The 54,149-nt window shown below is 71.2% G+C and carries 57 protein-coding genes and 2 tRNA genes (1 of these 59 running past the window's edge); 25 read left to right on the plus strand and 34 right to left on the minus strand.

The window, feature by feature from the left end; genetic code table 11:
- Nucleotides 1-106: 106 nt before the first annotated feature.
- A complete protein-coding gene (locus ABFX51_RS02220) occupies nt 107-2,695 on the minus strand; it encodes a bifunctional FO biosynthesis protein CofGH (RefSeq protein WP_346051737.1) in 2,589 nt (862 codons plus the stop codon).
- 144 nt (nt 2,696-2,839) lie between these two features.
- Between ABFX51_RS02220 and ABFX51_RS02225 the strand changes: the two genes are divergently transcribed.
- Complete coding sequence (locus tag ABFX51_RS02225; protein ID WP_346051739.1) at nt 2,840-4,417, plus strand: IS1634 family transposase; 1,578 nt, start codon at nt 2,840-2,842, stop codon at nt 4,415-4,417.
- On the opposite strand, the gene ABFX51_RS02230 is transcribed toward ABFX51_RS02225, so the two are convergent.
- The 3 genes from ABFX51_RS02230 to ABFX51_RS02240 form a co-directional block, all read right to left on the minus strand.
- On the minus strand, nt 4,405-6,027 hold the full coding sequence (locus ABFX51_RS02230; RefSeq protein WP_346051741.1) for a RecQ family ATP-dependent DNA helicase: 1,623 nt from the start codon (nt 6,025-6,027) through the stop codon (nt 4,405-4,407). The two genes, ABFX51_RS02225 and ABFX51_RS02230, sit on opposite strands and share 13 nt — an antisense overlap.
- A gap of 79 nt (nt 6,028-6,106) precedes the next feature.
- Nucleotides 6,107-7,648, minus strand: a complete 1,542-nt coding sequence (locus ABFX51_RS02235) for a glycoside hydrolase family 13 protein (protein WP_346051743.1) — start codon at nt 7,646-7,648, stop codon at nt 6,107-6,109.
- 328 nt (nt 7,649-7,976) lie between these two features.
- A complete protein-coding gene (locus ABFX51_RS02240) occupies nt 7,977-8,414 on the minus strand; it encodes a hypothetical protein (RefSeq protein WP_091504711.1) in 438 nt (145 codons plus the stop codon).
- Between the two features lie 125 nt (nt 8,415-8,539).
- Here ABFX51_RS02240 and ABFX51_RS02245 point away from each other — a divergent pair, with 125 nt between their 5' ends.
- Nucleotides 8,540-8,920 (plus strand): hypothetical protein, encoded by a 381-nt coding sequence (locus ABFX51_RS02245; RefSeq protein ID WP_346051745.1) that lies wholly within the window; start codon nt 8,540-8,542, stop codon nt 8,918-8,920.
- Nucleotides 8,921-8,923: 3 nt separating this feature from the next.
- On the opposite strand, the gene ABFX51_RS02250 is transcribed toward ABFX51_RS02245, so the two are convergent.
- The 4 genes from ABFX51_RS02250 to ABFX51_RS02265 form a co-directional block, all read right to left on the minus strand.
- Nucleotides 8,924-9,118, minus strand: coding sequence for a hypothetical protein (locus tag ABFX51_RS02250; RefSeq protein ID WP_091504709.1), 195 nt, complete (start codon nt 9,116-9,118; stop codon nt 8,924-8,926).
- Between the two features lie 40 nt (nt 9,119-9,158).
- A complete protein-coding gene (locus ABFX51_RS02255; protein WP_346051747.1) occupies nt 9,159-10,058 on the minus strand; it encodes a ribokinase in 900 nt (299 codons plus the stop codon).
- A gap of 326 nt (nt 10,059-10,384) precedes the next feature.
- Entirely contained in the window at nt 10,385-10,543 is a 159-nt protein-coding gene (locus ABFX51_RS02260) for a hypothetical protein (protein ID WP_177228554.1), read from the minus strand.
- A 68-nt stretch (nt 10,544-10,611) separates the two neighbouring features.
- The gene (locus ABFX51_RS02265) at nt 10,612-11,049 is read right to left on the minus strand and encodes a hypothetical protein (RefSeq protein ID WP_346051750.1); all 438 of its coding nucleotides are present in this window, start codon (nt 11,047-11,049) and stop codon (nt 10,612-10,614) included.
- A gap of 99 nt (nt 11,050-11,148) precedes the next feature.
- Here ABFX51_RS02265 and ABFX51_RS02270 point away from each other — a divergent pair, with 99 nt between their 5' ends.
- Complete coding sequence (locus ABFX51_RS02270; RefSeq protein WP_346051752.1) at nt 11,149-12,210, plus strand: glycosyltransferase family 4 protein; 1,062 nt, start codon at nt 11,149-11,151, stop codon at nt 12,208-12,210.
- Here ABFX51_RS02270 and ABFX51_RS02275 read toward each other — a convergent pair.
- Nucleotides 12,161-12,553 (minus strand): NUDIX hydrolase, encoded by a 393-nt coding sequence (locus tag ABFX51_RS02275; protein ID WP_218153405.1) that lies wholly within the window; start codon nt 12,551-12,553, stop codon nt 12,161-12,163. The genes ABFX51_RS02270 and ABFX51_RS02275 overlap by 50 nt on opposite strands.
- A 52-nt stretch (nt 12,554-12,605) precedes the next feature.
- Here ABFX51_RS02275 and ABFX51_RS02280 point away from each other — a divergent pair, with 52 nt between their 5' ends.
- A complete protein-coding gene (locus ABFX51_RS02280) occupies nt 12,606-13,055 on the plus strand; it encodes a DUF4383 domain-containing protein (RefSeq protein ID WP_091504705.1) in 450 nt (149 codons plus the stop codon).
- 12 nt (nt 13,056-13,067) lie between these two features.
- Nucleotides 13,068-13,721 carry a maleylpyruvate isomerase N-terminal domain-containing protein gene (locus ABFX51_RS02285; RefSeq protein ID WP_346051754.1) on the plus strand — a complete coding sequence of 218 codons (654 nt, stop codon included), beginning with the start codon at nt 13,068-13,070 and terminating at the stop codon, nt 13,719-13,721.
- A gap of 3 nt (nt 13,722-13,724) precedes the next feature.
- On the opposite strand, the gene ABFX51_RS02290 is transcribed toward ABFX51_RS02285, so the two are convergent.
- From ABFX51_RS02290 to rfaE2, 3 genes are read right to left on the minus strand one after another with little or no spacing between them, the layout of a single operon-like run.
- Nucleotides 13,725-14,432, minus strand: a complete 708-nt coding sequence (locus ABFX51_RS02290; protein WP_346051756.1) for a BON domain-containing protein — start codon at nt 14,430-14,432, stop codon at nt 13,725-13,727.
- A complete protein-coding gene (locus ABFX51_RS02295) occupies nt 14,429-15,232 on the minus strand; it encodes a glycosyltransferase family 2 protein (RefSeq protein WP_346051758.1) in 804 nt (267 codons plus the stop codon). Before ABFX51_RS02295 ends, ABFX51_RS02290 begins: the two co-directional genes overlap by 4 nt.
- Entirely contained in the window at nt 15,229-16,704 is a 1,476-nt protein-coding gene (gene rfaE2, locus ABFX51_RS02300; RefSeq protein WP_346051760.1) for a D-glycero-beta-D-manno-heptose 1-phosphate adenylyltransferase, read from the minus strand. The genes ABFX51_RS02295 and rfaE2 overlap by 4 nt, the downstream gene beginning before the upstream one ends.
- Nucleotides 16,705-16,818: 114 nt before the next feature.
- On the opposite strand from rfaE2, the gene ABFX51_RS02305 reads away from it, so the two are divergent.
- Nucleotides 16,819-17,976: a glycosyltransferase family 9 protein gene (locus tag ABFX51_RS02305; RefSeq protein WP_091504851.1), complete on the plus strand. Its 1,158-nt coding sequence runs from the start codon at nt 16,819-16,821 to the stop codon at nt 17,974-17,976.
- On the opposite strand, the gene ABFX51_RS02310 is transcribed toward ABFX51_RS02305, so the two are convergent.
- The 5 genes from ABFX51_RS02310 to ABFX51_RS02330 form a co-directional block, all read right to left on the minus strand.
- A complete protein-coding gene (locus tag ABFX51_RS02310; RefSeq protein WP_245782919.1) occupies nt 17,914-19,032 on the minus strand; it encodes an FUSC family protein in 1,119 nt (372 codons plus the stop codon). The genes ABFX51_RS02305 and ABFX51_RS02310 overlap by 63 nt on opposite strands.
- A gap of 37 nt (nt 19,033-19,069) precedes the next feature.
- Nucleotides 19,070-19,819: a GAF and ANTAR domain-containing protein gene (locus ABFX51_RS02315; protein ID WP_091504700.1), complete on the minus strand. Its 750-nt coding sequence runs from the start codon at nt 19,817-19,819 to the stop codon at nt 19,070-19,072.
- A gap of 195 nt (nt 19,820-20,014) precedes the next feature.
- Nucleotides 20,015-20,440 carry a cupin domain-containing protein gene (locus ABFX51_RS02320; protein WP_091504699.1) on the minus strand — a complete coding sequence of 142 codons (426 nt, stop codon included), beginning with the start codon at nt 20,438-20,440 and terminating at the stop codon, nt 20,015-20,017.
- Nucleotides 20,441-20,478: 38 nt separating this feature from the next.
- Nucleotides 20,479-21,453 (minus strand): SDR family NAD(P)-dependent oxidoreductase, encoded by a 975-nt coding sequence (locus tag ABFX51_RS02325; RefSeq protein ID WP_091504698.1) that lies wholly within the window; start codon nt 21,451-21,453, stop codon nt 20,479-20,481.
- Nucleotides 21,454-21,487: 34 nt separating this feature from the next.
- A complete protein-coding gene (locus ABFX51_RS02330) occupies nt 21,488-22,513 on the minus strand; it encodes an AraC family transcriptional regulator (RefSeq protein ID WP_091504697.1) in 1,026 nt (341 codons plus the stop codon).
- A gap of 70 nt (nt 22,514-22,583) precedes the next feature.
- Here ABFX51_RS02330 and ABFX51_RS02335 point away from each other — a divergent pair, with 70 nt between their 5' ends.
- The 3 genes from ABFX51_RS02335 to ABFX51_RS02345 are packed head-to-tail and all read left to right on the plus strand — an operon-like array spanning nt 22,584 to nt 26,371.
- Nucleotides 22,584-24,065, plus strand: coding sequence for a flavin-containing monooxygenase (locus ABFX51_RS02335; protein ID WP_346051763.1), 1,482 nt, complete (start codon nt 22,584-22,586; stop codon nt 24,063-24,065).
- A 4-nt stretch (nt 24,066-24,069) separates the two neighbouring features.
- Entirely contained in the window at nt 24,070-25,746 is a 1,677-nt protein-coding gene (locus ABFX51_RS02340) for a GMC family oxidoreductase N-terminal domain-containing protein (protein ID WP_346051765.1), read from the plus strand.
- Between the two features lie 10 nt (nt 25,747-25,756).
- A complete protein-coding gene (locus ABFX51_RS02345) occupies nt 25,757-26,371 on the plus strand; it encodes an acetoacetate decarboxylase family protein (protein ID WP_346051767.1) in 615 nt (204 codons plus the stop codon).
- Between the two features lie 52 nt (nt 26,372-26,423).
- On the opposite strand, the gene ABFX51_RS02350 is transcribed toward ABFX51_RS02345, so the two are convergent.
- Nucleotides 26,424-26,861, minus strand: coding sequence for a winged helix-turn-helix transcriptional regulator (locus ABFX51_RS02350; protein WP_428832431.1), 438 nt, complete (start codon nt 26,859-26,861; stop codon nt 26,424-26,426).
- Between the two features lie 80 nt (nt 26,862-26,941).
- On the opposite strand from ABFX51_RS02350, the gene ABFX51_RS02355 reads away from it, so the two are divergent.
- From ABFX51_RS02355 to ABFX51_RS02370, 4 genes are all read left to right on the plus strand, one after another.
- Nucleotides 26,942-27,961, plus strand: a complete 1,020-nt coding sequence (locus tag ABFX51_RS02355; RefSeq protein ID WP_346051771.1) for a 4Fe-4S binding protein — start codon at nt 26,942-26,944, stop codon at nt 27,959-27,961.
- A 186-nt stretch (nt 27,962-28,147) separates the two neighbouring features.
- On the plus strand, nt 28,148-28,402 hold the full coding sequence (locus ABFX51_RS02360; RefSeq protein ID WP_346051773.1) for a WhiB family transcriptional regulator: 255 nt from the start codon (nt 28,148-28,150) through the stop codon (nt 28,400-28,402).
- Between the two features lie 186 nt (nt 28,403-28,588).
- On the plus strand, nt 28,589-28,948 hold the full coding sequence (locus ABFX51_RS02365) for an STAS domain-containing protein (protein WP_346051775.1): 360 nt from the start codon (nt 28,589-28,591) through the stop codon (nt 28,946-28,948).
- Between the two features lie 36 nt (nt 28,949-28,984).
- A complete protein-coding gene (locus ABFX51_RS02370) occupies nt 28,985-29,365 on the plus strand; it encodes an STAS domain-containing protein (protein WP_245782918.1) in 381 nt (126 codons plus the stop codon).
- A gap of 64 nt (nt 29,366-29,429) precedes the next feature.
- Here the strand turns inward: ABFX51_RS02370 and ABFX51_RS02375 are convergent, their stop codons facing one another.
- Entirely contained in the window at nt 29,430-30,215 is a 786-nt protein-coding gene (locus tag ABFX51_RS02375) for an aldo/keto reductase (protein WP_346051831.1), read from the minus strand.
- Nucleotides 30,216-30,271: 56 nt separating this feature from the next.
- A complete protein-coding gene (locus ABFX51_RS02380; protein ID WP_091504689.1) occupies nt 30,272-31,441 on the minus strand; it encodes an MFS transporter in 1,170 nt (389 codons plus the stop codon).
- Between the two features lie 119 nt (nt 31,442-31,560).
- On the opposite strand from ABFX51_RS02380, the gene ABFX51_RS02385 reads away from it, so the two are divergent.
- The 6 genes from ABFX51_RS02385 (at nt 31,561) to ABFX51_RS02410 (ending at nt 35,975) form a co-directional block, all read left to right on the plus strand.
- Complete coding sequence (locus tag ABFX51_RS02385) at nt 31,561-32,016, plus strand: MarR family winged helix-turn-helix transcriptional regulator (protein ID WP_091504688.1); 456 nt, start codon at nt 31,561-31,563, stop codon at nt 32,014-32,016.
- Between the two features lie 51 nt (nt 32,017-32,067).
- Nucleotides 32,068-32,511, plus strand: a complete 444-nt coding sequence (locus ABFX51_RS02390) for a MarR family winged helix-turn-helix transcriptional regulator (RefSeq protein ID WP_346051778.1) — start codon at nt 32,068-32,070, stop codon at nt 32,509-32,511.
- Nucleotides 32,508-33,875: an MFS transporter gene (locus ABFX51_RS02395; RefSeq protein ID WP_346051780.1), complete on the plus strand. Its 1,368-nt coding sequence runs from the start codon at nt 32,508-32,510 to the stop codon at nt 33,873-33,875. Before ABFX51_RS02390 ends, ABFX51_RS02395 begins: the two co-directional genes overlap by 4 nt.
- Nucleotides 33,872-34,420, plus strand: a complete 549-nt coding sequence (locus ABFX51_RS02400; RefSeq protein WP_346051782.1) for a cysteine hydrolase family protein — start codon at nt 33,872-33,874, stop codon at nt 34,418-34,420. Before ABFX51_RS02395 ends, ABFX51_RS02400 begins: the two co-directional genes overlap by 4 nt.
- A 71-nt stretch (nt 34,421-34,491) precedes the next feature.
- On the plus strand, nt 34,492-35,007 hold the full coding sequence (locus tag ABFX51_RS02405; RefSeq protein ID WP_177228552.1) for a SigE family RNA polymerase sigma factor: 516 nt from the start codon (nt 34,492-34,494) through the stop codon (nt 35,005-35,007).
- The gene (locus ABFX51_RS02410) at nt 35,004-35,975 is read left to right on the plus strand and encodes an LCP family protein (protein WP_346051784.1); all 972 of its coding nucleotides are present in this window, start codon (nt 35,004-35,006) and stop codon (nt 35,973-35,975) included. The genes ABFX51_RS02405 and ABFX51_RS02410 overlap by 4 nt, the downstream gene beginning before the upstream one ends.
- A 46-nt stretch (nt 35,976-36,021) precedes the next feature.
- Here the strand turns inward: ABFX51_RS02410 and ABFX51_RS02415 are convergent, their stop codons facing one another.
- Both ABFX51_RS02415 and ABFX51_RS02420 read right to left on the minus strand, forming a co-directional pair.
- Nucleotides 36,022-36,612: a class F sortase gene (locus tag ABFX51_RS02415; protein ID WP_346051786.1), complete on the minus strand. Its 591-nt coding sequence runs from the start codon at nt 36,610-36,612 to the stop codon at nt 36,022-36,024.
- Between the two features lie 7 nt (nt 36,613-36,619).
- Nucleotides 36,620-37,000: a hypothetical protein gene (locus ABFX51_RS02420; protein ID WP_245782917.1), complete on the minus strand. Its 381-nt coding sequence runs from the start codon at nt 36,998-37,000 to the stop codon at nt 36,620-36,622.
- Between the two features lie 37 nt (nt 37,001-37,037).
- On the opposite strand from ABFX51_RS02420, the gene ABFX51_RS02425 reads away from it, so the two are divergent.
- Nucleotides 37,038-37,358, plus strand: a complete 321-nt coding sequence (locus ABFX51_RS02425) for a hypothetical protein (protein ID WP_346051788.1) — start codon at nt 37,038-37,040, stop codon at nt 37,356-37,358.
- A 268-nt stretch (nt 37,359-37,626) separates the two neighbouring features.
- Here ABFX51_RS02425 and ABFX51_RS02430 read toward each other — a convergent pair whose 3' ends face one another.
- The 3 genes from ABFX51_RS02430 to ABFX51_RS02440 are packed head-to-tail and all read right to left on the minus strand — an operon-like array spanning nt 37,627 to nt 40,323.
- The gene (locus ABFX51_RS02430) at nt 37,627-38,433 is read right to left on the minus strand and encodes an endonuclease/exonuclease/phosphatase family protein (RefSeq protein ID WP_346051790.1); all 807 of its coding nucleotides are present in this window, start codon (nt 38,431-38,433) and stop codon (nt 37,627-37,629) included.
- 58 nt (nt 38,434-38,491) lie between these two features.
- The gene (locus ABFX51_RS02435; RefSeq protein ID WP_346051792.1) at nt 38,492-39,577 is read right to left on the minus strand and encodes an ImmA/IrrE family metallo-endopeptidase; all 1,086 of its coding nucleotides are present in this window, start codon (nt 39,575-39,577) and stop codon (nt 38,492-38,494) included.
- The gene (locus tag ABFX51_RS02440; protein WP_346051794.1) at nt 39,574-40,323 is read right to left on the minus strand and encodes a hypothetical protein; all 750 of its coding nucleotides are present in this window, start codon (nt 40,321-40,323) and stop codon (nt 39,574-39,576) included. The genes ABFX51_RS02435 and ABFX51_RS02440 overlap by 4 nt, the downstream gene beginning before the upstream one ends.
- A 150-nt stretch (nt 40,324-40,473) precedes the next feature.
- Here ABFX51_RS02440 and ABFX51_RS02445 point away from each other — a divergent pair.
- Nucleotides 40,474-40,549 (plus strand) — tRNA-Lys (locus ABFX51_RS02445).
- 744 nt (nt 40,550-41,293) lie between these two features.
- Here ABFX51_RS02445 and ABFX51_RS02450 read toward each other — a convergent pair.
- Nucleotides 41,294-42,229 (minus strand): NADP-dependent oxidoreductase, encoded by a 936-nt coding sequence (locus ABFX51_RS02450; RefSeq protein ID WP_091504846.1) that lies wholly within the window; start codon nt 42,227-42,229, stop codon nt 41,294-41,296.
- A gap of 122 nt (nt 42,230-42,351) precedes the next feature.
- Here ABFX51_RS02450 and ABFX51_RS02455 point away from each other — a divergent pair, with 122 nt between their 5' ends.
- Complete coding sequence (locus ABFX51_RS02455; RefSeq protein ID WP_091504678.1) at nt 42,352-43,326, plus strand: GlxA family transcriptional regulator; 975 nt, start codon at nt 42,352-42,354, stop codon at nt 43,324-43,326.
- 9 nt (nt 43,327-43,335) lie between these two features.
- Here the strand turns inward: ABFX51_RS02455 and ABFX51_RS02460 are convergent, their stop codons facing one another.
- The 6 genes from ABFX51_RS02460 to ABFX51_RS02485 form a co-directional block, all read right to left on the minus strand.
- Nucleotides 43,336-43,839: a hypothetical protein gene (locus ABFX51_RS02460; RefSeq protein ID WP_091504677.1), complete on the minus strand. Its 504-nt coding sequence runs from the start codon at nt 43,837-43,839 to the stop codon at nt 43,336-43,338.
- 444 nt (nt 43,840-44,283) lie between these two features.
- Nucleotides 44,284-45,210: a glycoside hydrolase family 6 protein gene (locus ABFX51_RS02465; RefSeq protein WP_177228550.1), complete on the minus strand. Its 927-nt coding sequence runs from the start codon at nt 45,208-45,210 to the stop codon at nt 44,284-44,286.
- Nucleotides 45,211-45,248: 38 nt separating this feature from the next.
- Nucleotides 45,249-45,324: transfer RNA gene (locus tag ABFX51_RS02470), tRNA-His, on the minus strand.
- Nucleotides 45,325-45,398: 74 nt separating this feature from the next.
- The gene (gene orn, locus ABFX51_RS02475) at nt 45,399-46,007 is read right to left on the minus strand and encodes an oligoribonuclease (protein ID WP_091504675.1); all 609 of its coding nucleotides are present in this window, start codon (nt 46,005-46,007) and stop codon (nt 45,399-45,401) included.
- A 95-nt stretch (nt 46,008-46,102) separates the two neighbouring features.
- Nucleotides 46,103-47,038 carry a S1C family serine protease gene (locus ABFX51_RS02480; RefSeq protein WP_346051795.1) on the minus strand — a complete coding sequence of 312 codons (936 nt, stop codon included), beginning with the start codon at nt 47,036-47,038 and terminating at the stop codon, nt 46,103-46,105.
- 80 nt (nt 47,039-47,118) lie between these two features.
- On the minus strand, nt 47,119-47,895 hold the full coding sequence (locus ABFX51_RS02485) for a ribosomal RNA small subunit methyltransferase A (RefSeq protein ID WP_346051797.1): 777 nt from the start codon (nt 47,893-47,895) through the stop codon (nt 47,119-47,121).
- A 268-nt stretch (nt 47,896-48,163) separates the two neighbouring features.
- Between ABFX51_RS02485 and ABFX51_RS02490 the strand changes: the two genes are divergently transcribed.
- The 3 genes from ABFX51_RS02490 to ABFX51_RS02500 all read left to right on the plus strand — a co-directional run bounded on the left by ABFX51_RS02490 (nt 48,164) and on the right by ABFX51_RS02500 (nt 52,346).
- On the plus strand, nt 48,164-49,066 hold the full coding sequence (locus tag ABFX51_RS02490) for a DNA-3-methyladenine glycosylase family protein (RefSeq protein ID WP_346051799.1): 903 nt from the start codon (nt 48,164-48,166) through the stop codon (nt 49,064-49,066).
- 1,301 nt (nt 49,067-50,367) lie between these two features.
- Entirely contained in the window at nt 50,368-51,057 is a 690-nt protein-coding gene (locus tag ABFX51_RS02495) for a M50 family metallopeptidase (RefSeq protein ID WP_177228562.1), read from the plus strand.
- Nucleotides 51,058-51,110: 53 nt separating this feature from the next.
- Nucleotides 51,111-52,346, plus strand: coding sequence for an aldehyde dehydrogenase family protein (locus tag ABFX51_RS02500; protein WP_346051801.1), 1,236 nt, complete (start codon nt 51,111-51,113; stop codon nt 52,344-52,346).
- A gap of 537 nt (nt 52,347-52,883) precedes the next feature.
- Here the strand turns inward: ABFX51_RS02500 and ABFX51_RS02505 are convergent.
- Together ABFX51_RS02505 and ABFX51_RS02510 are read right to left on the minus strand one after the other, a co-directional pair.
- Nucleotides 52,884-53,837, minus strand: a complete 954-nt coding sequence (locus ABFX51_RS02505; protein WP_346051803.1) for an adenylate/guanylate cyclase domain-containing protein — start codon at nt 53,835-53,837, stop codon at nt 52,884-52,886.
- A gap of 9 nt (nt 53,838-53,846) precedes the next feature.
- Nucleotides 53,847-54,149, minus strand: partial view of a universal stress protein gene (locus ABFX51_RS02510; protein ID WP_091504668.1) — the 3' portion only. It continues 147 nt past the right edge of the window; only the last 303 of its 450 coding nucleotides appear in the window; its start codon lies off the right edge, out of view; it ends in the stop codon at nt 53,847-53,849.

Genomic DNA, 54,149 nt, shown 5'->3' on the forward strand with positions numbered 1-54,149 from the left:
CGCCGGGCCGCGCCACCGCGCCGGGCCGCGCCGCGGCACCGCGCCACCCCGCCGGGCCACGCACCCCGCCGAGCCGCCGCGCACGAACCTCGCCGGACCTCCGCGATCAGCCCACGATGGGGAGGGGGTTTCGCACCGCTTGCGCTACTCCGTCGCTCAGGCGGGCGGCCGCCACGCGTTCCGGGCTCGGGCGGCCGTACGACGTGGTGCGCTGCACGAGCGGGCGGCCGAGCGGCTCGACCATCGCCTCCAGCTCGCTGATCGTCTTGTACGAGCCGTTGTTCGCGCCCGCCATGCGGCTGATCGTCTCCTCCATGAGCGTGCCGCCGAGGTCGTTCACGCCACCGCGCAGCACCGCCCGGCACGTCTCCTCACCCAGCTTCACCCACGAGCACTGGATGTTGTCGATCAACCCGTGCAGCAGGATCCGCGCCAGCGCGTGCACCGCCCGGTTCTCCCGCACCGTCGTCCCCGGGCGCGCCAGGCCGGCCAGGTAGATCGGCGCGTTCTGGTGGATGAACGGCAGCAGCACGAACTCCGTGAACCCGCGCCGCCCCGTCCGCTCCAGCGCCTGCCGCTGCAACCGCCCGATCAGCTTGATGTGCCCCACCCAGTGCGCCGGCGTGTCGACGTGCCCGTACATCATCGTCGACGTCGTCGGGATGCCCAGCTCGTGCGCGGTCGTGATCACCTCGATCCAGCTCGACGTCGGCAGCTTCCCCTTCGTCAGCACCCACCGCACGTCGTCGTCCAGGATCTCGGCCGCCGTGCCCGGCAGGGAGTCCACACCGGACTCGTGCGCGCGCGTCAGCCAGTCGCGAATGGACAGGTCCGTCCTCGACGCGCCGTTGACGACCTCCATCGGGCTGTACGAGTGCAGGTGGATGTCCGGCTGCCGCCGCTTCACCTCCGCCGCCAGGTCGAAGTACGCCGTGCCCGGCATGTCCGGGTGGATCCCGCCCTGCATGCAGATCTCCGTCGCCCCGGCCTCCCACGCCTGGTCGACCCGGTCACCCACCTGCGACAACGACAACGTGTACGCGTCCGCGTCCGTCCGCCGCTGCGCGAAGGCGCAGAACCGGCAGCCCGTGTAGCACACGTTCGTGAAGTTGATGTTCCGCGTCACCACGAACGTCACGTCGTCGCCCACCGCGTCGCGACGGAGGCCGTCCGCCAGCTCCGCCAGCGCGTCCAGCTCCGCGCCGTCCGCGTGCAACAGCGCCAGAGCGTCCTCATCGGACAGTCCCGACGGGTCCTTTTCCGCGCGCCGCAACGCCGCCGCGATGTCGGCGTCCATCCGCGCCGGGGCGCTCGGCACCTGCTTGGCGATCTCGTTCCAGTCGCCGTACACCGAGTCGAAGTCGCTGCGCCGGTCGCCCGTGCGGCCGACCGTGTCCACCTCGACGTGCAGCTCCGTGCGGCCCTGCTGCTGCCAGCCGCCGTCCGGCTCCTGCCACGGCTTGCCCTCGGGCTTGACGTCCAGCGCCAGCCCCGTCGCCGGATCCGCCAGCGCCGCGACGTGCCCCGCCACGCGCGGATCCAGCCACGGCTCGCCGGCCAGGATGTACTCGGGATAAATCGTCAGCCGCTCACGCAGCTCGTACCCCGCCGCCGCGGTCTGCCGCGCCAGCTCGTCGATCTGCGGCCACGCCCGCTCCGGGTTCACGTGGTCGGGCGTCAGCGGCGAAACCCCGCCCCAGTCGTCGATGCCGGCCTTCACCATCAGGTCGTACTGGCTGCCGATCAGGTTCGGCGGCGCCTGCAACCGCATCTTCGGCCCGAACACCAGCCGCGCCACGGCGATCGTCGCCGCCAGCTCCTGCAGGTCGGCGTCGGGCGTCGCGCGCATCTTCGTGTCCGGCTTCGCGCGGAAGTTCTGCACGATGACTTCCTGGATGCCGCCGTAGGCACGCGCGGCCTTGCGGATCGCGAACAACGCGTCCGCGCGCTCGGCGTAGTTCTCGCCGATGCCGATGAGGATGCCCGTGGTGAACGGGACCGCGCTGCGCCCCGCGTCCTCCAGCACCCGCAGCCGCACCGCGGGATCCTTGTCCGGCGAACCGTAGTGCGGGCCGCCGCGCTCGCTCCACAGGCGGGTCGCCGTGGTCTCCAGCATCATGCCCATCGACGGGGCCACCGGCTTGAGCCGCTGCAGGTCCTGCCACGTCATCACGCCGGGGTTGAGGTGCGGCAGCAACCCGGTCTCCTCGAGCACCAGGATCGCCATCGCGCGCACGTACGACAGCGTGTCGTCGTAGCCGTGCGCGTCGAGCCACTCGCGGGCGGCCTTCCAGCGGTCCTCCGGGCGGTCGCCGAGCGTGAACAGCGCCTCCTTGCAGCCCATCGCGGCGCCGTCGCGGGCGATCTTCAGCACCTCGTCCGGCGACAGGAACGGAGCGTCCACTTTGCCCGGCACCGTCGCGAACGTGCAGTACCCGCAGCGGTCCCGGCACAGCCGGGTCAGCGGGATGAACACCTTGCGGCTGTAGGTGATGATCCCTTCGCGGCCGACGGCGGCGAGCCCGGCGTCGCGGACCCGGGACGCGTACTCCGACAGCGTCGCCAGGTCCTCGTCGCGGGCGTGCAGCAGCACGGTCGCTTCGGTGAGGTCGAGCGTCTTGCCGTCGCGCGCCCGCGCGAGCGCGCGGCGCATCGCGGAGGCGGTCGGTCGGTCCTGCTGGTCAGCGGAAGCCATAGGGCAAACGTAGGTGCGCGGGGCGAAGCACCTCCACGACCGCTTCGGTGATTCCGTCCGCACCCGACCGCGGCCGGGTGTTTGCGCAGCTCAGTGACCCTGCTTTCGTTGCCGCGGACCGGTCCGGGCGGTATTACCTAAAGTGTGGCTTCGATCGTCGGCAAGCGCATCAACGGACGGACGTACTACTACCTGGTGGAGTCCGAACGGGTGGACGGATCGCCCCGGATCGTGTCGCAGCGCTACCTCGGCTCCGCCGCGGACGTGGCCGCGGCACTCGACGGAGCGACCGGATTGCCCGAATCCACGCGGCACCTGGCTTTCGGTGACGTCGCGGCGGTCTGGTCCACCCTGGAGCGGCTCCAGGTGCGGCAGGCGATCGAAGACGTGCTGACTCCGCGCCGGGCGAAGATCGCGACGTACCTCGTGCTCGCCGTCCTGCACCGGGCGACCGCACCGGACGTCCCGCTTGAAGACTGGTGGAAAGGTGCCGCCGCGGCACGGTTCGTGCGCCTTCGCCTGCCTGCGGACGCCGTGCGGGACGAGGAGTTCTGGCGCGTCACGCGGCGGCTGACGCGCGGGCAGCTGGAACGCATCGAAGACGCCGTCGCCGCGAGGATTCCGCGAGAGTCGGTCACGCTCGCCGTGGACGTGCCGAACTTTGCGACGTACGCGGAGTCCGACACCGCCGACGCAACGCTCGCGGGGCTCAGCGCACTGGTGACCCTCGACGGCGCGATCCCGTTGGTGTCGCGGGTCTACCGGCGGGGCGGGCTGGGGGTCGAGCCGTTCGGGGTGGCGGTCGACCGGCTGGGCGCGCGGCAGGCGGGTGAGGTGACCGTGGTGTTCGACACCGGCCAGCACGCCCAGCTCGACCTCGACTCGGGGCTGCACTTCGTCGGGGCACTACCGCTGGCCGACTTCCCCGACCTGCTGGCAAGGCCCGCTTCGAGCCGTCGCCCGGTGGACCCGGGGCGGTTTCCGGGGCTGACCGCCCTGGAGGCCCGGACGAACGTGTTCGGCGTGCAACGGCGGGTCGTGCTGACGCATTCGGCCCGGCTCCACGCGGCGCAGTCGAGGAGTTTCGCGCAGGCCTTGAGCAGTGCGACGCGGCAGCTCGACGGGCTGGCGCTGGCGCTGGAGGCGGGCACCAACCGCCGGCCGAGGGAGCAGCTGCTCACCGACATCGCGCGGATCACCCGGGTGCGGTGGGTGGACCGGGTGCTCAGCGCCCGGCTGACCGGGAGCAGGCCGGGGGAGCTGCGCCTGGAGCACCGCATCGACGAGGCGGCGCGGGCCCGGCTGGACGAGGAGTTCTTCGGCAAGCAGCTGCTGGTCACGGACCACGACTGGCCCGTGGTGGACGTCGTCACCGCGTACCGGGCGCGCTACCACCTCGATTCGACCGTGCGGATGCTGAACGGCTCGTTCGTCGCCGCGCCCGCACCGAGGTGGGACTGGAGCGAGCACCGCATGGCGGTGCATTCGCTGGTCACCGTGCTCGCGACGGCCGTCACCCACGTCATGCGGCGGGAGGCGGACCGCGCGGGGCTCGACCTGTCCGTCCGGGAGTTGCTGGACCAGCTGGCGGGGATCGGCGAGACCGTCCTGCGGTACCCGTCGACGGGCGGGCGGCCGCGCACGCGACGGGTGCTCACGGCGCGGGACGCGACGCAGCAGCGGTTGTTCGAGCTGTTCGGCCTCGGCGCCTACGCGCCCTGAGCCCCCTCTTCGGTCAGCAGGTGCCCCTCCTCGACGGCGGCCAGCGACAGCGTCCGATAGCCGCCCTCGTCGAACAGCACCGTCATGCGGTCGGCCTCGCGGTGCACGACCCGGCCGGTGCCCCACTCGCGGTGCCGGACCTTCGCGTCCGGTGGGTACTCGGCGTCGGTGAACTGCGCCTGCTCCGCGGCCGTCCCCGCCTCGCACGTGTCGCAGTTGCCGCACGGCTCGGCGAGGGTTTCGCCGAAGTAGCCCAGCAGGAACTGGCGGCGGCACGACTGCGTGTCGGCGTACTGCCGCATCACCTCCAGCCGGGTGCGGTCCAGCTCCTTCTGCTTCTCCGAGACCTCGCTGACCTCCTCCGTGGGGTCCTCCGGCGCGTCGTCGCGGTAGTCGAACTCGCCGTCGCGCACCTCGACCACGTCGGCCTGCTCGAGGAGGTTCAGGTTGTTCATCGCGCGCCGGTGGGACTGGTCGACCGCTTCGTCGACATCCTGCGGCGCCACCGGCCCGTCGGCCTCCCGCACCGCCTCGGCGACCTCCCGCACGCCCTCCTCGTCGAGTCGTCGTGCGGTGAGGAACCGTTGCAGCCCAAGGTCTTCCGGTCGGTAGAACAGCAGCGCCTCCGCCGGTTCGCCGTCCCGGCCCGCACGCCCGATCTGCTGGTAGTACGAGTCCAGCGACTCCGGGATCGACGCGTGCGCCACGAACCGCACGTTCGGTTTGTCGATGCCCATGCCGAACGCGGACGTCGCGACCACGACCTCCAGTTCGTCCGCGAGGAACCGTTCGTGCACGTCCTTGCGGTCGCTCGCCTTCATGCCCGCGTGGTACGCGGCGGCGGCCGGGCCGAGTTCTTCCGCGTAGCGCTCGGAGTCCTTGCGCGTGGCCGTGTAGACCAGGCCCGGCTTGGGCGCCTGCGCGACCCATTCGGCGAGGGCCTGCCGCTTCTCCTCGTCCGTGGCGAACCAGTGCACGGCCAGGTGCAGGTTCGGCCGGTCGAAGCCCGTGATCACCTGCACCGGGTCGTGCATGCCGAGGTGCGTCACGATGTCGTCGCGCACCGGGCCGCCCGCGGTCGCCGTCAGCGCCAGCACCGGCGGGTGCCCGAGGCGTTCGATGACGGGGCTCAGCCGCAGGTAGTCGGGCCGGAATTCGTGTCCCCAGGCCGAAACGCAGTGCGCCTCGTCGACCACGAACAGGCTCGGCCGCACCTCGTCCAGCCGTCGCAGGACCTCCTCCTTCGCCAGCTGTTCGGGGGAGAGGAACAGGTACTCGGCGTCACCTTCCTCGATCGACTCCCACGCGTCCTTGCTGTCCCGCGAGCGCTGCGCCGAATTCACCGCGACCGCCTCGGGGGCTTCGCTCTCGGCGATCTGGTTCACCTGGTCGCGTTGCAGTGCGGTCAGCGGCGACACCACCAGCGTCGGCCCCGGGCGGAGCAACGCGGGCACCTGGTAGATCGCCGACTTGCCGGATCCCGTCGGCATCACGACCAGCACGTCGCGGCCGCCGAGGAGCTGCTCCATCGCGGTCAGCTGGTCGGGGAGCAACCGGTCCCAGCCGAAGGTCTGCTTCGCCGCGTCTCGCAGCTCGTCGCGTCTGGACACCGTCCGGTGGTTCCCTGCCCCGGCCTCGGGAAACCTGGTTTCTCCCGCGCCCACTTGGGTTGAACAGCGACGCGCAGCGTCACCGTTGAGGGTGGTGGTGGTGGTGGGCGAGGGGCTGGCCTAGCCAGACAGCCGCGTCGGAGGGCAGCTTCCCGTCCGGCAGTGGCTCGCTCGACAGCAGCACCTTTTCGTGCGGCGGCAGGGGGACCGGCGTGTCTCCGAGGTTCACCGCGCACACCAGCCCCGGCTCCCGGCGGAACAGCAGCACGTCCTCCGGGGAGTCCAACCAGGACAGTTCCCCGTCGCCGAGCGCGGGGTGCTCGCGCCGCAGGCGCAAAGCCCTGCGGTACAACGACAGCATCGAACTCTCGTCATCCAGTTGGGCGGCCACCGTGAGAACGCGCCAGTGCGCCGGTTGTGGCAGCCAGGCCCCGCCGGTACCGAAGCCGAACGGTGGCTCGGTGCCCTCCCACGGCAGCGGCACGCGACAACCGTCCCGCCCCCGTTTCGTGTGACCCGAGCGTTCCCACGTCGGGTCCTGCAGCACCTCCTCGGGCAGGTCCTCCACCTCCTCCAGGCCGAGTTCCTCGCCCTGGTAGTGGTAGACGCTGCCGGGCAGTGCGTGCATCAGCAGCAGGGCCGCCCGCGCGCGGCGCCTGCCGAGTTCGGGATCCCCCTTCCCGTAACGGGTCACGTGCCGGACGACGTCGTGATTGGACAGTACCCACGTCGCCGGTGCGCCGACTTCCCGCAGCGCGCCGATGCTGGAGTCGATCACCGCGCGGAGTGCGCCGGCATCCCAGGCGCAGCGCAGGAAGTCGAAGTTGAACGCGGTGTGCAGCTCGTCCGGGCGCACGTAGTTCGCCAGCCGCTCGGGGCGGGAGACCCACGCCTCCGCGACGAAGATCCGGTCCTCCCCGTACGATTCCGTGATGCGGCGCCAAGAACGGTAGATCTCGTGCACCTCGTCGCGGTCCCAGTGCGGGTGGTTCGTGCGGTCCGGCGGCTTCACGAGGTCCTCGTGGTCCACGCCGAGATCCGGCAGTCCGGGGTGCTTGACCAGCCCGTGTGCGACGTCGATGCGGAACCCGTCCACGCCGCGGTCGAGCCAGAACCGCAGCACGTCCTCGAACTCCGCGCGCACCTCCGGCAGGTCCCAGTTGAGGTCCGGCTGGGAGGCGTCGAACAGGTGCAGGTACCACTCGCCGTCGGCGACCCTGGTCCACGCCGGGCCGCCGAACACGCTGCGCCAGTCGTTCGGGGGAGCGCCGGAACCCTTGCCAGGGCGGAAGATGTAGCGCTGCCGCTCGGGGGAACCCGGCCCGGCCGCCAGCGCTTCCCGGAACCACCGGTGCCGCGTGGAGGTGTGGTTGGGCACGACGTCGACGATCAGCCGCAGGCCGTGCTCGTGCGCCTCGGCGATGAGCGCCTCCGCGTCGGCGAGCGTGCCGAACAGCGGGTCGATGTCGCGGTAGTCGGCGACGTCGTAACCGCCGTCCGCCATGGGGGACGGGTACCACGGCGTGATCCACACCGCGTCGACACCGAGGTCCCGCAGGTAGGGCAACCGGGCGCGGATGCCGGCGAGGTCGCCGATCCCGTCACCGCTGCCGTCGGCCAATACCGCTAAGTTAGTACGTTTTACCTGGTCAGGGCGTTATCGGAGGCTCTGTTCAGTCGTTCCCGCCGGTTAGGCGGTTCTCCACTTGAGACAGTCGCCGTTGCGGTTGAGGGGAATCTTCAATCGAGGCAACTGTTCTGTCGGGGTGTGACCGCTCTGTGGGCGACGCCTCCAAACGCCTCTGAGCTGCGGAAACTCGCCTAAACTTAGCGGTATTGGCCGTCGGCCAGGCTCCGGATGTAGATCTGGTAGATCGCCGCGTCCCGCCACCACCGGCTGCCCACGTGCTCCCCTTCCACTCGGCTCCGGGTGTTCCAGGGTAGCCGCTTCAGCGGAGGTCGCTCACCCACCAGACGAGGTGCAGCAGCGCGTCGAGCCTGCCGAGCGGGTCCGGGTCCCGCGCCACGAATTCCAGTTGTAACAAGGAGTTCTCGGAATCGTCGTTGAGCTCGGCGAGCACGGCGCGCAACACGGCACGCAACGGCGGGGGCAGTTCGTCCACCGGCACGCCGTCCTCGTCGTCGCCGGTGAGGTCGACGACGAACACGTCCTCGGGCCGCACGGCCCCGGCGTGCGCCCGCAGCCGCCACGCGACCTCGGCGGCGAATTCCGCCAGCAGCGGTGGAAAAAGGCGCCGCTCGGGCGACTGCCCGCCGAGCAGCCGGGGCACGAGCGCGGCCAGCGCACCGTGGTCACCGGCCGCCACGACCTCGACGAGCCGGTCGGCGAGCTGGCGGACGTCCCGCCGGAGTTCGCTGTGCGTCATGGGAATTCCATCGTGCCGGGGATCATTGCGGGGCGGGTTCCCGGCACGATCCGGCCGAAACGTCGTTTGACCGCGGCCGCTCGGGGTACGGCTTCTACCACCCCTCGCCGACGAAGGAACTCAAGATGGACGCATCGCCGAACGGCGGGGCCGAGGCCACCGCCGCCACCACCTTCGCCGCGCGCGCCCAGGAGGCGACGCGCCACCTCTACCGGCAGACGTCGGGGCTCGACGGGCAGGGCGGGATCGGCAGCACGGCGGAGGTCTCCGAGGTGCTGGCTTCCCTGCGGCTGCTCGCCGAGAACGTCGGGCGGAGCCTGCCGGAACTCGGGGCGTGGCTCGAGCAGCACATGTGCTCGGGCGACCTGCCGCCACGCGGGTTCGACGCGATCACCAGGTCGGTGTTCGACGCGGCGTCGGCGCTCGCGAGGGCGCAGAACCTGATCATGCAGCTCGGCCAGGAGCTCGGGGCGGCGGAGGTCGCGAGCCGCGAACTGCTCGCCTGAACGTCAGCGGGGCGTGCGGGCGCGGCAGCGGGTGCACACGAGGATCGTGGCCACGACCCGCTCGTCCTCGACGATCCGGCCCACGTGCAGTGCCGTGTAACCGCACTCCTCGCACGGGACGGGCGGCGCGGTCTGGTCGGGCGGGATGTACAGGCGCCGGGCCGCCTTGGGTTTGCCGGTGAGGGCAGTGGTCAGCATGGCCGGGGAGTGCCCCCGATGTGATCAGGCAAACACTCTTTCAGGTGTATGCGGACAGTGCGGCCCGCGACAACTGTGGGCGACCACCCGGGTGCTGGACGGTCAGGGACGACGCCGCGACCGCCAGCCGCGCGGCGACGGGCAGCGGTTCGCCCGCGACCAGCGCGTACGTGAGCGTGGCGACGAGCGCGTCACCCGCGCCGGTGGAGTCCACCACCTCCACGTCGGACAGCGGCAGGAACTCGTGCCCGCGCCGGGTGACGAACACGTTCCCCACGCCGGCCGCGTCGAGCACGGCGAGCGAAAGCCCGCGCTCGACGAGGGAACGACCGGCCTCGATCGCGTCGTCGACGGACGTGATCTCCTTGTGCGCCAGCAATTCCGCTTCACGCCGGTCCGCGCGCAGCACGTCCGCGTGGGCGAGCAGTTCCTCGGTGAGGCCGCCCGGCGCGCCGTCGAGGACCACGCGCACGCCTGCGGCGCGGGCGATGCGGGCGGCTTCGAGCGCGGCCTCCGGCGGTTCCTGCAACTGCACCACGACGGCACGCGCGGACCGGATCAAGCCGGACGCCGCGAACACGTCGCGTGGCGTCACGAGGGTCTCCTCGGGGATGTGCTCGAGGTAGCGCCACTGGCCGGAGTCGTCGAGCACGTCCACGATCAAGGCGGTCTCGGCGCTTGGGCGCCGCGCGACGTGCGAGACGTCGATACCGTCCGCCTCCGCGCGGGACAGCAGCCGGTCGGCCGTGCCGTCGTCGCCGACCACGCCGACGAGCGCGACGTGCATGCCCAGTTGCGCCAGGCCGACCGCCTGGTTCGCGCCCTTGCCGCCCAGCACCTCCCTGCGTTCCCGCACGTTCGCGGACTGCCCGGGGCCCGGTGCCTCGGGCACGCGGAGCACGAGATCGCGGGCGACCTGCCCGATCACGACGACGCTCATGGGGACGCGGTACCCCGCCCCGGCGCCGCGCGAAACCCACGTTTGCCGCGCGCGGGGCCTGGGTAGGTGAGACTGTGCGAGAGCGACTGGGGGGTGGACCTGGCAGGTCCACCGCAGCACGCCACGGTCACCGGCTCCGCCCGGGTGGCCTCACCGGCGGCGTGACCGCTGTGCCCCCTCCGGTCACGCCGCCCCCGAGCTGCACCGGGGTGGGTGCGCGGTCTGCCCGGTCACACCGCCCCGAGTTGCATCGGGGTGGCTGTGCGGCCTGCCGGGTTCCGGGCGCTGCCGCCGTCGTCCCGGGCAGCCGGTCACCCCCCCGCACGTCACCGCTGCGGTGGTGGGCTCGGTTCGGCCTCCGGCCGCGATTCCCTGCCTTCGCGGTCCTGGCGGTGCTTGCGCGGCTGGTGGTCGATCTGCTCCGCCAGCTCGGGGCCGCCCCACTTCTCGTCGTTGTCGTTGTCCTCGAAACGGTGCCTCGCCATCGTGCTTCCCCTCTCCCGGAATTCGCCGGGGGAGGGTCTACCCGTTCGAGTGAAGAACGAAACGTATCTCAGCTGGTCGTGGCCGCGTAGGTACCGGCCGTGACCAGCCCGTACGCGAGATGGGGGACGACGTCGCTGGCCCAGTCCGCCGCCGACCACTCCCTCGGATCGGTGATGCCGAGCAGCGTCATCGGCGCACTCGACCCGGCCATCGCGGCGACCCCGGTGACGAGCCCCGCCACCGGCACCGACGGCCGCCACCCCAGGCCACGCAGCGCGCCGTACCCCGCGCCCACGCACACACCGGTCAGCAGCCCCATCAGCGGCCCCAGACCGGACACGCGGTTGCCGCGCCGCTCCTCGTCGCCGGGTACCGGCAGACCCGTCTTCTCCGACAGGGTCTCGACCGTCTTCTCGGGGGTGCTGCTGGCCGGACGGCCCCGCCACACCATGTCGAGGTACGTGACCGCGTTCAGGGCGGTGGTGCCGGCCGCACCGGCCGCCATTCCGCGGAGGATCGAAGACAGCATGGCTCCGGCTACCCGGCGCCGCGCCCGGCGAACCCCCACGCGTAACTCCTTCGGGCGATGGGTACCCGGCCCGCCGTGGATTCCCTGCACGCGGCGTTCGTGATCGACGCGGTCTCCTTCGGCGCTCCGGAAGCGCACGTGGCGCGACTGCTGCGGTTCCTGCCGCCGGAGGTGCGGCCGAGCCTCGTGGTGAGCCGGGAGGTCGCCGGGTTCTTCGGGCCGCGGCCCGGCCTGCGGGTGGTGCCGTCGGCGCGCGGCCGGTCGTGGGCACCCGGAACGCAGGCGGTGCTCGCGGAGCTGGCGCCGGACGTCGTGCACGTCGACCTGCCCGACCCCACCAGCAACGCGGCGGCCCTGAGAGCGGCCACGTCGGTCGCGCCGACCGTGGCGACCCTGCACACGGCGGGGCACCCGTCCGCCGAGCTGTGGGACGTCTACGGGCGGCTCGCCGGTGCCTTCGCCCCGTTGCGTTCCCTCGTCCGCACCCTGGCCGAGCTGGGCGTGCCCGCGCAACGCGTGCACCGCATCCGGCCGGGCGTCGAGATCCCCGCGAACCCCGTGGCGGTGCGGACGCAGACGCCGGTCGTGGTGGGTGCGGTCGCGCCGCTGAGCGGGGAACAGGGCCTGGACCTGCTCGTACAGGCCGCGGCGACGCTCGTCCGGCGGGGCCGGGCGGTACGCGTGCTGATCGCGGGGGACGGGCCGGAGCGAGCGGCCCTCATCGACCGCGCCCGCGGCCTGCCCGTGCGCTTCGTGGGGCCGGTGGCGGACGCGATCCCGTTGCTGCGGCGGGTGGACGTGTTCTGCGCGCCCGCGCGGCAGGAGGTCCCGCCGGGTGCGTTGCTCACCGCGCTGGCCCACGGGCTGCCGTGCCTGACCACGGCGGTCGGGGACGCCGTCGACATCCTCGCCGGTGCCGCCGCCGTCGTGCCACCCGACGACGCCGACGCGCTGGCGAGCGGGCTGGAACGGCTGGTCACGGACGCCGGGCTGCGCGTGAAGCTCGCCAGGGCGGGGCGGGAACTGGCCGTACGGGACTTCGACGTGCGGCGCGCCGCCGCCGAAGTCGCCGAGACGCTGGCCGACCTCAGTGCAGGAGCCCGCGCCGAAGCAGGTCGTCGAAGACGTTCCGGGTGACCGCGGAGACGAGCGCACGGTCCGCGGAGGTGAGCCACCGGAGTTCGGCGATCTCGCTCGCGGGCGCCAGTTCCCCCTCGAAGTCGGCGGAGTAGCAGGTCATCCGCACGGTCGTGCCCGCCGCCTTGCCGTCGGCCTGGGCTTCGTAGGTGCCGATGTGAGCCGCGCTGCCGGGCACGATCGCCACCGACAGCTCCTCGCGCACCTCACGCACCAGCGTGTCGACGTCACTTTCCCCGGCTTCGCGTTTGCCGCCCGGCAGGTAGTACACGTCCTTGCCGTGCGACCGGGCGGTCAGCACCCGGCCCGACTCCACCCGGAGCCACGCCACCTTGTCGATCACTGCGCCGAACTGTAGTGCATCGGCACCCCCGGAGCTGGGTACAGGGAACGCCATGACCCCAACGACAACCCGGACCCGGCGGCCGGTGCAGGTCTTCGCCATCGTCGTGGCGGTGGCCTTCCTCCTCGCGGGCATCCTCGGCTTCATCCCCGGCATCACCACGCACTACGACCAGCTCACCTTCGGCGGGCACCATTCGGAAGCGCTGCTGTTCGGCGTCTTCAACGTCTCCGTCCTGCACAACCTCGTGCACCTGCTGTTCGGCGTCGCGGGCCTCGCGCTCGCCACGATCCCCGGCGGCGCGCGGGGGTACCTCGTGCTCGGCGGGTTCATCTACCTGCTCGTCTGCGTGTACGGCCTCGTCATCGACAGCCACGGCGGGATGAACTTTTTGCCCGTCAACGGCGCCGACAACTGGCTGCACTTCGGGCTGGCCATCGGCATGATCGCGCTCGGGGTGCTGGGCACCGCGATCGAGCGGACGAGGGAACAGCGTTCCTAGTACCTTGCCGGGGTGGGCCTCTTTTCACGCTCCTGGACAGCCCTGCGCGCGGCCGTCGCCGGAATTCCGGACGAGGACTTCGATCGGCCCTCGGGGTGCCGGGGCTGGCTCGTGCGGGACGTGGTGTGCCACCTGGTCATCGGGGCGCAGGACGTGCTGATCACCCTCGTCACGCCCGCCGAAGGCCCGGCGACCGTGGACGCCGTGACGTACTGGCACCTCGTCGAGCCACCCACCGGGGAGGACGAGCTCGACGCGTTGATCCCCCGCCTCGCCGCGGCCTACGGCGAGCCGCGGTTGCTGAAGTTCCACTTCGACGACGTCGGTTCCGCCGCGGGCCGGGCGGCCGAACTCGCCGACCCCACCGCGCTCGTCGGCACCCAGGGTCAGGTGCTGACGGTCGGCGACTACCTGTCCGCGTACGTGCTCGAGTGGACCCTGCACCACCTCGACCTCGTCGCGCGCCTGCCCTCGGCGCCGAAACCGCCTGCGGAAACCCTTGCTGCGGCACGAACTCTGCTGGAGAAGATCGCCGGAACACCTTTCCCCGCCTCGATGTCCGACGAGGGCGCGCTGCTGGTCGGCACCGGGCGCCGCACGCCGACCGACGATGAACGGGAAGCGCTGGGCGAGTTCGCCGCACGACTTCCGCTCGTCCTCGGCTGAACGTCAGTCGAAGAACCGGGCGAACTCCGTCTCGTCCGGGAACTCCGCCTCGTCGGAAAGCGGTTGCAGCTCGGCGAAAATGCTGGCCCCGTCACACGAAGCGTGCAGCGGGTACCACGGCCGCTTCGAACCGGGGCGACGGCAGATGCCCTTGATGGTCTGCACGTCCAGCATCCGCACGTGCGTCGGGTCGGCGACGGCGTTGACGTACTGCCACCACGGCGACAGCACGAAGGCCACGCCGTCCGGCCGGAGGATCCGGTGCACCTCGTCCACCAGCGGCAGGAAATCGATCAGGTGCTCCAGGATGTGCACCAGGAACACGCGGTCCACCGAGGCGTCCGCGAACGGCAGCGCCCGTGACACGTCGGCGAGCACGTCCACCTCCGGCGTCGGGTACAGGTCCACGCCGAAGTTGCCCGGGTACTGCTTCTGCGCCCCGCAGCCCAGGTCCAGCACCACCGGATCACGGCCCGCGATGCGCACCCTGTCCCACACCGCGAGCACGCCGTCGAGCCTGCCGACGAGCGCACGCGCCGTGGCCAGCTGCGCTGCGGATTCCACTTCTCCCGTCAGGTGCGCGACACCGCGGTCGAAGCGGACCTCGACGTCGACGCCCTGCAGTCTTTCGTCGTACTTCCACATTTCCCGTACGGCCTGGTCGAGGAACCGGTCACGTTTCCTCAGCCTCTCCTGGGAAAGGGGGTTCACGGCGATACCACCTCGTAGGCCTGTCGGGTGCGGTCGGGCACGGTCGTCGGCGCTTCCAGGTGCACGGCACCTGTGGGCAGGATACCCGCCCCGCCGTATTTCGCCATGACCTTCAGCTGCGCCAGCACGTCCTCGCCGCAGTGGGTTTCCGGGATCTCCCGCCAGAATTCGAAGCCACCGACCGACTCCAGCAGCTCGCGGTCGTAGAGCACGCAACCGCCGACCCAGGCCACCTTGTAAGCGGTCCACTTCGGACGATCCGCGACCTGGTCGGACAGGTGCGTGGGATTCGCCGCGTTGTGCAACGTCCAGCGTCCCCACGCCGGGCTGTCCGGTGAGACCTGCTCGGGCTCCGGCGGCCCCTGCCATTCTTCGTACGGGGTCAGCTCGCGCGGTCGATGATCATCTACATAGGACAGTCCTGTCACCGCGTTGCCGACGAAACCGCAGTCCAGCTCGGTGATCGCCGAGTGCAGGCGGGTCAGGGTGCCGGGTTCGAGCCACACGTCGTCGTCGAGGTAGAGCACGTACCGCGCGGACGACAGCGAAAGCAGGTGCCCGCGCTGCTGCGCCAGCCCGCGACGCGGCAGGTTCCGGCTCAGCGTCACGCCGTGCCCGTGGCGTTCCAGCACCCTGACCATCGCCTGTGCCGCCGGGGTTTCCCAGTCGGGCGCGCCCTCGGACTGATCGCTGACGATCACCGAGAAATCCGTGAACTCCTGCGCGGCCAGCCCGGACAACGTGACCGCCAGCTCGGTGGGCCGGTCGCAGGTCGGGATGAGCACGTCGAGTTCGCTCACGCTTCTCCCTTCACCGCCGAAGAAGTGCGGATCTTTTCGATGACGGACGTGGTGGACTGTTCGGGCACGTAGCCCAGCGCCCGGACCTCGCCGCCGTAGGACCGCACGACCGGGGCCTCCTTCAGCATGTTCTCCGCGTAGTCCCCGCCCTTCACGTACAACTCGGGTTCCAGCCTGCGCAGCAGGTTGATCGGGGTGTCCTCGTCGAACACGGTCACGTAGTCGACGCAGCTGAGCGCGGACAGCACCGCCGCCCGGTCCTGCGCGGTGTTCACCGGCCGGTCCGGGCCCTTGAGCCGCCGCACGCTGTCGTCGGAGTTCACCGCGACGATCAGCACGTCACCCTGGCGCTTGGCCTCGTTGAGGTACGTGATGTGGCCGCGGTGCAGCACATCGAAGCAGCCGTTGGTGAACACCACCGTCTGCCCGGCTTCGCGGTGCCGCGCCACGAGTTCGGCGAGTTCGTCGTGGTCCAGCGCGGCATCGCGGGTCAGGGCCACGGAAAGTTCCGTCCACGTGCACACGGACGTGCCGCTCTTGCCCACCACGATGCACGCCGCCGCCTGCGCCAGTTCCATGGACGCGGTCAGCGGCAGGGACGCCGCGGCACCCAGGCACAACGCGGCGACGAACGTGTCACCCGCGCCGCTGGCCTGGCTTTCCGGCACGGGATCGGCCCACGTGCGGTAGCCCGGTGCGTCCGGGGCGAGCAGCAACGCGCCGTCCCGGTCGAGCGTCACGACGACGGCCTTCGCGCCCGTCACCTCGGCGAGGTCCGCGCGGCGCCGCTCGAACAACTCGGCGCGTTTTCCGTTCTCCGGCAGGGAGATGTCGAGCAGACGCGCGGCCTCGCCCGCGTTCGGTGTGACCAGGTCGGGCGTGATTTCACGCCAGCGCGAGCAATCGTGGGCGTCCACGACGACCAGCGGCAGCTCCTCGCGCGCCTTCGCGACCGAGTTCCGGACTGTGGAGCCGAAAAGACCGTTGCCGTAGTCGCAGATGAGCAGCGCGTCGGCGTCCTCCACGGCGAGTTCGAGCGCGGCGGCGACCCGTTTCGCGAGGTCACCGTCGGCCTCCGCGTCGTCGCCCTCGTCGAACCGCACCAGCACCTGGTCGTCGGCGACGACGCGGTGCTTGCTGACGCTGCGCCGTCCCGGCTGGACCACGACGTGCTGCGTGTCCACCCCCTGGCCGGCGAGCAGCTCCCGGAGTTCGCGGCCCGCGTCGTCGTCCCCGACGAGGCTGACGAACCGCACTTCGGCACCCATCGCCGCCAGGTTGACCGCGGTGTTCGCGGCACCGCCTGCGGACAACGCGCGTTCGCCCACCTCGACGACGGGCGCGGGCGCCTCCCGGCAGAGCCGGTCGCTGTGCCCCGACAACCACACGTCGAGGATCGCGTCGCCCACGACGACGACCTTCGGGGTGTGCCGCGAAAGCCGTTGGACGAGGTCAGCCGTGATGGCCGTCATGTGCACCTCCACTCCTACTCGGCCAAGAACGTGCCCGAATACGCGAAGGTCAAACTTCTCCTGTTTGCCTGTCGCGGCAGCGGGCACCTCTTCCAGCGCGAGAAGGAGGAGACCTTGACGACGTTCACACCCGCGGTAGGACCGGTGCTCGAACCGTGGCCCGACGTGCGGCGCATCGCGGTGCTGCGTGGCGGCGGCCTCGGTGACCTGCTGTTCGCGGTGCCGGCGATCGAGTCGCTGGAGGCGGCCTACCCGGAGGCCGAAATCGTGCTGCTGGGCACGCGGATGCACGCCGAGTTGTTCGCGGACCGGCCCTCGCCCATCGACCAGGTGCTGCAGTTGCCGCCCGCACGCGGGGTGCACGAACCGGCGGGCAAACCGTTCGACGAGGCCGAGCAGCAGGCGTTCTTCGACAGCGTGGGCCCGGTCGACCTCGCGGTGCAGGTGCACGGCGGCGGCCGGAACTCGAACCCCTTCGTGCAGCGGCTCAAGCCGCGGTACACCGTCGGCTCCCGCACCGAGGACGCGGTCGAGCTGGACCGCTGGGTGCCGTTCCGCTACTACCAGCACGAGGTGCTGAGGGCGCTGGAGGTGGTCGGGCTCGCGGGGGCGGCGCCCGTCGCGCTGGAGCCGCGCCTGACGGTGCGGGAAAGCGATTTCGCCGCTGCCGCCGACGACCTGCGCGGCCTGCCGCGGCCGCTCGTCGTCGTGCACCCCAGCGCGACCGATCCGCGCCGCCGCTGGCCGGCGGAGAAGTTCGCCGAGGTCATCGCCGCGCTCGTGCGCGACGGGGCCGGGGTCGCGGTCATCGGTTCGCCCGACGAGCAGGAGCTGGTCGACCGCGTGACCGGGCTGGCGCGGGAACGCCTCGGCAGTGCCGCGGAGTGCGTCCGGCCGATGACGCACCTGTCGATGTCGGCGTTGTGCGGGGTGCTGGCGAGCTGCAGCGTGTTCGTGGGCAACGACAGCGGGCCCCGGCACCTGGCTCGGGCGGTGGGCGCGCCCGCGGTGGGCATCTACTGGATGGGGAACGTGATCAACGCCGGCCCGCTCGGCCGGCGGCGGGACCGCGTGCTCATCGCGTGGACGACGCATTGCCCGGTGTGCGGGGTGGACGTGACGCGCGAGGACCTGCCACGCTGCGAACACGACGACTCGTTCGTCGCCTCCGTCGAGGTGGACGCGGTGCTCGAAGAGACCCGGCAGCTGCTAGCGGCCCACGGCGAGGCCGCCGTTGGCGAGGACGCGGAGGGCGCGGGACACGGCAAGTAGCAGGGCGTCCTCGGTCTGCCGCGCCTCGGCCGACAGGGTGCGGCCCTCGTACACCCACTGGACCAGGTCACGCTGCTTCTCGTGGACCGGGTCGAGTCGCTCCCGCAGCGACTCCGCCCCCTGGTCCAGTGACTCTTCGTAGTTAGCAATCGCTTGCGCCAGGCCGTGGAGCAGGTCGGCGAAACGCTGCGTGAACGCGCTGTCCAGCGGTTCCTCGGTCACGAGCGCCTCGGCGATCCGCTGCACCTGCGCCGACACCTCACCCAGCAGCCCGATCGACGACTCGATCCGCGACGGCACCGGAGATCGGTTCCGGCGGGCCTGGAACCGCCAGCGCAGGTTGAACCGGGTGCTCTCGCGGCCCCAGCTCACCGCCTCCTCCGCGCGCCGCACGGTCTGGTCCAGCGTCCGAGCCCGGCGCAGCCATGAGCGCGCCGTGTCGAGATCCCAGTCGCCCCCGAGGTCGTCGGCGATCGAGCTGAGCAGCTCCCGGATTTCCCCGGCGAGCAGGCTGCCCGTGCGGCGTGTGTGACGCAGGTGCACGGGCGGCAGGATGAGCATGTTCACCGCGACGCCGACCCCCGCGCCCAGCACGGTCTCCCCGAGCCGTTCCAGCAGGTACGCGCCGGAATCCGCGGTACCGCCCGCGATCATCAACAGCGCGATGACCCCCACCCAGACCCCGCTGCTGCCCAGCCGGTGCCACTGCCCGACGAGCATGCCGAGGAACACCGTCACGCCCATCGCGAGCAACGGCTGCGGCAGCAGGTTCGCACCCGCGTACGCCAGCACGAGCCCCAGCATCAGCGTGACGAGCTGCTGGGCGGCGTTGGTGAGCGAGCGGTAGACGGTCTCCGCCATCAGGAACACCGCGGCGTAGGGCGCGATGAACGATTGCGGCGACGGCAGCAGCACCCGCGCGAGCTGCCACGCCACCACCGCGGCGAGAGCCATCTTTCCCGCCTGCACCAACGCTTCCCGCTCGCGGCCGGGCACGCGGAGGGCACGCAGCAGCCAGGAGCCGGGCGCACGGAGGGAGTAACGCAGGCGATCCACTTCCTTGCGGTACCCGGGTTCGCCCGGCCTCAAGCCCCTACCGGCGCCGCACGGACGCCAGCAGCTCGCTCGCGACCTCCCGCAGTTTGGTGTTCCGCCGCTGCGACTGCTCGACGAGCCGGGCGAACGCCTCGTCCGCCGTGATGCCGTGCACCGCCATCAGCACGCCCTTGGCCTGGTCGATGTCCGCCCGCGAGGTGAGCGCGATCTCCAGGTGCCGCACGCGCTGCCGGGCGTGGTGCCAGCGCCGCGCGTTGCCGATCGCCGCCGACGCCGACGCCGTGAACAGCTGCATGAGCCGCTCGTCGAACGGGTCGAAGGCCGACGCGGTGCGGCTGTACACGTTGAGCGCGCCGAGCAGTTCGTCCTCGCTTTCGGTCGCACCGACCAGCAGCAACGGCACCGACAGGTAGGCCAGCACGGCGCTGCGCTGCGCGGCGGCCACGAACTCCGGCCACCGCTGCTCGTCCTGCCGGACGGCCGCGCGGACCGGCTGCCGGGTGCGGGCGGCGTGCAGCGCCGGGCCACGGCCCGCCTCGTACTGGTCGTGGTCGATGCGCATCAACGTCTCGTCCGTGGTCGCCGCCGTGTGCGGGCCGTCATCGCCCAGCAGCGTGACGCTCACGCCGTCCGCGTCGGCGATCCCCTTCACCGCGGTTTCGGCGAGCCGCTGCAGCACGGCGGACAGGGGTTCTTCCTCGGCGATTTCCGTGCGCAGTCCTGCTAACGCGGCCGCCACCTCGTCCAGTCGGATCAGTGGTTCCGGCCGTTCGGGGGAAATGCTCATCCGCGACAGGTCGTCAACGCCGTTCCGCGTGGGAGTACCACAAAAACACCTGACATCAAGCTTTCGCCACCTTCGCGCCGTCCGTGCTTTGCCCAAGCTTCGGCGCCAGCTGCTTGACGCACCGGAAAGCATACGTCCGGCGGTCCACGGACCGGTAAGGGGTCCGGTCGGTGGCGGTGACGACGGGACGGTCGTCTATTCAGGACCTTCCACGGGCGCCCACAGGCTGGGCAGGTTCACGACGATGCCCTCCTGGCTGCTGCGGGCGATGATCACGACCGCGTCCTCGTCGCCGGGGTTCTCCTCGCGGTGGGGCACGTACGGCGGCACGAAGATGTAGTCGCCGGGGCTCGTCTCCAGCCGCACTTCCTCGTCACCGTCCGCGAAGACGAACACCGGGTGCCCGGATTTGACGTAGATCGCCGTCTCCGCCTCGCCGTGGTGGTGGTCACCGGAGCTGGTGGCGGGACCGACGTGGGTTTCGCCCATCCAGACCTTCCGCGAACCGGCCGTCTTGCCCGAGATGGCCTCCAGCCGCCGCATCCCGCTGGTCTGGCCGGTGTCGCCGGACAGCTCGCCGCTCTTGATGTGCCGCAGCGGCTGGTGCCATTGGTCGGTCACGGCCGGCTCCTTCCCGTCGGTCCGGCCCCCATTCTCACTCAGGCGAAGGCGTTCACGCCCGTGAGATCCGCCGAGAACGCCCACAGCCGGGCCGCCTGCGCCGGGTCGCACGCGTAGTCCCGCACCCCGAGCCGCACCGGCGGCCGGTCGCCGGACGGGGGCAGGTCGTCCTCGGGTGCGGGCTCGGCGATGTCGCAGTCCTCGCAGTACACCCCGCCCATACCGGCCAGCTGCGGCGAAGTCGCGGCCCACACCTGGGTCGCCGCGCCCTGTTCCGGTGTCTTGAAGTAGGCGCCGAGCGGGTTGCCGTCCTCGTCGATCCAGCCGTTCGCGACCTGCTCCTCGTGGGACAGGTACCGCTGCAACGGGGTCAGGATGCTGCCGGGGTGCACCGAGAAGGCCCGGACGCCCGCCGGCCGGGCGAGCTCGTCGAGGTGGAGCGCGAACAGGGCGTTCGCCGTCTTCGCCTGCCCGTACGCCAGCCACTTGTCGTAGCCCCGCTGGAACCACGGGTCGTCCCAGCGGATGGGGGAGAAGTGGTGGCCGCGCGAGGACACCGACACCACCCGCGCGCCGGGGCGGATCGCCGGCCAGAGTCGGTTGACCAGCGCGAAGTGCCCGAGGTGGTTGGTCGCGAACTGGGCCTCCCAGCCGGGGCCGACGCGCGTCTCCGGGCACGCCATGATCGCGGCGCTGGCGATCACGATGTCGATCCCGCGGCCGGACGCCAGGAACCGCCCGGCGAAGGCCCGCACGCTGTCGAGGTCGCCGAGGTCCAGCTCGTCGACCTCGGCGAGCCCGCCCAGCGCCTCCTTCGCGACGTCCGGTCGGCGGGCGGGGACCACGACGTGGGCGCCCGCGGCCGTCAGCGCGCGGGTCGTCTCCAGCCCGATCCCGGAGTAGCCGCCGGTGACGAGCGCGAGGGTGCCGGACAGGTCGAGGCCCCGCACGACCTCGGCGGCGGTGGTCTCCGCGCCGAACCCGGAGCCGATCTTGTGCTGGGAAGTGCTCATGCCGCCGACGCTAGGAGCTGGACCGGGCTCCAGGTCAACTCCGGCGGAGGTACGCGGCGGGCGTGGTGCCCTTCCACCGCTTGAACGCGTGGATGAAGCTCGACGCCTCCGCGTACCCGAGCCGGATCGCGACGTCCTCGACCGACAGGGCGCCGGTGGTGAGCAGCTCCTCGGCGAGGGCCTCGCGCACCTCGTCGAGCAGCGCGCGGAAGCTCGTCCCCGACTCCTCCAGCTTCCGCCGCAGCGTCCGGGTGCTCATGCCCAGCTCGCGGGCGACGCCGGGCATGCCCTCGGCCAGCGCGCCGAAGCGGGTCAGCCGTTCCCGCACTTCGTGGGCGATCCCGGCGCGGCTTCGACGACGTGACACCAGTTCGCGGCACTGCGCCTCGCACAGCGCGACGGTCTGCGGGTTGGCCAGCGGCAGTGGTTCGTCGAGCAGCGAGGCGTCGAAGTAGGCGATGTTGCCCGTGCCGCCGAACCGGGGCCGCATCCCGAAAAGCGCCTCGTACTCCTCCACTGTGGACGGCTCGGGATAGCGCAGTTCCAGTGACAGCAACGGGACCTGGCTCCCCAGCAGCTCGCTGAGCATCGTGTGGATCGCCGCGAGATCACGTTCGACGAGGAACCGGGCGGCGTCGGCGGGCAGTGCGGTGTCGTCCAGTTCCATCCGCACCCTGCCGTCCTCCAGCAGCGCGCGGGGCATGCTGAACGCGAAGCTCAGGTCGAGGTACCGCAGCGCCAGGTTGACCGCGTCGCGCATGGTCGGGCTGCTCATGAACGCGAAGCCGAAGATGCCGAACGCGGTCGCGTGGTACTCGCGCCCGACGGCGAGCCCCGCGTCGGGCAGCGCCGCCGCGAGGTTGCGCACCACCCGCAGCTCCTGCCGGGCGTCGACCTCGGCGCCGGCGTCGGCGAGCCGCGCCGCGGTCAGCCCGCTGCCCGCCAGCACCTGGTCCTCCGCGACCCCGTGGTCCCCGGCGAACCGCACCAGCAGGCAGACGCTCGCGATCCCCCGGGGGAAGTCCCAGTGCCGCACCACCGGCTCGACCAGCTGGCTCATGGCCGGAATTATGGATCGCCTGTCCGCTGTTGTCTTGGCCGGGTACCGGCACGGGCCTACCTTCTGGGACGTGAGAAAGACGCCGACGTCCTCCCGCCAGCCGAAGGTGGCCGTCATCGGCGCCGGGTTCGGCGGCCTCGGGCTGGCCGTCATGCTCAAGCGCGCCGGGTTCACCGACTTCGAGGTCTTCGAACGCGCCGGCGACATCGGGGGTGTCTGGCGCGAGAACACCTACCCCGGGGCGGCCTGTGACGTGCCGTCGCCGCTGTACTCGTACTCCTTCGCGCCGAACCGCACCTGGCCCCGCCGCTACTCCGAGCAGCCCGACATCCTCGACTACCTGCGCCGGGTCGCGAAGGACGAGGGCGTGCTCGACCACGTCCGGCTGAACACCGAGGTCAGCGCAGCCGAGTTCGACGAGGGCACCGGGCGCTGGCGGCTGGAGACGTCCGCCGGGACCGTCGAGGCCGACGTGCTGGTGCCCGCCACCGGTCAGCTGTCCCGGCCCGCCGTGCCGGACATCCCGGGCGCGCGGACCTTCGCCGGAGAGGTGTTTCACTCGGCCGAGTGGAACCACGACGTCGATCTGCGGGGCAAGCGCGTCGCGGTCATCGGCACCGGGGCGAGCGCCGTCCAGTTCGTGCCGCGCATCCAGCCCCGGGTCGCGCGGCTGACGGTGTTCCAGCGCTCCGCGCCCTACGTCGTGCCCAAACCCGACCGCGCCTACACGCGCTGGCACCACCGCCTGTACCGGTCCCTGCCGGTCACCCAGCTGCTCGGCCGGTTCGGCACGTGGGGTGTGGGCGAGTTGCTGACGCTGGCGCTGACTTCGGTGCTGCCGCTGGGCAGGCTCGTCGAGCTGCTGTTCCGCGTCCACCTGCGGCGCCAGGTGCGCGACCGCGCGCTGCGCAAGCGCTTGCTGCCGGACTACCGCGTCGGCTGCAAGCGCGTGTTGTTCTCCAACGACTGGTTCCCGACGCTGGCGAAGTCCAATGTGGACGTCGTCACGGACCGGATCACCGAGATCACGCCCGAAGGTGTGCGCACGACAGGCGGGCTGCACGAGGCGGACGTGTTGATCTACGGCACGGGCTTCAAGGCGACCGAGTTCCTCGCCCCGATGCGCGTGCGCGGGCTCGGCGGGCGCGAGCTGGCGGAGGAGTGGGCCGGTGGCGCACACGCCTACCTCGGGATCAGCGTGCCGGACTTCCCGAACATGTTCCTCATCTACGGCCCGAACACCAACCTCGGCGGCAACTCGATCATCTATATGATGGAGCACCAGTGCCGTTACGTGCTTCAGCTCGTGCGCGAGATGGCGGCGGGCCATGTGTCCTGTGTGGACGTTCGACGCGACGTTGCCGAGCGGTTCGACCGTGAGGTGCAGGGCAGGCTCGCGGCGAGCGTGTGGAGCGGCTGCCGCAGCTGGTACCGCGAGGAAAACGGCCGGATCTCGACGAACTGGCCCGGTCTGGTCTGGGAGTACCACCGGCGCACAGCGAAAGTGGACCTGCGGGCGTACCGCGAGGTGGCGCCGGGGAAGGCGGCCTGAAAGCGTGTACGACTACGACGTGGTGGTCATCGGTTCGGGGTTCGGCGGCAGCGTGACCGCATTGCGGTTGACGGAAAAGGGCTACCGGGTCGGCGTGCTCGAAGCCGGGCGGCGGTTCGCCGACGAGGAGTTCGCGAAGACTTCGTGGCACCTCAAGGACTACCTGTTCGCCCCGGTGCTCGGCTGCACCGGGATCCAGCGGATCACGTTGCTGCGTGACGTCCTCGTGCTCACCGGCGCGGGGGTCGGCGGCGGCTCGCTGGTCTACGCGAACACGTTGTACGAGCCTCCCGACGCGTTCTTCCGCGACCGGCAATGGGGCCACATCACCGACTGGCGCGCCGAGCTCGCGCCGTACTACGACCAGGCCAAGCGCATGCTCGGCGCCACGACGTACCCCAGGGTCAGCCCGTCCGACCGCGTGATGCGGGCCGTGGCGGAGGAAATGGGTGTCGGCGACACCTTCCACCCCGCGCAGGTCGGAGTCTTCTTCGGCGGTGAGCCGGGAGAACGCGTGCCCGACCCGTTCTTCGGCGGGCTCGGTCCCGAGCGGACGGCGTGCTCGCACTGCGGGGCGTGTATGACGGGTTGCCGCCACGGCGCGAAGAACACGCTGGTGAAGAACTACCTCCACCTCGCGGAGCGCGCCGGTGCGCAGGTGCACGCACTGACCACGGTGACCGATGTGCGGCCGCTGCCCGAGGGCGGTTACGCCGTGCACGCCCGGCAGACCGGTGGCCGGGGCCGGCGCGTGTTCACCGCGGAGCAGGTCGTGTTCTCCGCCGCCGCGCTCGGCACGCAGCGGCTGCTGCACCGGCTGCGTGACCGGGGCAGCCTGCCGCGCGTCTCCGGGCGGCTGGGCACGTTGTCCCGCACGAACTCCGAGGCCGTGCTCGCCGCGAGGGCCCGGGGCGCCGACGTGGACTACTCCGAGGGCGTGTCGATCACGTCGTCCATGCACCCCGACGAGCACACGCACATCGAGCCGGTGCGGTACGGGCACGGCAGCAACCTGATGGGCCTGCTGATGACGGTGCTCGTCGACGCGCAGGAGGGGCGCGCGCGGTGGCGGCTCGGGGTGCGCGAGCTGGTGCGGCACCGGCGGGACCTGCGGCGGTTGTTCGACCCGCGGCACTGGTCGGAGCGGACGATCGCCTTGCTGGTCATGCAGAGCCTCGACAACTCGCTGACGACGTACACCAAACGTGGGCTGTTCGGCCGCCGGATGACGACGAGGCAGGGTGAGGGCGAGCCGAACCCGGTGTGGATCCCGGCCGGGCACGAGGCGACGCGGCGCGTGGCGGAGAAGATCGACGGCATCGCGGGCGGCGCGTGGACGGACTTCGCCGACATCCCGCTGACCGGTCACTTCATCGGCGGCTGCCCGATCGGGGACTCCGCCGAGACGGGGGTGGTGGACCCGTACCACCGGCTTTACGGCTATCCGGGGCTGCACGTGGTGGACGGTTCGACGATCTCGGCGAACCTCGGTGTGAACCCGGCGCTCACGATCACCGCGCAGGCGGAGCGGGCGATGGCGTTGTGGCCCAACAAGGGCGAAGATGATCGACGTCCGCCGCAGGGTTCGCCGTACGCCCGCCTCCGGCCGGTGGCGCCGCGGATGCCCGTGGTGCCCGCGGCCGCGCCCGGCGCGCTGCGCCTGCCGATCAGCCCGAAGTGAGGAATCCACAATGGACTATCCACCCGAGCCGTGGGACCTGCGTGGTCACGGGTACGTGTCGCTGTGGCTCGTGCCCGCAGGCGTGGTCCCGTCGTTGCCGCCGGCCGTGCGGCCCGTGACGCTGTTCGGCAGGGCCGTGGTGGCGACGGCGTTCGTCGACTACCTGCCGGGTGGCCTGTTGCCGTACCACGAGCTGCTGGCGGCGGTCGCGGTCCGGCAGGGCGGGCGGTTCGGGCTGACGATCACCGACATCTGGGTGGACAGCCCGGCCTCGCGCGAGGGTGGCCGCGAGTTGTGGGGCATCCCGAAGGAGCTGGCGGAGTTCGCCGTGCGGCACGAGCCGTCGTTCACGGGCGGCGCGACGGCGGACGGCGCACTGCTCGCGGAGGCGCGGGTGGGTGGTCTGTCGCCGGGGCTGAAGCTGCCGTTCCCGGTGCGGGGCACGGTGCTCCAGGCCCTGCGGGGCGCCGTCGCGCAGACGCCGGTGCGCGCGGCGGGGACGGTGCACCTGGGGGTCGGCACGTGGCGCGTGGGTGGCGCGCTCGGCTGGTTGCGTGGCCGGAGGCCGTTCCTCACGGTCGCGGCCCGGGATTTCGCGATGCGGTTCGGCCCGCGCCGCGGCTGATCACGCCGCACCTGCCCGTGCGCCTGTCAGCTCAGGCCCCCGCCGCGGCTGATCACCCCTGCGGCACGCCGCCCAGCCGGACCAACCTGGACTCGCCCTGTTCGACCGGCTCGCCGCAGTGCGCGCACACCGTCGTGGTGTGGAGTTCCTCGCCGCACGAGTGCTCCCACACCGTCGGCGGCGGGCCCTGCGTGACGTACTTGTCCCCCCACTGCATCAGCCCGAGCAGGATCGGCTGCAGCGCGCGCCCCGCCTCGGTCGGCACGTACTCGTAGCGCGGCGGGTGGTCCTCGTACTGCTCCTTCCGCAGCACGCCGTGCTCCACCAGCTTCCGCAGCCGCGCCGCCAGGATGTCCCGGCTCGCGCCCGTGTTCGCCGCGATCTGGTCGAACCGGCGCTGCCCCAGCATCACCTCGCGCAGCGCGAGGAAGCTCCACCGCTCCCCGACCACCGCCAGGGCGTTGGCGATCGAGCACTCGCGTGCGGGCATGAGCACACCTCCTCGTCTTGAATTCCAACTTAGCACGTGAGACGGTTAGTTGGACTTTCCAACTTAGCAGGGAGTTGTCGATGACCAAGCTGCCGTCGCGCATCGCGGCGCATCCGTCCGTCCGCGCGGTCCAGGGCCGGGACAAGCCCGAGCTCGGCCCGATCGACGCCGCCTGGCTGCGTGAGATCTGCCTCGCCGCGGGTGCGGACGACGTCGCCGCCGTGCCGCTCGACCACCCGGACCTCGCGGGTGAGCGGAAGTACGTGCTCGAAGCCCTGCCGGGCACGCGCAGCCTCGTCTCGCTCGTCGTCCGCATGAACCGCGACAACGTCCGGACGCCCGCACGCAGCGTCGCCAACCAGGAGTTCCACCGCAGCGGCGAGATCATCAACGAGGCCGCCCACCGGATCACGCGGATCCTGCAGGACGCCGGCCACCGGGTGATCAACCCCTCGGCGACGTTCCCGATGGAGATGGACCGCTTCCCCGGCCGCATCTGGGTGGTCGCGCACAAGACGGTCGCGGTCGCCGCCGGGCTGGGCGCGATGGGCGTCCACCGCAACGTCATCCACCCCCGGTTCGGCAACTTCGTGTTGCTCGCCACGTTGCTGGTGGACGCCGAGGTCAGCGAGTACGGCAAACCGCTGGACTACAACCCCTGCCTCGAGTGCAAGCTGTGCGTCGCGGCGTGCCCGGTCGGCGCGATCGCCAAGGACGGCGCGTTCGACGCCGCCGCCTGCGCGACCCACAACTACCGCGAGTTCATGTCCGGGTTCACCGACTGGGTCGCCACGATCGCCGACAGCGAGGACGGGGCCGATTTCCGCTCCCGCGTCACCGAATCCGAGAACGCGTCGATGTGGCAGAGCCTGTCGTTCAAGGCGAACTACAAGGCGGCGTACTGCATGGCGGTCTGCCCGGCGGGGGAGGACGTGCTCGGCCCCTACCTGCAAGATCGCCGGGAGTTCCTCGACACCGTGCTGCGCCCGCTCCAGGACAAGCCGGAGACGATCTACGTGAACCCCGGCTCGCCGGCGAAGGAGCACGTCGAACGCCGGTTCCCGCGGAAGACGGTGAAAGTCGTGAACCGTTCGCGGTGAAAGTGGTTGGATCTCCACGGCCGTGGGTACCGCCTAGTGCGGAACACCACAACTCAAGGGCGGAATGGAAGCCCGACCAGCGCGTGTTGACCCTGCGGCTGGTTCGCCCGTCTCGTGTGCTTCTCCCGAATTGCAGGAGCGGCGGAGCCGTGCCCGGAACACACGCCAGAAAGGAGGCGGCAGGAAATGTCCTACCAGGGCAACTGGCAGGAGCGTGCCGCCTGCCGGGACGAGGACCCCGAGCTGTTCTTCCCCGTGTCCGAAATGGGCCCGGGTGCCCGGCAGGTCGCGCAGGCGAAAGCCGTGTGCGCACGCTGTCCGGTTCGTGCCGAGTGTCTGCAGTACGCGCTCGACACCGGCCTGGACCACGGGATCTTCGGCGGTACCACCGACGCCGAGCGGCGGAAGCTCGTCCGCCGCACGCGCGCCGAGGCCGCTTGAGCCCATCCGGGAAAGCCCGCCGACTCCGAGGGTCGGCGGGCTTTTCCGTGCCGATGACCCGCGCCACGCCCGCTGTACAGACGCACCGGCCGGTGGTAGACAGGCGGCGAACCCGGTTGAGAGCACAGCCGTTCCCCCCTGCCCGGAGACGGGCACGTGCCCAGCCGACCGCTACGGAGGTGCCGCATGACGGCTCCCGCGATCCCACCCCTGTTGAGGCTCAGCTCCAGCACCCCCCGGCTCGGCGTCGTGGTCGTCGAGGCGAACGGCGAGATCGACGCGGCCACCGCGCCGCAGCTGACCACCGCGCTCGAACCGGTCTGGGCGTCGGCCCCCGGCCGCGTGGTGCTCGATCTCTCCCGGGTGACTTTCCTCGGCACCGCGGGGCTCGGCGCGCTGCTGCGCGCCGCGGACCACGCGGACACCGCGGAGGTCGTCCTTCGGCTGGTCGGCGGTACCCGTTGCGTCGACCGGGCGGTCGAAGTGGCCGGACTCGGCGCCCGGCTGCCGGTCAGCCCGGATCTCGGGCACGCCTTGCACGGCTGATCGGAGATTCCCGGCGACCTGTGAGATATTTACGCCGTGAGTGCAGCCGATCCGTCATCCTCAGCCGGGCCCCCGAGCGGGCAGACCGTGCGCGTCACCGTGGAGAAACACGGCCAGGGCGCGGTACTGGCGGTCTCCGGCGACATCGACATGGTGACCGCCCCGGAGTTCGAGAAGCAGTTGCTGGCCGCGGTGCGTGAGCGCCCCGGCACGCTGGTCGTCGACCTCGGTGGGGTCGAGTTCCTCGGTTCCGCCGGGCTGACCGCGCTGGTCGCGGCGCACCAGGAGGCCGCCGACCACACGAAGCTGCGGGTCGTCGCGACGAGCAGCGCCACCGCGCGCCCGCTCCAGCTGACCGGCCTCGACCAGGAGATCCCGGTCTTCGCGACGCGGGACGAGGCGCTCGCCGCGGGCTGACGCCCGGCACGTGCGTTCGGCGAGGAGGGCCCGGCCCTCCTCGCCGAATCGCTTCGTGCTCTGCTCAGACCGCGTTGAACGTGTCCGGGTCCGGCCCGGTCCGCTCGCCCCGGTCCAAAGTGGACAGCTGTGCGACGTCGGCGTCGCTGAGGGTGAAGTCGAACACCGCCAGGTTCTCGCGCATGCGCGAGGGCGTGACCGACTTCGGGATCACCACGTTGCCCAGCTGCAGGTGCCAGCGCAGCACGATCTGCGCCGGCGTGCGGCCGTGCCGCTCCGCGAGCGCCTTGACGACCGGGTCGCCGAGCAGGTCGCCGCCCTTCGCCAGCGGGCTCCACGCCTCCGTCGCGATGCCGTGCCCGGCGTTGTAGGCGCGGACCTCGCGCTGCTGCAGGTACGGGTGCAGCTCGACCTGGTTGACCGCGGGCACGACCTCACCGCCGAGCCGTTCCAGGTGCGACGGCTGGAAGTTCGACACGCCGATCGCCCGTACGCGCCCGTCCGCGTACAGCTTCTCGAACGCACGCCAGCTTTCGGTGTAGCGGCCGAGTTCCGGCGCCGGCCAGTGGATCAGGTACAGGTCCAGGTGGTCGAGGCCGAGCAGGTCGAGGCTCTTGTCGAAGGCCCGCAACGTCTCGTCGTAGCCCTGGTCGGCGTTCCACAGTTTCGTCGTGACGAACAGCTCGTCGCGCGGGATGCCGGATTCGGCGATCGCGCGCCCGACGCTGCCTTCGTTGCCGTACGCCGTCGCGGTGTCGATGCTGCGGTACCCGGCCTCGAGCGCCGCGGCGACCGCTGCCCTGGTCTCGTCGTCGGGCACCTGGAACACGCCGTAGCCCAGCTGAGGCATCTCCACGCCGTTGTTGAGCTTGACGGTGGGAATCACTTCTTCTTCTCCTTCTTCTTTCAATGCACGAGGACGTCGGCGCGGCGGCGTGAGCGGTCGAGCAGGCCGGAGACGACCGCGACGAGCAGGCCGCCCGCCGCCAGCAGTGCGCCGATCCAGTTCGGGGCGGTGTAGCCGAGGCCGGAGTCGATGGCGAGGCCACCGAGCCACGCGCCCCCGGCGTTGCCGAGGTTGAACGCCGCGATGTTCGCCGCGGAGGCGAGCGCGGGCGCGCCTTCGGCCTTCGCCATCACCCGCGCCTGCAGCGGCGGGACGGTGGCGAACCCGGCGGCGCCGAACAACGCGATGGTGACCGCGGCGGGCAGCTGGGCGTGTGCGGTGAACACGAACACCGCCAGCACGACGGCCAGCGCGGCCAGGATGGTGTAGAGGCTCGGCATCAGCGCGCGGTCGGCGGCGCGCCCGCCCAGCAGGTTGCCCACGACCAGGCCGACGCCGAACAACACGAGCAGCCAGGTGACCGCGCCCGGCGAGAAGCCGGCGACCTCGGTCATCATCGGCGCGATGTAGGTGAACGACGCGAACACCCCGCCGAAGCCGAGTGCGGTCATGGCCAGCGCGAGCCAGACCTGCGGCCGCCGGAACACGGCCAGCTCGCTGCGCAGGCCGTTGCCGGGGGTGGCGGTCCGGCGCGGCACCAGCGCGAGGATGCCGAGCAGGCCGAGCACGCCGAGCGCGCTGACCACCCAGAACGTCGAACGCCAGCCGAAGTGCTGGCCCAGCGCGGTGCCGGCGGGCACGCCCAGCACGTTGGCGACGGTCAGGCCGGTGAACATCATGGCGATGGCGCTCGCCTGCTTCGACGGCGCGACCAGCGAGGCCGCCACCACCGAGCCGACGCCGAAGAAGGCGCCGTGGGACAGCGCCGCGACGATCCGGCCGGTCATCAGCAGGCCGTAGCCCGGCGCGAGCGCGGACACGAGGTTGCCGGCGATGAACAGGACCATCAGTCCGACCAGCACGGTCTTGCGGGGTACGCGGGAGCCGAGCGCGGTCAGCACCGGCGCGCCCACGACCACGCCCAGTGCGTAGCCGGAGATGAGCAGGCCAGCGGTCGGGATCGACACCCCGAAGTCCCCCGCGACCTCGGGCAGCAGGCCCATGATCACGAACTCCGTCGTCCCGATGCCGAACGCGCTGAGCGCCAGCGCGAACAGTGCGACAGGCATGAACCCTTCTTTCATCGAGCGTGAGCAATATTTGCAGACGCTTGTATTTGCACGCGTCGCCAACCGTAGCATGCAACAATGAGGGGGCAAGCCGAGTAGCCCGAGGGAAGTGGTGAACCGTGTCACTCGACGACGATGCGGTGGAGGCGCGCGCACAGGGGTGGCGGACGCTGGCCGCCCTGCATGCGCGGATCGAGGACAGGCTGGAGCGCGACCTGCAGCAGGCGCACTCCCTGTCGGTCAGCGAGTACACGGTGCTCGACGTCCTCGCCCGCCAGGACGGGTTCCACCTGCGCATGAACCAGCTCGCGAACGCGGTGGTGCTGAGCCAGTCCGCGACGACGCGGCTGGTGAGCAGGCTGGAGAACCGGGACCTGCTGCAGCGGTACCTGTGCCCGACCGACCGCCGCGGGATCTACACCGAGGTGACGGAGGCGGGCAGGCGCCTGCTCGACGAGGCGCGCCCCACGCACGACGAGGCGCTGACCCGCGCGCTGGCCGACGCGGAGCAGCTCCCGGAACTCGCCCCGCTGGTCGACGCGCTGGCGAAGCTGGCGCTGCCAGCGCGCAGCTAAGACTGTACAGCCTTAGTTGCGCAGTTAAGGCTGCGGAGTTACGGTGTCGGCATGGCAGGAAGTTCCGTGTCGGCATCGGCGGTGCGCGCCGCGCACGAGATCCGGACCGTGGTCGGCAGGCTGCGGCGGCGGCTCCGGCAGGAGTACGACACCAGCGGCCTCACGCCGTCGCAGACGTCCGTGCTCGGCAGGCTGGACAAGGACGGCGACGCGTCGGTCAGCGAGCTCGCCGCGGCCGAGCGCGTCCGGCACCAGTCGATGACCTCCGTCGTCGCCGTGCTGGAGCAGCGCGGGTTCGTGGTGCGCCGCCCCGACCCGGAGGACGGGCGGCGGCAGCTCGTCACTGTCACCGAGGAGGGCCGCACCTTCCTCGCTGACCAGCGCCGTGCCGGTGAGGAGTGGCTCGCCAGGGTCTGCGAGGACAAGCTGACCGAGGCCGAACGGCAGACCGTCCTCGACGCGATGGCCTTGCTGGAGCGGATCTACCGCTCATGAGCCACGCCACCGCGGAGCGGTTCGACCGCAGGCTGCTCGCCCCGATGATGCTGGGTTCGGTGCTGAACCCGGTCAACTCCTCGATCATCGCGGTCTCGCTGGTGCCGATCGGCGTCGCGTTCGGGGCACCGCCCGCCGAGACCGCGTGGCTGATCTCCGCGCTGTACCTGGCCACCGCGATCGGGCAGCCCGTCGTGGGCAGGCTGATCGACCTGCACGGGCCGCGACGGCTGTTCCTGATCGGCACCGCGCTGACCGGGCTCGCCGGGCTCGTCGGCGTGCTCGCCCCGACACTCGGGGTGCTGATCGCCGCCAGGGTGCTGCTGGGTTTCGGCACGTGCGCGGGCTATCCCGCCGCGATGTACCTGATCCGCGGCGAGGCGGAGCGCACCGGGCACGACAGCCCGGCGTGGGTGCTGACGGCGCTCGCGGTCACCACCCAGACCATCGCCGTCATCGGCCCGTCGCTGGGCGGGCTGCTGATCGGGCTCGGCGGCTGGCGCACCACGTTCGCGGTGAACATCCCGCTGGCCCTCGCCGGGCTGGTCGTCGGCGCGTTGTTCCTGCCCCGCACCCGGCCGCCGAAGCCGGACCGGCCCGTCGCCGGGCTGGACCTGCCGGGGATGGCGTTGTTCGCCATGATGCTGGTGTCGCTGCTGCTGTTCCTGATGCACCCGAGGACGGCCGACTGGTACCTGCTCGCGCTCACGGCCGTCGCGGCCGCCGGGTTCGCCGTCCGGGAACTGCGCACCGCACAGCCGTTCCTGGACCTGCGGGTGCTGGGCGGCAACCGGCCGTTGCTGCTCACCTACGCCCGCGCGCTCGCCGCGTACGTCGTCTCGTACGCCTTCCTGTACGGCTACACGCAGTGGGTCGAGGAGGGGCGCGGGCTGTCGGCGTCGGAGGCGGGGCTCACGCAACTGCCGTTGTTCGGCATGGCGATCGTCGTGTCCACCCTGACCGGTCGTCGCCGGGAAGTGCGCGCCAAGCTGCTCGTCGGCGGGCTGGGGCAGCTCGTGGCGTGTGGCCTGCTGCTCCTGCTCGGCCCCCACAGCGCGATCTGGCTGCTGCTGGTCGTCGCCGTCGTGTTCGGTGTCCCGCAGGGGCTGAACAGCCTGGCGCTGCAGAACTCCGTGTACGCACAGGCCGACGCCGAGCGCATGGGGTCCTCCGCCGGCCTGCTGCGCACTTTCGGCTACCTCGGCGCCATCGTCGCCTCCGCCGCGAACGGCGCGTTCTTCGGCGCGCACGCCGACACCGGCGGTCTGCACCACCTGGCGGCGTTCATGCTCGCCGCCGCCGCTTTGTTTCTGGCGATCACCATCGCCGACCGTTCCCTCAACCGCGAAAGGACCTCTTCGTGACGAACACCGCGCTGCTCGTGATGGACCTCCAGCAGGCGATCGCCTCCCGCGTGCCCGATCCGGACTACGTGCCGCGCCTCGCCGGTGCCGTGCGCGCCGCCCGCGCGGCCGGACTGCCGGTCGTGCACGTCGTGCTCGGGTTCCGCGCGGGCCACCCCGAAGGCCACCCCCGCAACAAGACCTTCGGTGCCCTGCCGGAGGGCGCCTTCACCGACCAGGACCCGGGTGCGGCCATCGTCTCCGAAGTCGCGCCCGAGCCCGGTGAGATCGTGGTCACCAAGAAGCGCGTGAGCGCGTTCACCGGCAGCGACCTGCGGCTCGTGCTCGACGCCCGCGGTATCGAGCACCTCGTGCTGACCGGCGTCGCCACCCGGGGCGTCGTGCTCTCGACGCTGCGCCAGGCCGCCGACCTCGACTACCGGCTCACCGTCCTGTCCGACGGGTGCGCCGATCCCGAGCCCGACGTGCACCGGTTCCTGGTCGAGCGGATCTTCCCGCAGCAGGCCGATGTGCTGACCATCGAGGACTGGACCAAAACCTTGTGAGGAGAATTCAACAACGGGAGGGGGTCAGCGCGTTGTAGGGGCGCATCGATCCTGGGACGAAGGGAGCATCGGTGCGCTTCGAAGAATTCGTGGCTGAACGCCTCGACCGGTTGTTGCGCTACGCCACGGCGCTGACCTGCGATCCGCACCTGGCGCAGGACGTGGTCCAGGAGGTGCTGCTCCGCGCGCAGTCGCGGTGGGCACGCATCGAGTCGTTGCGGGCGCCGGAGAGCTACGTGCGGCGCATGGTGACGAACGAGTACCTGTCGTGGCGGCGCCGCCGTGCGGCACGCAACGTCACCGCCGAGCACAGCACGCTGGACGCGCTCGCGACACCCTCCGCGGACCACGCCGACCACTACGCCGAGCGGGACGCGATGCGCGTGCGGATCGCCGGCCTGCCGCGCAAGCAGCGGGCGGCGATCGTGCTCCGGTACTACGAGGACTGCACCGACGCCGAGATCGCCGAGGCCCTCGGCTGCTCAGCCGGCACGGTGCGCAGCCACATCTCCCGCGCCCTGAGCACGCTGCGGACCGCCGAGGGCGGCCGTCGCCGGGGCCTGCCCGTGACGGAGGCGTTGTCATGACCCCCGACCGCACCGAACACCTGATCCGCGCGGCGCTCGCGGAGGAGGCGAGGCACCGGCCCGACCCGGCGCTGGTGCTGTCCACTTTGGACCGCCGACCGCGCAGGAACCGCACGCCGGTACTGGTGGCCGCGGCCGCACTGGCCGCCGTCGTGGCCGTCGCCGCGATCGTGGTGCCACGCATGCTGCAACGCGGCGAACCGGTGGTGGGCGCACCGCCGGGAGCGGTGGACCAGAACGTCCTGCTCGCCGGCATCGACGACGCCGGCTTCGCGGATTCCGTGGTGCTGGGCCACTTCGGGCACGACGGCACGGCGTCGCTCGTCTCCATCCCGCGGGACTCCTGGGTGGACGTGCCCGGCTTCGGCATGGGCAAGCTGAACTCCGCGTACGCCCAGGGCGGTGCGAACACGCTCGTCCGCACCGTGCAGGAGCTCACCGGCGTGCATGTGGACCACTACGCCCTGGTCGACATGTCGGCCTTCGGCGCGCTGAGTTCCGCGGTGGGCGGAGTGCCGGTATGCCTGTCCGCGGCGACGCACGACTCGGTGACGGGGGCGTCGTTCCCGGCGGGACAGCAGGTCCTCGAGGGGAGTTCGGCGCTGGCGTTCCTGCGGCAACGGCACGGGCTGCCGAACGGTGACCTGGATCGCGTGGTGCGGCTGCAGGCGTTCCTGCGGGGGCTCGCGAACCAGGCGTTGAGCGGGAACCTGCTCACCGATGCACAACGGCTGAACGCGCTGCTCAACGTCGTGCGCACCACCGTCCACACCGATCCGGGCTGGGACCTGCTGGCGTTCGCGGGGCAGCTGCGGTCGGTCCGTCCCGGGGAGGTCCGGACGGGGACCGTGCCGACCGAGGGCGAGACCCGGTCCGCGAGCGGCAGTTCGCTGGGGCTCGACCTCGCGAAGGTGCGGACGTTCGTCGCGAACCCGCCCGCGGCGGGAGCGCCGGACTGCGTGAACTAGAAAAAGGCCGTCGGCGCACGAGGGGGCGCGCCGACGGCCTTTTTCGTCAGGCGAGGTTCGCGTAGACGACGACGTTGTCGACGTAGCTGTGCTCGGCGTGGTCGAACGCGCCGCCGCAGGTGATCAGGCGCAGCTGCGGCTTGTCCGAGTTGCCGTACACGGCTTCGGTCGGGAACTGGTCCTTCGGGACCTGCACCTTGTGGTCGACGACGAACCTCAGGTCCTTGCCGTCGCTGCGGGTCACCTGGATCTCGTCGCCGGGGTTCAGCTCCTTCAGCCGGTAGAAGATCCCCGGCTGGTGGTTGCCGTCGACGTGCCCGAGGATGACGGCCGGGCCGACGTCACCGGGCACCGGCGAGAACCGGTACCAGGCGGCCTGCATCGGCTCGTTCACCGGCGGCACGGCGATTTCGCCGTCCTTGTTGATCGCGACCGAGATCAGCGAGGACGACGCCCCGATCTTCGGGATCTTGACCTCGGTCGGCCGCAGCTTGTCGTACGGCTTGGTGACCGAGACGGACGTGGTGGGTGCGGGGGGTGCGGCCTGGCCGCCGGAACCGCCGCAGCCGGTCAGTGTCAGTGCGAGCAGCAGGGCGGCCGCGATCCCGCGACCGCCCTGCCGGACAACGTTGCGCATGTGTGTGTCAGCCCTGCGCGGTGCCGCCGAAGCCCGTCTCGACGCCCGTCTTCGGGGCGTAGCGGACCTGGGGCTTGCCACCGTTGCTGGCCTGCCATGCGTCGGCGTCCCCGGTGCCGGGGATCGGGGTGATGTCGCCGCCGGTCGAAGCGCCGCCACCCTGCGGTGCGGGGCACTCCCAGGACGCCTCGATGTGCTGGTTCGGGTCGTCGAAGCTCACGCCCTCGTGCCGCTGCACGAGGTAGTCCCAGTAGCGGCCGTCCTGCTCCTCCTGGTACGGGCCTTCCAGGACGTCGAAGGACGGGGAGCTGAGGTTCTTCGGCTCGCCCCCCGCGCACGCGACGACCACGAAGCCGAAGCCCTCGGGGAGGTCGGCGCCGCCTGCCACGTTGTCCTCGTAGGGAGGCTCGGCCTGGCTGGACGAGGTGGGCGAGCTGGTACCGGACGTCGGCTTGCTCGTCTGGGTCGGCTTGCTCGACTCGGTGGTCTCGGCCGAGGACGACGTGGTGGCGGCCGACGAGCTCGACGGCGCGGACTCGCTGGTGGACGCCGAGGAGGAGGACGGTGCCTCCGAAGCAGAGCTGGTCGGCGTCTCCACCGCCGAGGACGACGACGAGGTCGTGGTGACCGTGTCGGTGTCGTCGGCGAAAGCGGCCGGGGCGGCCGCGAACGTGATCAGAGCGCTGGCGGCCACCACGGCCGCGAGGCGCCCCAAGGGCTTACGCAAGATGTGCTCCAAAGAGTAAGTAGGCGCCACGTGCCCCCGCGTCCGTGACGCAACCCCCGTCACCACACTTTTGGGTGACTGCAGGGATCTTGCCGGAAAGCACTCGAAAATCCCAACCAGAAAACCGTGACAAAAAGCACGGAAGAAGTCGGTAACGCAAAAGGGGTATGCGGCGATGTTGCGCGCATACCCCTGGGTAGGTCAATGAAGCATAACAGAAAAACTGAGGGGATCGGCGAGGTAGGAAAATTTCCTCTCGTGCCCCAGGTTCGCGAATTCCTGCCGGATCAGAACTCGAAGGCCGCGACGACGGGCGCGTGGTCGGACTCGGGGTACTTCCGGTCGTCGGCGAACGCGGCCGACTCGTCGTGCAGGAGCTGCCCTTTGCCCTGGTGGTAGAGGGTGTAGCGGGCGGGCTCGGGTACGGTGTCCTCGACGGCGCCGCGGATGGCCAGCACGGGCACCTCCTCGGGAGTGGCGTTGAAGTCGCCGGCGACCACGATCCGCGCGTCGGCGTCGTCGTCCAGGATCCGGTCGACCAGGCGGCGGACCTCGACGGCCTGGCTCATGCGCTTCATCGACGAGATGAACGCGCCTTCGGCCCACGAGTCCGCTGTTTTCCAGGTGAACGCGTCGATCTTCCGCCCGGCGACCTCGCTGGGCAGTTTCGACTTGAGGTGCACGTTGATGACGTGCAACGGTTTTTCGTCGACGCTGATTTCGACGTGCAGGATCGGGCGCTCGATTTCCACGGGCTCGGCGGTCTCGTCCGGCGGGTCGGCGGTCGACTGCCGGTAGAGCGAGGCCACCACGAGGTTCCGCTCGTCGAAGACCTCCTTGGTCGCCGTGCGCGTGGAAACCGTTTCGGCCGCGTCGAGGTTGGTGTCCTCCAGCAGGCGCCGGAGCGCGTGCAGGTCGCGTGGCTGCCCGTCGCGCTCCTGGCCGTTGACCTCCTGGAAGCACACGATGTCGGCCCGCAGCCGTTCGATCTGGGGCCGCATCAGCGTGATGCGCTCGTCCAGCGAGGGATGCGCGTCCGGGGCGGTCTCGTCGAAGTTCTCGAGGTTGAACGTCGCGATCCGCGACGTGGTCACGGTCCTCACCTCGCCCGCGTGTGCCGTTTTCCTCAAGTCGTGGGCGGGGCGGCGTCCGTTACCGCTCAGGCGGAACCGGTGCGCGGGAGGTGACGGTGCGGAAGAGGCGCAGCGGTGCCTGGCATTCCGCGGCGAGCGTCAGTTCGTCGGCCTGGTTTTCGGCCTTGAGGAGTTCGACCGCGCGGGGGAGCAGCGAGGGTTGTTCGAGCATCGGCATGGGGCCGGGCTCGCGGCGTCGCCAGCCGCGGGTGGAGACGGTGGTCATCGCGTTGCGGTAGGTCACGTCGCTCATGACCTTGAGGCTGCGTGCGCGGTAGAGCAGTGCCTGGAGGCTGACGTTCCAGCGTTGTTTCAGCTGCCCGAGCACACGCCAGTCGGCCTTGCGGGGCAGTTCGGCGGCGATTTCCTCGGCGGGCATGAGGAATTCCGCGGCGAAGCGGTGCGCCTGGTCCTCGACGGTGCGGCCGCCCGGTTCGGCGTCGAGGTGCATCACGAGGTGGCCGAGCTCGTGGGCGACGTCGAAGCGCTGGCGGTAGTAGTCGTCCTTGAGCGGGTTGAGCAGGATGATCGGGCGGAGCGGGGTGTCGAAGGAGTACGCGTCGACGGTCGCGTTGTCGAGTGGGCTGAACACGACGAGGCAGCCGTGGTTCTCGACCAGCCGGACGAGGTGGCCGACCGGGCCCGGCGGCAGTTCCCACTGCTTCCGCAGGAGTCGTGCGGCTTCTTCGGGTCCTGCGCCGGCGGCCCCGTCGACGGGGTGCTGGGGGAGGTCGCGTCCGGGGAACTCGACGTGCCGTTCGATGGCGGTGGCGATGTCGACGGCGAGGCAGCCGTAGGCGTGCGCCTGGTCGCGGGAGAGCTGGCTCGTGGAGCGCAGCGACCGGAAGTGGGGCGCGGTGGTCGCCGCGGGAAGGCTGGTGGGCCTGGCGACGAAGAACCCGGGCGCGACGTCGAGGGCGAGCGCGAGCGCGGCCACGGTGGCCGGTGCGGGACGCTTCAGCCCGCTTTCGTAGGCGGCGACGGCGGTGGGGGTCTTCTGGATCTGCGTGGCGAGGGCGTTCTTGCGGAGTCCGGCCAGCCGGCGGGCCAGTGTCAGCCGACCACCGTCGAAGAAGGCGGCGACGTCCTCCAGCTGGTCGTTCATGCGTCACCAATAGCACGAGGACCGCTCACCGCCCGACGCAGGGCGACGTCCGCGTCGGGCACGGTCCGGTCGGCGACCGCGGTGGGCAGGTGTGGTTCAGACCACGTGGTGCGGGCGGGTGGCTGGGCGAGGAGGTCCTCGCACCACACCCAGGCGTCCCCGCCGTCGGGGTTCCACCTGCTGCGCCCGAGGAACAGCTCGGATTCGACGGTCTCGGGGTCCATCGCGTGGGCGAGGATCAGGGTGGGCTGGACGGGCACGGTGGTCAGCGTGGTCAGCGGGAAGAGGCCGCCGTCGTCGTGCGGCTGTCGTGCGACGAGTTGTTTGGTCTTGCGGTGTTCGGGCCAGCGGATGCGGTGCACTTCGCCGAAGCGGTAGGAGGTGAGCAGCCAGCGCCAGCCGTCGGCCGACCAGCCGGGCGAGCCGTTGAAGTCGTGGCGGACGACCGTGCCGGCGGGGAGGTGGGGCATGGTGCGGAAGTCGTCGTCGGTGATGCCGGCGGCGAGCACGTCGCGGCCGATGGGCCCCTCGCCGCGGGGCGCCGCGTAGTCGCCGCACTGGAAGACGCGGTCGAGCCGGTCGATCAGGTAGGTGTGCCCGCTGAAGCCGATCCAGCTCTGCTTGTGGCCGCCGTCGGGGTTGTAGTCCTGCCGGACCTGCCCGTACGCCGACCGCTGGGCCCACACGAGCGCGTCCAGCACCCCGCGCCGCCGCAGGGTCGTCAGTGCCTGATCCCGCTCACTCATGCCGTGAAGTGTAGCCGGAAGCAGTATTTGGTGCATGAAACTGAACCGCGTGGGCGTGCCGTCAAGCGCGTGGGGACCCTGCGTGAAGGGGGTTCGGTGGGGGTGCTAATCTTCTCTTGTCGCTGAGGGAGACCGAAGCGGAACGAGCAAGCGCCATTAGCTCAACTGGCAGAGCAGCTGACTCTTAATCAGCGGGTTCGGGGTTCGAGTCCCTGATGGCGCACCATCACCCCAGGTCAACGGCCTGGGGTTTTTGCTTTTGACGCTCGGCCACGTCTGATTGAACGGAAACCGCACACTTACTCGCCAGTCACGTGGGTGGGGACCGCGCGTTTGCCACCCGCCGACGGCGGTAGCGCGTTCCACTTCACCTGGTGTGTCGCCAGCTGGTCGCTGCTTTCATGTGCTTACCAGCGGCATCACGGCACGCGACCCAACACGAGCCGTCACGGCTGGCTTCGCAGAGGCCGGTTGTGGGCAGGGGCGTGACGCCCGATGCAGGTGCGGCTCTGAGACCGCCCGCTTAGCGCTTGCCGGGGAAGGTGCGTCCATTCGTAGCGAGCCACGCGTCGCGATGGTCATGGGCGGCCGTTCGGTACGGCGGCAGACGCTCATGGGACAGCCGCGATTCGAGGTGGCTCAGGGCAGCCATCGTGTACCTTCGTCTGCGAAGACCCCGGCACGCCTCTGATTCAAGCGGCCGGGGTTTCACATTGTTCGGATGATGAGCGCGAGGAGCGCCGTCCTGCAGTAATCGGTACCTATACGGCGGCAAACAACGCTGCTCTTGACCGGTAACGGCGGGCATAGGCAAAGAACTGCCACAAAGTTCCGTTGATCTGCCGACATCCTCAGGGTCACCACCGGACTCCGTGAGGGAATGTGTCGACCGACGTAGGTGCACCCAAGGAGTGGCAGCCAACCTGCCTGTCGGAATCGCTTCCCCCGCACGAAAACGACCCGGCATCCCTCAACGAACGACGAGGACGATCTTCCCCGTGGTCCGGCCAGTCTCCCCGTGGGCGTGGGCCTTGGCGGCTTCAGCGAGCGGGAAGGTCGCGTCGAGGTGGGGGCGGAGCCGGCCCTGCTCGGCGAGTTCGGCGATGGCGCGCATGCCCGCGTTGTCGGCCTCCACAAGCAATCCCTCCATCCGGACACCCAGCTCGGCCGCCTTCTGTCGATCGGCGGATTCGCCGCCGTCGCCCACGAACGAGACCAGGACGCCGCCCCGGCGCAGGATTTCCAGGGAACGCGTGCGGACTTCACCGGCAAGGGAATCCAGGACCACGTCGACGCCGTCGACCGCGGTGGTGAAATCCGTGGTCCGGTAGTCGATCAACTCGTCCGCCCCGAGGTCACGCAGCAGGTCGTGTTTGCCGGCGCTGGCCGTGCCGATGACGTGCGCCCCCCGCGCCTTGGCGATCTGCACGGCCAGGTGCCCGACCCCGCCGGCCGCGGCGTGGACCAGCACCCGCTGCCCAGGCCGCACCTCCGCCGCGTCGACCAGCGCCTGGTACGCGGTCAGACCGGCGAGCGGCAGAGCGGCGGCCTGCACGTGGTCGAGGTTCGCCGGCTTCCGGGCGAAGGACCTGGCAGGGGCCTTGGCGTACTCGGCATAAGCGCCCGCGCCGTGCGGGTAGGGCAGCATGCCGAACACCTCGTCGCCGGGCTTGAACAGGGTGACCCCGGCGCCGACCTCCGCGACGACCCCGGAGACGTCCCACCCGAGGACCGGTACCGGCTCGCTCAGCCACGGCAGGCCCCCGCGGTGCTTCCAGTCGGTCGGGTTCACGCCCGCGGCGTGGACGCGGACGAGGATCTCGTTCCCTCCTGGCACCGGCCGCGGCCGTTCGACCTCCTCGAGCACCTCTGGGCCGCCGAAGGCTTCCTGGCTGATGGCACGCATCGTGGTGCTTTCGCTCATGAACCCCAGCGTGCTGGGTCCGCACCAGACCCGGCAATGGCAAGATGGTCACCTTACGATGAGATCGTGCCATCCCTGACCACGCGAGCGATCGGAGTCGGCTCTTGACACACCCGCATCGGGTCGTCGTGCTCGCCCTCGACGGGGTGTATCCCTTCGAACTCGGTATCCCCAGCCGGATCTTCGGCGCGACCGAGGACCTGTACGAGGTCCTGACCTGCACGGTCGACGGCGGGCCGGTGCGCACGGCGGCCGACTTCACGATCGCCGTCGAGCACGGCCCGGAGGTGCTGAGCAGCGCCGACACCGTGGTGATCGCGTCCTTCGACCCGTCCCCCGAAATGGCTGAGTTCCTCGCACACGGGTTGCCGGAGCCCATCGCCGCGGCGTTCGGGTTGATCCGGCCCGGCACCCGGCTCGTGTCCATCTGCACCGGCGCGTTCGTGCTCGCCGCCGCCGGCCTGCTGGACGACCGCCGGGCCACCACCCACTGGCAGGCGACCGAGCGCTTCCGGAGCCTCTTCCCGAAGGTGGACCTCGACCCGGACGTGCTGTTCGTCGACGACGGCGACATCCTCACCTCGGCCGGTGCCGCCTCCGGCGTCGACGTGTTCCTGCACCTCCTGCGCAGGGACCACGGCAGCGAGATCGCCAACCGGGCGGCGCGCCGCTGCGTGGTGCCGCCGTGGCGAGACGGCGGACAGGCGCAGTACATCGAAGCGCCGGTTCCCCGGACGTCGCAGGACAGCACGTCGGCCACCCGCAGCTGGGTGCTCGCACACCTGCACGAGCCGCTCGCGCTCGCCGATCTCGCACACCACGCGCGGATGAGCCCGCGCACCTTCGCCCGCCGCTTCACCGACGAGGTCGGCACAAGCCCGGGCCGCTGGATCATCCAGCAACGACTCGCCCGGGCCCGCCACCTCCTCGAATCGAGTGACCTGCCGATCGACGAGATCGCGAGCCAGGTGGGTTTCGCCACCGGCACCTCTCTGCGACAGCACCTGCACGCGGTGATCGGGGTGTCACCGCTGGCCTACCGGAGGACGTTCCGGGCCGAGCGGTCGACGCCGGCGTGACACGTCCGGTCAGGCGTCAACGCACCACAGATCGCCGTTCTTGACGATCGGCAGCTGGGCTGTCCGGGTCTGCCCGCCGCTGGTGCCGTCCACGTGGATCGTGCCGGTGGAACCGTTGACCTGCGGCGGCGCACCATTGGACCAGGTGGCGTCCGCGGGCAGCGAAGCCAGCTCGCCCTGCAGCTGGTCCAGCTGCGACTGGGACAGCTCCTTGCAGCTCAGCGCCTGGAAGTCGGCCACCTGGCGGGACGTGTACGCCGCGACTGCCGCGCTCTGGAGTTCCTCGGGAGTGGACTTGCCCCGGGCGCCGGCCGAGCCGACGGCGCTGCTCGGTGCCGAGGCGGAGCTGCTGGGCGTCGCGGAGCGGCGGCTGCTCGGCAGCCCGCTGACGCTCAGGCTCGGCAGCGGGGGCGGCGTGTAGCTCGGGATCGACGCGGCGTCGATCTTGTGTCCCGAGCTGAGCACGACCGCGGTGGTCACCCCGCCGGCGACGACCACCACCGCCGCGATCACCAGGCCGATGATCAGTCCCTTCCGGCGACGACCAGGCGGAGGTGGCGGCGCACCCCAGCCACCAGGCCCTCCCGGATAGCCGCCCGGCCCTCCCGGCCCTCCCGGATACCCCGGATACCCCGGTGCGCCCGGATGTGCGGGCGGCTGCTGGCCCCACTGTCCCTGCGGCCCGAACGGTCCCGGCTGCCCTGGCTGCTGCGGATACGACACGAACTCTCCCCCTTGCTCCGCGCACCTTCAAAGCACGCGATGACGGTGCCGCGAAAACGCTTCCACGGCTGTGCGGAACGGTGATCGGGACCTGCCGCCGCCCCTCCGGCCAACGTCCGATGAGGACGGTTGGTGCTGCGGGCACAACCGGTGGTCCCCCTCCCCAGTGTGATTCGGGCTCCATATTCGAGTGTCCGACTCGACGACGCAAGTACCGTCACCGGAAAGGCCGGGTCAACCGGCCATCTGCCGGGCCAGGTCCGGGACGAATTCCCCGCGACGAGAACCGGGAGCGGTGCCACAGGGTCCGTCGGAAACACCCGGAACCGTCAGCCAGGCCTGTTGCAGCGCGCCAGGTTCATCCGAAAACGCCCCGGGCGAACCCGGTTTCGCCCCCGCGGGATTGCAGTCGTCCGTGACCGTGGCACCGTTGCGGGCGCTGTCGGCGAGCAGGAAGTAGTCGCGGCGCCCCGTGCTCGCCGCCAAGGCGTCGAACAGCCGTCGAGTCGGCCCGGCGAGCTTCTCCATGGAGGCATATCGGCCGACGTTGACAGTGATCCCCGAAGCCTCACGGACTCCCGCGGCGAGAAGTCTTCCGGCGTACTGACTGGGATCGTCGTTTCCGGACACGTCGAGGAACACGAACACGTTCGGCGCGGCAGTGCGGATGGTGTGGACCACGGCAGCGAGGTAGGCCGCTGCACCAGGGCAATCACCCAGCAGCAACCCCGGTTCGAGGACGACGATGGCCCTCTCCTGGCCGAGCCCACGCGCGAAATCGGCGACGGCGGGCGAGCCCGCCTCTGGGCAGCGCCCCGGTTCGGTGAACGCGCCGACGAGCATCGGCTGCCAGCGTTGTCGCGCCGCCTGCGCCACGTAGTCGTGCACGTGACCGGCGAGATCCGTGTCCTGGGCCGTAAAACTGCGTGCGACGGGCGTGTAGGCGATTCGCTGTTCGATCGGCTCGGCCGCCGACGACTCGCCGCCAAGATGGGTGCGGACCCAAGTCAGCGCCGGATTGTCCGGATCCCGCGCCAGCTGATAACGCCCGGCGAGCAAGCGGAAGGCGGGTGGAGGTCCGGCGGGAGGCGGCGGTGACACGCACGCGCTGAGCAACAGGATCCCCAGCAGGCCAACGGCGAGTCGCCGCAGGCGGGACAAGAAAAACGCCCCACCACGGAAATCCGCGATGGGGCGGTTGGGGTGAGTGACGGGACTCGAACCCGCGACATCCTGGACCACAACCAGGTGCTCTACCATCTGAGCTACACCCACCACGCGAGGAGCCGGCAGCCCGCCAACCTCAGCCGGGATATCGTAGCGTGCCGTCCCCGCCGCCGCGCAGGGGGTTACCCGCTGTGCTGTTCCCGCACGTCAGCGGCCGCGGCGCGGGCCTCCTCGGTGCTGGGTCCGGGCTGGGGGACGAACGCCGTGCGGCGGTAGTAGTCGAGCTCGCCGATGGACTCCTTGATGTCCGCGAGCGCCCGGTGCGCGAGGCCCTTCTCCGGCTTGGCGTAGTAGACCCGCGGGTACCAGCGGCGGACCAGCTCCTTGACCGACGAGACGTCGACCATCCGGTAGTGCAGGTGCGCGTCCAGCTCGGGCATGTCCCTGGCGATGAAACCCCGGTCCGTGGCGATGGAGTTCCCGGCGAGCGGGGCGGTCCTGGCGTCCGGCACGAAGCGGCGCACATAAGCCAGCACCTGCCGCTCGGCCTCGCCGAGCGTGGTCGTGGAGCGGCGGACCTCCTCGGTCAGGCCGGACCGCGCGTGCATGTCCCGCACCACGTCCGGCATGCCCGCCAGCGTCTCGTCGTCGGTGTGGATGACGAGGTCGAGGCCCTCGCCGAGGATGTTGAGCTCGGCGTCGGTCACCAGGACGGCGATTTCGATGAGTGCGTCTTTGGCGAGGTCGAGCCCCGTCATCTCGCAGTCGATCCAGACAAGACGGTCGGTCACCGAACGACTTTAACGCGCCGTGTCCGGCGGCCACGACCGACACAGCGGAACGGGCCGCCCCGACCTCGGCCCGTTCCGCCGCGCACGCCCGCTCGTCACTGGTTTTCGAGCTGGCTGACGATGGTCTTCGCGTCGTTGATCGGGATGGCGAAGCCGATCCCCACCGACCCCGCCGACGACGACGGGCTGTAGAGCGCGGAGTTGATCCCGATCACCTGGCCCGCCATGTTCACCAGCGCGCCGCCCGAATTGCCCTGGTTGATGGCGGCGTCCGTCTGGATGGCGGTGTAGCTGGGCGAGTCACTCGTCCGGTTGGCCGTCTGGTCGAACGGCGAGGACTGCTGCTCACCGGTGCCGATGTCGGACAGCTGCCGGTTGAGCGCGCTGATGATGCCCGAGGTCACCGTGTTCTGCAGCCCGGCCGGTGAACCGATGGCGACGACCTCCTGCCCCACGGCCAGTTTGCTGGAGTCGCCGAGCGTGGCGGCGGTGAGACCGCTGGCGCCCTTCGCCTGCAGCACGGCGATGTCGGCCTTCGTGTCCGCGCCGAGCACGCTCGCCTGGTACTGCTTGCCATCCGACAGGGTGATCGTGACGTCTCCGACCGCCCCGGACACCACGTGCGCGTTGGTGAGGATCTTGCCGTCGGAACTGAGGATCACCCCGGAACCGATCGCCTCACCCTGTCTGGTGGTCACGTTCACCTGGACGACGCTGGGCAGTACCTTCGCGGCGACCGCGCTGACGTCGGTGTTGGTCGTGCCGGAGACCGTCTGCGCACTCGCCGTGGTCCCGGAAGCGGTCGCCGAGGAGCCACCTTCGAGGCCCACGATCGCCGCGCCGCTCGCGCCGCCGACCAGTGCGGCCGCCACGGCCGTCGCGCTGACCAGCGCCGCCACCCGCTTGCCCTTGCGGCGCGGCGGTGGCGGGGTGGGGACCTGCCCGGCGGGAGCAGGCTGCGTGTAGTACGGGTAGCTCTGCTGCGGCTGGTAGCTACCCAGGTGGCCCTGCCGGAAGTCGTTCTCGCTCATGTGCCCAGCTTCGGTCGCCATGGTGTGAGGAACCTGTGGAACAGCTTCGAAATCAGCTGAGAAGAATTTCCTGAGAATTCTCAGCGGAATCTTGGCGGGAGCGGGGGCCAGTACCGGCTGCGGTCGCGTGCGAGGTGGCGCGCCAGCTCGGCCCAGGCCGCGGGCCGGATCTTCGCGACCGGTGCTGCCGGGTCGATCCCGGTGCTGTGCAGGAGTTTCGGGTGTCCGAGGACCTTCCTGGCGGGCTGGCTCGGGGTGCGGTATGCCGTGGACAGGAGCGTCCACAATGCCCGGTCGGGAACCGCCTGTCGCCTGCGGATGACGAGGTGGGCAGAATCGACTCGCGGGGGAGGGGAAAAGCAGTTCGCGGATATCCGCGAGACGAGTTCCAGTTCGAAGCGCGCGGCCCACCAGGCCTGTTCGAGGTGCCGGGGCGCGATGACGCGTTTCGCGAAACCCCACTCCACGATGAGCGCGGCCTGCCGCAACCGGGTGCGCTGGGGGCTGAGGAGGCGGCGGAGAAGGGCGGTCGACAGCGCGTAGGGGATACTGGCCACCACCGAGAAGTGCTTGCGCGGCAAGGGAAAGCTCATGATGTCCGCCTGGATCACGCGGACGTTCCCGCGATCGGCCAGACGGCTCCGGAGCTTGCGGACGAACTCGGGGTCTCGTTCGACGGCGAGCACGTGAGCGTTCGTTTCAGCCAGATGGGTGGTGATCGCGCCCTGCCCGGCACCGAACTCGACGACGAGGTCGCCGGGGTGCAGCGGGCAGGAACGGACGAGCCGGGCGGCGATCCGGGGTGCGGCAAGGAAGTGCACGCCACCGGAGCGCTCGGCACGGGGTGCCGGGGGCATGGGGACTCCACGTCATGAGGAAGGACAGGGCTCATGACGCAGCGACTGGCGTGCGTGGGGAAGGGGCGCGGACGGATCGTCGGCGCGGGGGTGTGAGCAGCCGCTGCGTTCAGGCGGACCGCGGACGAGCGGTCGCGACGCTGGACTGCCACAAAGTTCCCATGCGACGAAGGTAGCAAGGTGGGCAACGGGTTTTCGGTGGCGCCGAAAACTGTCGGTGGTCGCCGCTATGGTCGGCGCAACGAAGATCCGACCACTGGAGGTACCGATGACCAGCACCTTGCAGCGCCCCGCCGAACTGCGTGCGGAGGGCCCGTTCGACCTCGCCGCGTCCGCGCGGTTCCTCGAAGGGTTCACGCCGGCGGCGCGCGCCGACGCCGCGGAGGAGCCGGGCACGCTGCGCATGGCGTTCCCGGTCGAGGGGAGCTGGCAGCACGCCGGTGTCCTGATCCGGCGGAGAGCACCGGGTTCGGTCGAGGTTTCCGTTGCCGCGGAAGGGGAAGTGGCCGGCGCGGCGGTGCGGCAGGTGGGCCGGATCCTGTCGCTGGACGTCGACGGCGGCAGGTTCGCGGAGCTGGGCAGGGCCGATCCCGTGGTGGGTGCGCTGCAGGAGCGTTTTCCGGGGTTGCGGCCCGTGCTGTTCCACTCGCCGTACGAGGCGGCGTGCTGGGCGATCATCGCGTCACGCATCCGGATGACGCAGGCCGCCGCCATCAAGCAGCGCATCGCGGAGCGGTACGGCGAGCTGATCGACGTCGAGGGCAAGCGGCTCGCGTCGTTCCCCGCGCCCTCGGTCCTGCGCACGCTAGACCAACCACTGGGTCTCTCGGCGACGAAGGTGCACCGGCTCCGCGCGATGGCCCGAGCGGCGGAGGAGGGCTTGCTCGACGCCGAGGCGCTGCGGGCCCTTGAACCCGAGGAAGCGCTGCGGCAGTTGCGGAGGCTACCGGGTATCGGCCCGTTCTCGGCCGAGCTGATCCTCATCCGCGGGGCCGGTCATCCGGACCTGTTCCCGGCCAATGAACCCCGTCTGCACGACGAGATGCGCGAGCTGTACGGCTTGCCGGATGCGGACGTCGCGGAGCTCGAGGCGCTCTCCGAACGCTGGCGCCCGTACCGGAGCTGGGTGGGGTTGCTGCTGCGCGTCCATCGGGAGGTCCGCCTGGGGTGAGTCCACGGTCAGGGGTGCGGGATCCCGCGCGCCCGTAGGCGAGGTCACGGTCTTGGCGTCGAGTCCGTGCACTCGTCGGGCGGGGGTTCTCGGGCGTCCGTGGGTCCGGTTCGAGGGCGCTCGGGGCGAGGGCGGGAACGGGGGAGCTGGGTCGGAGGCTCCGGGCTGGGGGCCGAGGCCGGTCGGGCCGGTGACTTGCGGGCTGGTGCCGTTCGGGGGAGGCGCGTTGCGGGCCGGGCCTTCGGGTCGGTGTCTGTCGGGTCGGGCCCCGTCAGTGCCGGCCCCTCGGGCCGGTGCGCTTTGGATCGGCGCTCTCCAGGCTGAGGTCCTCGGGCTGGTTTCTGTCGGGGCAGGCCCTTCGGGCTGCTGCCTTGCGGGCTGCTGCCTTGAGGATCTGACCCTTCGGGGTAGAGCTCTCGGGCTGGTGCGCTTCGGGTCGGCACTCTCGGGCCGGGGCTCTCGGGCTGATGCCGTTCGGGCTGGCGGCTTATGGCCGTGCCGTTCGGGGGCGACGCGTTTCGAGCCGGGCCTTCGGGCCGGTGTCTGGTTTCGGGCCGGGCCTTTCGGCCGGTGTCTGTCGGTTCAGGCCCCGTCAGTGCTGGCCCTCGGGCTGGTGCGCTTTGGATCGGCGCTCTCCAGGCTGAGGTCCTCGGGCTGGTGTCTGTCGGGTGAAGTTGCTTCAGCGCCGGGCCTTCCGGGCTGATGCGCCTCGGGCCGTTGGGCGTCGGACTGCTGCCCTTTCGGGCCGGTGCTCCTCGAACCGAGGCCCTTCGGGGCCGAGCCTCGCGGGCCGGTGCTCGGTGGGGTGGTGCCGTTCCGGCCGGGCCCCTTCGGGACCCTGCCGTTCCGGCCGGGCCCCTTCGGGACCCTGCCGTTCCGGCCGGGCCCCTTCGGGACCGCGCCTCCCGGACTGGTGCTGTTCGCGTCGGCGCGCTTCGGGCCGGGGCCCTTCAGCACCGAGCCCCTCGGAGCTGAACCGGGTGCCCCTCGTGCCGGGGCCGTTCAGCACGGAACCCTTCGGGCTGGCCCCTCGGACCGCGCGCGACCTCACCGAGCCGAATGGGGTGACCGTCCGGGCCGAGTGCGCCGACCCGCCTAACCGCGCCCCGGAGCGGGCCGCACGGGTGCCCTCACCGCCGAGGCGAGCCGTCGTCCCGACGCGGCGACCTGACCAGGACTTATTGACAGCAGAACGGAAACCTGTGAAACGGACGGGGGTGGTAACACCACGTAGACAACCGATGTGGTGAGCTGCGCGCGTGCAACTCGCGGACACGGGCGACGTCGTATCACCGGTCGGGATCTTCGGTGCGCAGCCGGACCCGACGGTCTGGGTGCCGCTGGTGACGGGCGGTCTCGCGCTGCTGCTGGTGCTGTCCGGGGCACCGTGGCGGCTGGCCCGCAACCTCGTGACCATCGTGCACGAGGCCGGGCACGCCCTCGTCGCGGTGCTCGCCGGGCGGCGCCTGCAGGGGATCCAGCTGCACTCCGACACGTCCGGCGTCACGGTGTCGCGCGGTCGCCCGACGGGGCCCGGCATGGTGCTGACGTCGCTGGCCGGCTACCCCGCGCCCGGGGTGCTCGGGCTCGGGTTCGCCGGGCTGCTCGCCGCCGACCGGATCACGGTGCTGCTCGCCGTCGCCGCGGTGCTCCTGCTCGGGGTGCTGGTGATGGTGCGCAACGCCTACGGCGTGCTGTCCGTCGTGCTGACGGCGGGCGGGCTCGCCGTGGTCGCGCTCGTCGCCGGACCGGAGGTGCAGGCGTGGTTCGTGTACCTCATCACGTGGTTCCTGCTGTTCGGCGGCCTCCGGCCGGTGTTCGAGCTGCAGCGGAAACGGCGCCGGGGTGCGGCACGCGACTCCGACGTCGACCAGCTGGACCGGCTCACCGGCGTGCCCGCCGCGCTGTGGGTGCTGATCATGGTGGTGATCGCGCTGACGTGTCTCGTGGTCGGCGGGGCGTGGTTGCTGGAGCCCGCGCTGCAGTCCTGAGCTGCTCGTACGGCACACTGGAGTGCCTGAAAGCGGCGAAAGGAAGGTGCGCTGTGTCCGACGAGGTGGCCAAGGCAGTAGAGGAATGCGCGCGGGCGGCGAAGTCGGCGGCTCCAGCACTGGCCACGGCGCCGGACGAGGCCATCGACGCCGCGTTGACCGCCATGGCACGCCTGCTCCTGGAGCACCGTGAGGCGGTGCTGGAAGCCAACCGCGCCGACGTCGCGAAGGCCCGGGAAGAGGGCATGAGCGCGGGGCTGCTGGACCGCTTGACCATCACCGCGGAGCGGCTCACCGGGATGGCCGAGCAGTTGCGCCTGCTCGCCGGCGCCCCGCACCAGGAACGGTCGATCCCGGTGTCCACACTGGACGGCGGCCTGCGGCTGGTGGAGCGGCGGCGCCCGGTGGGCGTGATCGGCGCGAACTACGAGGCGCGGCCGAACGTGACGGTCGACGTGGCTTCGCAGCTGGTCAAGTCCCGCAACGCCGGTGTGCTGCGCACGGGTTCGGCCGCGCTGGGGTCCGCACAGCGGCTGCTCGACGTGGTGATCGCGCCCGCGCTCACCGAAGCCGGCATCGACGCGGACGCGATCCAGCTCGTGCCCCGCGTCGAGCGCGAGGCCGCCACGGCGCTGGTGCAGCTGCCGAGCCTGGTGCCGCTGGTGATCCTGCGCGGTAGCGGGGAGAGCACCCGCAGGCTCGCCACCGAGGCCGCGGTGCACGGCGTCCGCACGCTCGCCCACGCGGACGGCGGCGGCGTGCTCTACGTGGACGAGGCCGCGGACGCGGACAAGGTGCGCGCGCTGGTGTTCGACAGCCTCGACCGGCTGGGCGTGTGCAACCGGCTGAACCTGCTGCTGGTGCACTCCGCCGTCCACGAGCGGCTGTGGCCGGTGATCTCCGAGGCGCTCGCGGAGCGTGAGGTGACGCCTTCGCTGCCGCCGCACGAGCACGCGATCGGCTACGAGTGGGCACTGGACTCCGACCACGAGGCGACGGTCACCGTCGCGCAGGTCGAGAGCCTCGCCGAGGCGGTGCGCATCGCGAACGAGCAGACGTCCGGCCTCGCGGCGGGGATCGCCACGGAGGACAGCGCCGCCGCCGAGGCGTTCTTCGACGGTTACACGGGCACGGGCGTCTTCTGGAACGCGCCGACGCGCCTGCTCGACGGTTTCAAGCTGCTGGCCGTGCCGGAGACCGGCATCAACCTCGACCGCGTCCCCGGGCCGCGGGGGCCCGTCACCTACACCGATCTGTACGTGCGGCAGTACGCCGTGCTGCCCGCCTGACCCTCGCGGTTCCGCGCCCGTCGTCGGGCTGCGTGCACCGGACGGCGAGGTTCGCGGTGGCAGTTCGCCTGGCCGGTTCGCCGCCTTGGCCTGCCGCCGTGGGGCTCGCGGCGGCCTGTGGCGCGAAGTGGCTGGGGTGGCGCGCTGGGCGGGCTGTGGCGTCGCCTTCGGCGGCCGCGACGGTGGGTTGCGCGGTGCGTGCGGGTGGCTCCGGTGACCGCGGCGGTGGGCTGGCGGGGTGCGTGCGGCGGCGCGGCGATGGGTTGCGGGTGCGGGCGGTGGCTCGTGGGGCGTGCGCTCGGCGGTGCCGGCGTGGATCGCGCGGTACGTGCGGCGGCGCGGCGCTGGGGCCCGGGTGCGTTCGGTGGCTGCGGCGGTGGGGCGCGGGGTGCGTTCGGCTACGCGGCGGTGGCTCGCGCGGCGGCCGCGGCGGCGTGCAGCGGCCGCGGCGGCGTGCGATGGCCGTGGCGTGGCGTGGCGTGCCGTGGGCGGGCTGCGGTCAACAGAACAGACCGCCCGAACCGCGCCCGAAGCGCCTCAGCCCCGGCGGAGGGCGAACGAGCGCAGGCGCGCGTAACCGCGAACAGCCGTGGCGCGGCGGGGGCGGATCGAGTACCTGTGGGTCGTCGCCAGCGCGCGGGCCAGTTCCCGGTCGATGAGGATCGTGCCTGGGCGGGCGATCGACGTCAGGCGTGCGGCCAGGTTCACCACCGAGCCGTACACGTCCCCGAAGCGGCTCAAGATCCTCCCCGACGCCATCCCCGCCCGGACGTCCGGCAGCGTTGGGTCCGCCGTTGTGCGTTCCGTCAACGTCAGCGCGATCTCCGCGGCGTCCACGGGCGAATCGGCCACGAACAGGACCTCGTCGCCGATCATCTTGACCACCCGGCCGTGGTGTTCGGCCACCACTTCGGTCGCCAGCGCCTCGAACCGCTCCAGGATCTCACTCAGCTCCGACTCGCCGATCCGCCGCGTCAAGCGCGTGTACCCGACCATGTCCACGAACCCCGCGACCTCGGTCCGCGCCTCCAGGTTCTCCTCCGGCGACGCCAGCGCCCGCCCCGCGAACGCCGCCAGGTGCCGCCGCCACACGAAGTCCTGCACCCGCTGCAACTCGGGCACCAGCCGCTCCACCAGCAGCGCCACCTGCTTCTCGTCGCGGCCCAGCTCCTCGTTCTCCGTGATCAGCGTCCACAACATGGACACCTGCCACTCCGCCAGCCGCGACAGGTGCTGGCCCAGCGCCCTCGTCACCGTCGTCTCCAGGCGCGGGTCCAGCCACCCCGACGAAATCAGCTGATCGGCCAGGCGCACGGCCTCCACGTCGGCGTCGGTGAACACCACGTCGTCATCGGCGACCGTCGCGAAACCCAGCGCCCGCCACAGCCTCGTCGCGCGTTCGATCGGCACACCCGTCTTCTCGGCCACCTCGAGCCGCGTGTACCGCCGCTGACCGCCGAGCAGGATGCTTTCGAGTCGTTCCTCGTCCACGCCGGACCGTCAGGTCGTGTGCACGATCAGGACGTCCACCCCGGACTTCCGCGCCGCCTCCGCGGGCACCGAACCGAGGATCCGGCCGGCCAGCGTGTTCAGCCCCCGGTTGCCGACGACCAGCAGGTCCGCCGACCGCTCCCGCACGACCTTCCGCAGCGCCTCCACCGGCTCGCCGACCACCGCGACCGTGTCGATGTCCGTGGCGCCGACCTTGACGGCCCGGTCACGCGCCGACTGCAGCGTGTCCTCGGCCGGAGCGGAGCCCACCACCTGGTACGCCTCGTCGCGGAGCACGTCCTGCGCCTTCTC

It is taken from the genome of Amycolatopsis dongchuanensis (genome assembly GCF_039542405.1).
Lineage (GTDB): Bacteria > Actinomycetota > Actinomycetes > Mycobacteriales > Pseudonocardiaceae > Amycolatopsis_E > Amycolatopsis_E sacchari.

What these genes read in the sequence shown, in the direction of transcription:
- ABFX51_RS02380 (WP_091504689.1), bottom strand. Translation starts at nt 31,441, where the DNA reads ATGCCTGTCGCACTGTTCGCGCTGGCGCTCAGCGCGTTCGGCATCGGG.
- ABFX51_RS02245 (WP_346051745.1), top strand. Translation starts at nt 8,540, where the DNA reads ATGGACGCATCGCCGAACGGCGGGGCCGAGGCCACCGCCGCCACCACC.
- ABFX51_RS02395 (WP_346051780.1), top strand. Translation starts at nt 32,508, where the DNA reads ATGAGCCACGCCACCGCGGAGCGGTTCGACCGCAGGCTGCTCGCCCCG.
- ABFX51_RS02255 (WP_346051747.1), bottom strand. Translation starts at nt 10,058, where the DNA reads ATGAGCGTCGTCGTGATCGGGCAGGTCGCCCGCGATCTCGTGCTCCGC.
- ABFX51_RS02265 (WP_346051750.1), bottom strand. Translation starts at nt 11,049, where the DNA reads ATGGCGGCCGGTGCGGCCGGCACCACCGCCCTGAACGCGGTCACGTAC.
- ABFX51_RS02355 (WP_346051771.1), top strand. Translation starts at nt 26,942, where the DNA reads ATGACCAAGCTGCCGTCGCGCATCGCGGCGCATCCGTCCGTCCGCGCG.
- ABFX51_RS02240 (WP_091504711.1), bottom strand. Translation starts at nt 8,414, where the DNA reads ATGACGCACAGCGAACTCCGGCGGGACGTCCGCCAGCTCGCCGACCGG.
- ABFX51_RS02350 (WP_428832431.1), bottom strand. Translation starts at nt 26,861, where the DNA reads ATGCCCGCACGCGAGTGCTCGATCGCCAACGCCCTGGCGGTGGTCGGG.
- ABFX51_RS02375 (WP_346051831.1), bottom strand. Translation starts at nt 30,215, where the DNA reads ATGCCTCAGCTGGGCTACGGCGTGTTCCAGGTGCCCGACGACGAGACC.
- ABFX51_RS02450 (WP_091504846.1), bottom strand. Translation starts at nt 42,229, where the DNA reads ATGCGTGCCATCAGCCAGGAAGCCTTCGGCGGCCCAGAGGTGCTCGAG.
- ABFX51_RS02220 (WP_346051737.1), bottom strand. Translation starts at nt 2,695, where the DNA reads ATGGCTTCCGCTGACCAGCAGGACCGACCGACCGCCTCCGCGATGCGC.
- ABFX51_RS02250 (WP_091504709.1), bottom strand. Translation starts at nt 9,118, where the DNA reads ATGCTGACCACTGCCCTCACCGGCAAACCCAAGGCGGCCCGGCGCCTG.
- ABFX51_RS02440 (WP_346051794.1), bottom strand. Translation starts at nt 40,323, where the DNA reads ATGAGTGAGCGGGATCAGGCACTGACGACCCTGCGGCGGCGCGGGGTG.
- ABFX51_RS02345 (WP_346051767.1), top strand. Translation starts at nt 25,757, where the DNA reads ATGGACTATCCACCCGAGCCGTGGGACCTGCGTGGTCACGGGTACGTG.
- ABFX51_RS02260 (WP_177228554.1), bottom strand. Translation starts at nt 10,543, where the DNA reads ATGGCGAGGCACCGTTTCGAGGACAACGACAACGACGAGAAGTGGGGC.
- ABFX51_RS02480 (WP_346051795.1), bottom strand. Translation starts at nt 47,038, where the DNA reads ATGAGCGAGAACGACTTCCGGCAGGGCCACCTGGGTAGCTACCAGCCG.
- ABFX51_RS02325 (WP_091504698.1), bottom strand. Translation starts at nt 21,453, where the DNA reads ATGAGCACTTCCCAGCACAAGATCGGCTCCGGGTTCGGCGCGGAGACC.
- ABFX51_RS02365 (WP_346051775.1), top strand. Translation starts at nt 28,589, where the DNA reads ATGACGGCTCCCGCGATCCCACCCCTGTTGAGGCTCAGCTCCAGCACC.
- ABFX51_RS02280 (WP_091504705.1), top strand. Translation starts at nt 12,606, where the DNA reads ATGACCCCAACGACAACCCGGACCCGGCGGCCGGTGCAGGTCTTCGCC.
- ABFX51_RS02485 (WP_346051797.1), bottom strand. Translation starts at nt 47,895, where the DNA reads ATGCCCCCGGCACCCCGTGCCGAGCGCTCCGGTGGCGTGCACTTCCTT.
- ABFX51_RS02490 (WP_346051799.1), top strand. Translation starts at nt 48,164, where the DNA reads ATGACCAGCACCTTGCAGCGCCCCGCCGAACTGCGTGCGGAGGGCCCG.
- ABFX51_RS02390 (WP_346051778.1), top strand. Translation starts at nt 32,068, where the DNA reads ATGGCAGGAAGTTCCGTGTCGGCATCGGCGGTGCGCGCCGCGCACGAG.
- ABFX51_RS02410 (WP_346051784.1), top strand. Translation starts at nt 35,004, where the DNA reads ATGACCCCCGACCGCACCGAACACCTGATCCGCGCGGCGCTCGCGGAG.
- ABFX51_RS02435 (WP_346051792.1), bottom strand. Translation starts at nt 39,577, where the DNA reads ATGAACGACCAGCTGGAGGACGTCGCCGCCTTCTTCGACGGTGGTCGG.
- ABFX51_RS02315 (WP_091504700.1), bottom strand. Translation starts at nt 19,819, where the DNA reads ATGAGCATTTCCCCCGAACGGCCGGAACCACTGATCCGACTGGACGAG.
- rfaE2 (WP_346051760.1), bottom strand. Translation starts at nt 16,704, where the DNA reads ATGACGGCCATCACGGCTGACCTCGTCCAACGGCTTTCGCGGCACACC.
- ABFX51_RS02330 (WP_091504697.1), bottom strand. Translation starts at nt 22,513, where the DNA reads ATGAGCCAGCTGGTCGAGCCGGTGGTGCGGCACTGGGACTTCCCCCGG.
- ABFX51_RS02360 (WP_346051773.1), top strand. Translation starts at nt 28,148, where the DNA reads ATGTCCTACCAGGGCAACTGGCAGGAGCGTGCCGCCTGCCGGGACGAG.
- ABFX51_RS02415 (WP_346051786.1), bottom strand. Translation starts at nt 36,612, where the DNA reads ATGCGCAACGTTGTCCGGCAGGGCGGTCGCGGGATCGCGGCCGCCCTG.